The organism is Halobacillus sp. GSS1, assembly GCF_017307035.1.
Classification (GTDB): Bacteria; Bacillota; Bacilli; order Bacillales; family Halobacillaceae; genus Halobacillus; species Halobacillus litoralis.
On sequence record NZ_JAFLHE010000016.1, the window covers coordinates 1 to 57,289 of the forward strand.

The 57,289-nt window shown below is 44.5% G+C and carries 61 protein-coding genes; 41 read left to right on the forward strand and 20 right to left on the reverse strand.

What is annotated here, in order from left to right; genetic code table 11:
- Positions 1-467: 467 nt before the first annotated feature.
- Positions 468-1,106: a lytic transglycosylase domain-containing protein gene (locus tag J0K78_RS17835; RefSeq protein ID WP_206948349.1), complete on the forward strand. Its 639-nt coding sequence runs from the start codon at positions 468-470 to the stop codon at positions 1,104-1,106.
- An 85-nt stretch (positions 1,107-1,191) separates the two neighbouring features.
- Here J0K78_RS17835 and J0K78_RS17840 read toward each other — a convergent pair whose 3' ends face one another.
- Positions 1,192-1,743: an NADPH-dependent FMN reductase gene (locus J0K78_RS17840; RefSeq protein WP_206948306.1), complete on the reverse strand. Its 552-nt coding sequence runs from the start codon at positions 1,741-1,743 to the stop codon at positions 1,192-1,194.
- A gap of 316 nt (positions 1,744-2,059) precedes the next feature.
- Here J0K78_RS17840 and J0K78_RS17845 point away from each other — a divergent pair, with 316 nt between their 5' ends.
- From J0K78_RS17845 to J0K78_RS20200, 6 genes are all read left to right on the forward strand, one after another.
- A complete protein-coding gene (locus tag J0K78_RS17845) occupies positions 2,060-2,341 on the forward strand; it encodes a YkvA family protein (protein ID WP_160916551.1) in 282 nt (93 codons plus the stop codon).
- A gap of 73 nt (positions 2,342-2,414) precedes the next feature.
- Complete coding sequence (locus J0K78_RS17850; protein WP_160916549.1) at positions 2,415-2,831, forward strand: organic hydroperoxide resistance protein; 417 nt, start codon at positions 2,415-2,417, stop codon at positions 2,829-2,831.
- A 146-nt stretch (positions 2,832-2,977) separates the two neighbouring features.
- Entirely contained in the window at positions 2,978-3,262 is a 285-nt protein-coding gene (locus J0K78_RS17855) for an iron-sulfur cluster assembly accessory protein (protein ID WP_206948307.1), read from the forward strand.
- 103 nt (positions 3,263-3,365) lie between these two features.
- Entirely contained in the window at positions 3,366-3,977 is a 612-nt protein-coding gene (locus tag J0K78_RS17860) for a metal-dependent hydrolase (RefSeq protein ID WP_206948308.1), read from the forward strand.
- 805 nt (positions 3,978-4,782) lie between these two features.
- On the forward strand, positions 4,783-5,799 hold the full coding sequence (locus J0K78_RS17865) for an AimR family lysis-lysogeny pheromone receptor (RefSeq protein ID WP_206948309.1): 1,017 nt from the start codon (positions 4,783-4,785) through the stop codon (positions 5,797-5,799).
- A gap of 22 nt (positions 5,800-5,821) precedes the next feature.
- Entirely contained in the window at positions 5,822-5,953 is a 132-nt protein-coding gene (locus J0K78_RS20200; RefSeq protein WP_255534850.1) for a hypothetical protein, read from the forward strand.
- 62 nt (positions 5,954-6,015) lie between these two features.
- On the opposite strand, the gene J0K78_RS17870 is transcribed toward J0K78_RS20200, so the two are convergent.
- Both J0K78_RS17870 and J0K78_RS17875 read right to left on the reverse strand, forming a co-directional pair.
- Positions 6,016-7,524: a BCCT family transporter gene (locus J0K78_RS17870; protein ID WP_206948310.1), complete on the reverse strand. Its 1,509-nt coding sequence runs from the start codon at positions 7,522-7,524 to the stop codon at positions 6,016-6,018.
- Positions 7,525-7,614: 90 nt separating this feature from the next.
- Positions 7,615-8,166, reverse strand: a complete 552-nt coding sequence (locus tag J0K78_RS17875; protein ID WP_206948311.1) for a GNAT family N-acetyltransferase — start codon at positions 8,164-8,166, stop codon at positions 7,615-7,617.
- A 125-nt stretch (positions 8,167-8,291) separates the two neighbouring features.
- Here J0K78_RS17875 and J0K78_RS17880 point away from each other — a divergent pair, with 125 nt between their 5' ends.
- The 5 genes from J0K78_RS17880 to J0K78_RS17900 all read left to right on the forward strand — a co-directional run bounded on the left by J0K78_RS17880 (position 8,292) and on the right by J0K78_RS17900 (position 13,161).
- A complete protein-coding gene (locus J0K78_RS17880; RefSeq protein ID WP_206948312.1) occupies positions 8,292-8,858 on the forward strand; it encodes a nucleotidyltransferase domain-containing protein in 567 nt (188 codons plus the stop codon).
- A gap of 195 nt (positions 8,859-9,053) precedes the next feature.
- On the forward strand, positions 9,054-10,568 hold the full coding sequence (locus tag J0K78_RS17885; protein ID WP_206948313.1) for a glycine betaine uptake BCCT transporter: 1,515 nt from the start codon (positions 9,054-9,056) through the stop codon (positions 10,566-10,568).
- Positions 10,569-10,817: 249 nt separating this feature from the next.
- Positions 10,818-11,633 (forward strand): DUF368 domain-containing protein, encoded by an 816-nt coding sequence (locus J0K78_RS17890; RefSeq protein WP_206948314.1) that lies wholly within the window; start codon positions 10,818-10,820, stop codon positions 11,631-11,633.
- 72 nt (positions 11,634-11,705) lie between these two features.
- Entirely contained in the window at positions 11,706-12,023 is a 318-nt protein-coding gene (locus tag J0K78_RS17895) for a thioredoxin family protein (protein WP_206948315.1), read from the forward strand.
- 55 nt (positions 12,024-12,078) lie between these two features.
- Positions 12,079-13,161, forward strand: coding sequence for an FAD-dependent oxidoreductase (locus J0K78_RS17900; RefSeq protein ID WP_206948316.1), 1,083 nt, complete (start codon positions 12,079-12,081; stop codon positions 13,159-13,161).
- Positions 13,162-13,268: 107 nt separating this feature from the next.
- Here the strand turns inward: J0K78_RS17900 and J0K78_RS17905 are convergent, their stop codons facing one another.
- Genes J0K78_RS17905 through J0K78_RS17925 form a run of 5 tightly spaced genes read right to left on the reverse strand, consistent with a single transcriptional unit; the run spans position 13,269 to position 17,727 of the window.
- Positions 13,269-13,913, reverse strand: a complete 645-nt coding sequence (locus tag J0K78_RS17905; protein ID WP_206948317.1) for a TVP38/TMEM64 family protein — start codon at positions 13,911-13,913, stop codon at positions 13,269-13,271.
- Positions 13,910-14,875, reverse strand: a complete 966-nt coding sequence (locus tag J0K78_RS17910; protein ID WP_206948318.1) for an ABC transporter ATP-binding protein — start codon at positions 14,873-14,875, stop codon at positions 13,910-13,912. Before J0K78_RS17910 ends, J0K78_RS17905 begins: the two co-directional genes overlap by 4 nt.
- Positions 14,872-15,672 (reverse strand): ABC transporter permease, encoded by an 801-nt coding sequence (locus tag J0K78_RS17915; protein WP_206948319.1) that lies wholly within the window; start codon positions 15,670-15,672, stop codon positions 14,872-14,874. Before J0K78_RS17915 ends, J0K78_RS17910 begins: the two co-directional genes overlap by 4 nt.
- The gene (locus J0K78_RS17920) at positions 15,669-16,520 is read right to left on the reverse strand and encodes an ABC transporter permease subunit (RefSeq protein WP_206948320.1); all 852 of its coding nucleotides are present in this window, start codon (positions 16,518-16,520) and stop codon (positions 15,669-15,671) included. The genes J0K78_RS17915 and J0K78_RS17920 overlap by 4 nt, the downstream gene beginning before the upstream one ends.
- The gene (locus J0K78_RS17925) at positions 16,501-17,727 is read right to left on the reverse strand and encodes an ABC transporter substrate-binding protein (RefSeq protein ID WP_242517950.1); all 1,227 of its coding nucleotides are present in this window, start codon (positions 17,725-17,727) and stop codon (positions 16,501-16,503) included. Before J0K78_RS17925 ends, J0K78_RS17920 begins: the two co-directional genes overlap by 20 nt.
- 156 nt (positions 17,728-17,883) lie before the next feature.
- Between J0K78_RS17925 and J0K78_RS17930 the strand changes: the two genes are divergently transcribed.
- On the forward strand, positions 17,884-18,486 hold the full coding sequence (locus J0K78_RS17930) for a class I SAM-dependent methyltransferase (RefSeq protein ID WP_206948321.1): 603 nt from the start codon (positions 17,884-17,886) through the stop codon (positions 18,484-18,486).
- 20 nt (positions 18,487-18,506) lie between these two features.
- A complete protein-coding gene (locus J0K78_RS17935) occupies positions 18,507-18,758 on the forward strand; it encodes a DUF2164 domain-containing protein (RefSeq protein ID WP_206948322.1) in 252 nt (83 codons plus the stop codon).
- 15 nt (positions 18,759-18,773) lie between these two features.
- Here J0K78_RS17935 and J0K78_RS17940 read toward each other — a convergent pair whose 3' ends face one another.
- The 7 genes from J0K78_RS17940 to J0K78_RS17970 all read right to left on the reverse strand — a co-directional run bounded on the left by J0K78_RS17940 (position 18,774) and on the right by J0K78_RS17970 (position 27,615).
- Entirely contained in the window at positions 18,774-20,513 is a 1,740-nt protein-coding gene (locus J0K78_RS17940; RefSeq protein WP_206948323.1) for a methyl-accepting chemotaxis protein, read from the reverse strand.
- 12 nt (positions 20,514-20,525) lie between these two features.
- Positions 20,526-21,479 (reverse strand): BMP family lipoprotein, encoded by a 954-nt coding sequence (locus J0K78_RS17945; RefSeq protein ID WP_370551178.1) that lies wholly within the window; start codon positions 21,477-21,479, stop codon positions 20,526-20,528.
- A gap of 310 nt (positions 21,480-21,789) precedes the next feature.
- The gene (locus J0K78_RS17950) at positions 21,790-22,803 is read right to left on the reverse strand and encodes an LLM class flavin-dependent oxidoreductase (protein WP_206948325.1); all 1,014 of its coding nucleotides are present in this window, start codon (positions 22,801-22,803) and stop codon (positions 21,790-21,792) included.
- A gap of 297 nt (positions 22,804-23,100) precedes the next feature.
- The gene (locus J0K78_RS17955; protein ID WP_206948326.1) at positions 23,101-24,354 is read right to left on the reverse strand and encodes an efflux RND transporter periplasmic adaptor subunit; all 1,254 of its coding nucleotides are present in this window, start codon (positions 24,352-24,354) and stop codon (positions 23,101-23,103) included.
- A gap of 23 nt (positions 24,355-24,377) precedes the next feature.
- Positions 24,378-25,049, reverse strand: coding sequence for a hypothetical protein (locus J0K78_RS17960; RefSeq protein ID WP_160916851.1), 672 nt, complete (start codon positions 25,047-25,049; stop codon positions 24,378-24,380).
- 734 nt (positions 25,050-25,783) lie between these two features.
- Positions 25,784-27,166 carry an MATE family efflux transporter gene (locus J0K78_RS17965; RefSeq protein WP_206948327.1) on the reverse strand — a complete coding sequence of 461 codons (1,383 nt, stop codon included), beginning with the start codon at positions 27,164-27,166 and terminating at the stop codon, positions 25,784-25,786.
- Entirely contained in the window at positions 27,163-27,615 is a 453-nt protein-coding gene (locus J0K78_RS17970; RefSeq protein WP_160916855.1) for a MarR family winged helix-turn-helix transcriptional regulator, read from the reverse strand. Before J0K78_RS17970 ends, J0K78_RS17965 begins: the two co-directional genes overlap by 4 nt.
- Before the next feature lie 188 nt (positions 27,616-27,803).
- On the opposite strand from J0K78_RS17970, the gene J0K78_RS17975 reads away from it, so the two are divergent.
- From J0K78_RS17975 to abc-f, 5 genes are all read left to right on the forward strand, one after another.
- Positions 27,804-28,883, forward strand: coding sequence for a hypothetical protein (locus J0K78_RS17975; RefSeq protein ID WP_206948328.1), 1,080 nt, complete (start codon positions 27,804-27,806; stop codon positions 28,881-28,883).
- A 31-nt stretch (positions 28,884-28,914) separates the two neighbouring features.
- A complete protein-coding gene (locus J0K78_RS17980; RefSeq protein ID WP_206948329.1) occupies positions 28,915-29,838 on the forward strand; it encodes a YegS/Rv2252/BmrU family lipid kinase in 924 nt (307 codons plus the stop codon).
- Between the two features lie 94 nt (positions 29,839-29,932).
- On the forward strand, positions 29,933-30,397 hold the full coding sequence (locus J0K78_RS17985) for a MarR family winged helix-turn-helix transcriptional regulator (RefSeq protein WP_160916894.1): 465 nt from the start codon (positions 29,933-29,935) through the stop codon (positions 30,395-30,397).
- Between the two features lie 60 nt (positions 30,398-30,457).
- Complete coding sequence (locus J0K78_RS20220; protein ID WP_279626144.1) at positions 30,458-30,565, forward strand: RAxF-45 family protein; 108 nt, start codon at positions 30,458-30,460, stop codon at positions 30,563-30,565.
- Positions 30,566-30,673: 108 nt separating this feature from the next.
- A complete protein-coding gene (gene abc-f, locus J0K78_RS17990; RefSeq protein WP_206948330.1) occupies positions 30,674-32,536 on the forward strand; it encodes a ribosomal protection-like ABC-F family protein in 1,863 nt (620 codons plus the stop codon).
- Between the two features lie 95 nt (positions 32,537-32,631).
- Here the strand turns inward: abc-f and J0K78_RS17995 are convergent, their stop codons facing one another.
- Complete coding sequence (locus tag J0K78_RS17995) at positions 32,632-33,729, reverse strand: SDR family oxidoreductase (RefSeq protein ID WP_206948331.1); 1,098 nt, start codon at positions 33,727-33,729, stop codon at positions 32,632-32,634.
- Positions 33,730-33,868: 139 nt separating this feature from the next.
- On the opposite strand from J0K78_RS17995, the gene J0K78_RS18000 reads away from it, so the two are divergent.
- The 5 genes from J0K78_RS18000 to J0K78_RS18020 all read left to right on the forward strand — a co-directional run bounded on the left by J0K78_RS18000 (position 33,869) and on the right by J0K78_RS18020 (position 38,410).
- Entirely contained in the window at positions 33,869-34,489 is a 621-nt protein-coding gene (locus tag J0K78_RS18000) for an SDR family oxidoreductase (RefSeq protein ID WP_206948332.1), read from the forward strand.
- Between the two features lie 893 nt (positions 34,490-35,382).
- Positions 35,383-35,664, forward strand: coding sequence for a glutaredoxin family protein (locus J0K78_RS18005; RefSeq protein WP_206948333.1), 282 nt, complete (start codon positions 35,383-35,385; stop codon positions 35,662-35,664).
- Between the two features lie 139 nt (positions 35,665-35,803).
- Positions 35,804-36,190 carry a YppG family protein gene (locus tag J0K78_RS18010; protein WP_160916867.1) on the forward strand — a complete coding sequence of 129 codons (387 nt, stop codon included), beginning with the start codon at positions 35,804-35,806 and terminating at the stop codon, positions 36,188-36,190.
- 238 nt (positions 36,191-36,428) lie between these two features.
- Complete coding sequence (locus J0K78_RS18015) at positions 36,429-37,121, forward strand: alpha/beta hydrolase (RefSeq protein ID WP_206948334.1); 693 nt, start codon at positions 36,429-36,431, stop codon at positions 37,119-37,121.
- A 14-nt stretch (positions 37,122-37,135) separates the two neighbouring features.
- Positions 37,136-38,410 (forward strand): MFS transporter, encoded by a 1,275-nt coding sequence (locus J0K78_RS18020; protein ID WP_206948335.1) that lies wholly within the window; start codon positions 37,136-37,138, stop codon positions 38,408-38,410.
- 35 nt (positions 38,411-38,445) lie between these two features.
- Here the strand turns inward: J0K78_RS18020 and J0K78_RS18025 are convergent, their stop codons facing one another.
- Both J0K78_RS18025 and J0K78_RS18030 read right to left on the reverse strand, forming a co-directional pair.
- Positions 38,446-39,303: a DegV family protein gene (locus J0K78_RS18025; protein WP_206948336.1), complete on the reverse strand. Its 858-nt coding sequence runs from the start codon at positions 39,301-39,303 to the stop codon at positions 38,446-38,448.
- Between the two features lie 80 nt (positions 39,304-39,383).
- Positions 39,384-40,298 (reverse strand): DMT family transporter, encoded by a 915-nt coding sequence (locus J0K78_RS18030; protein ID WP_206948337.1) that lies wholly within the window; start codon positions 40,296-40,298, stop codon positions 39,384-39,386.
- A 219-nt stretch (positions 40,299-40,517) separates the two neighbouring features.
- Here J0K78_RS18030 and cshA point away from each other — a divergent pair, with 219 nt between their 5' ends.
- Positions 40,518-41,996, forward strand: coding sequence for a degradosome RNA helicase CshA (gene cshA, locus J0K78_RS18035; protein ID WP_206948338.1), 1,479 nt, complete (start codon positions 40,518-40,520; stop codon positions 41,994-41,996).
- A 249-nt stretch (positions 41,997-42,245) separates the two neighbouring features.
- On the opposite strand, the gene J0K78_RS18040 is transcribed toward cshA, so the two are convergent.
- Positions 42,246-43,010: a rhomboid family intramembrane serine protease gene (locus J0K78_RS18040; RefSeq protein ID WP_206948339.1), complete on the reverse strand. Its 765-nt coding sequence runs from the start codon at positions 43,008-43,010 to the stop codon at positions 42,246-42,248.
- A gap of 217 nt (positions 43,011-43,227) precedes the next feature.
- Between J0K78_RS18040 and acpS the strand changes: the two genes are divergently transcribed.
- The 15 genes from acpS (at position 43,228) to J0K78_RS18115 (ending at position 56,459) form a co-directional block, all read left to right on the forward strand.
- Complete coding sequence (acpS, locus tag J0K78_RS18045) at positions 43,228-43,587, forward strand: holo-ACP synthase (protein WP_206948340.1); 360 nt, start codon at positions 43,228-43,230, stop codon at positions 43,585-43,587.
- A 72-nt stretch (positions 43,588-43,659) separates the two neighbouring features.
- Positions 43,660-45,159 (forward strand): NAD(P)H-hydrate dehydratase, encoded by a 1,500-nt coding sequence (locus J0K78_RS18050; RefSeq protein ID WP_206948341.1) that lies wholly within the window; start codon positions 43,660-43,662, stop codon positions 45,157-45,159.
- A 53-nt stretch (positions 45,160-45,212) separates the two neighbouring features.
- On the forward strand, positions 45,213-46,235 hold the full coding sequence (locus tag J0K78_RS18055; protein ID WP_206948342.1) for a LolA family protein: 1,023 nt from the start codon (positions 45,213-45,215) through the stop codon (positions 46,233-46,235).
- Between the two features lie 216 nt (positions 46,236-46,451).
- On the forward strand, positions 46,452-47,612 hold the full coding sequence (gene alr / locus J0K78_RS18060; protein ID WP_206948343.1) for an alanine racemase: 1,161 nt from the start codon (positions 46,452-46,454) through the stop codon (positions 47,610-47,612).
- Positions 47,613-47,771: 159 nt separating this feature from the next.
- Positions 47,772-48,053, forward strand: coding sequence for a CopG family ribbon-helix-helix protein (locus tag J0K78_RS18065; protein WP_027956786.1), 282 nt, complete (start codon positions 47,772-47,774; stop codon positions 48,051-48,053).
- 5 nt (positions 48,054-48,058) lie between these two features.
- On the forward strand, positions 48,059-48,409 hold the full coding sequence (locus tag J0K78_RS18070) for a type II toxin-antitoxin system PemK/MazF family toxin (RefSeq protein WP_035511328.1): 351 nt from the start codon (positions 48,059-48,061) through the stop codon (positions 48,407-48,409).
- A gap of 296 nt (positions 48,410-48,705) precedes the next feature.
- Positions 48,706-49,575: an RsbT co-antagonist protein RsbRA gene (locus J0K78_RS18075; RefSeq protein WP_160916881.1), complete on the forward strand. Its 870-nt coding sequence runs from the start codon at positions 48,706-48,708 to the stop codon at positions 49,573-49,575.
- Between the two features lie 4 nt (positions 49,576-49,579).
- Positions 49,580-49,936: an STAS domain-containing protein gene (locus J0K78_RS18080; protein WP_089654561.1), complete on the forward strand. Its 357-nt coding sequence runs from the start codon at positions 49,580-49,582 to the stop codon at positions 49,934-49,936.
- Between the two features lie 2 nt (positions 49,937-49,938).
- The gene (locus tag J0K78_RS18085; RefSeq protein ID WP_160916883.1) at positions 49,939-50,340 is read left to right on the forward strand and encodes an anti-sigma regulatory factor; all 402 of its coding nucleotides are present in this window, start codon (positions 49,939-49,941) and stop codon (positions 50,338-50,340) included.
- Between the two features lie 15 nt (positions 50,341-50,355).
- Positions 50,356-51,366 (forward strand): PP2C family protein-serine/threonine phosphatase, encoded by a 1,011-nt coding sequence (locus J0K78_RS18090; RefSeq protein ID WP_160916885.1) that lies wholly within the window; start codon positions 50,356-50,358, stop codon positions 51,364-51,366.
- A 65-nt stretch (positions 51,367-51,431) separates the two neighbouring features.
- Positions 51,432-51,761 (forward strand): STAS domain-containing protein, encoded by a 330-nt coding sequence (locus tag J0K78_RS18095; RefSeq protein WP_089654564.1) that lies wholly within the window; start codon positions 51,432-51,434, stop codon positions 51,759-51,761.
- A 2-nt stretch (positions 51,762-51,763) separates the two neighbouring features.
- The gene (gene rsbW, locus J0K78_RS18100; protein ID WP_115825019.1) at positions 51,764-52,240 is read left to right on the forward strand and encodes an anti-sigma B factor RsbW; all 477 of its coding nucleotides are present in this window, start codon (positions 51,764-51,766) and stop codon (positions 52,238-52,240) included.
- The gene (sigB, locus tag J0K78_RS18105) at positions 52,212-52,991 is read left to right on the forward strand and encodes an RNA polymerase sigma factor SigB (RefSeq protein WP_206948344.1); all 780 of its coding nucleotides are present in this window, start codon (positions 52,212-52,214) and stop codon (positions 52,989-52,991) included. Before rsbW ends, sigB begins: the two co-directional genes overlap by 29 nt.
- Positions 52,992-53,011: 20 nt before the next feature.
- Positions 53,012-53,587 (forward strand): PP2C family serine/threonine-protein phosphatase, encoded by a 576-nt coding sequence (locus tag J0K78_RS18110; protein WP_370551179.1) that lies wholly within the window; start codon positions 53,012-53,014, stop codon positions 53,585-53,587.
- A 700-nt stretch (positions 53,588-54,287) separates the two neighbouring features.
- Positions 54,288-56,459, forward strand: coding sequence for a Tex family protein (locus J0K78_RS18115; protein WP_206948346.1), 2,172 nt, complete (start codon positions 54,288-54,290; stop codon positions 56,457-56,459).
- A gap of 45 nt (positions 56,460-56,504) precedes the next feature.
- Here the strand turns inward: J0K78_RS18115 and cmpA are convergent, their stop codons facing one another.
- Positions 56,505-56,615 carry a cortex morphogenetic protein CmpA gene (gene cmpA, locus J0K78_RS18120; protein ID WP_206948347.1) on the reverse strand — a complete coding sequence of 37 codons (111 nt, stop codon included), beginning with the start codon at positions 56,613-56,615 and terminating at the stop codon, positions 56,505-56,507.
- A gap of 75 nt (positions 56,616-56,690) precedes the next feature.
- On the opposite strand from cmpA, the gene J0K78_RS18125 reads away from it, so the two are divergent.
- Complete coding sequence (locus J0K78_RS18125) at positions 56,691-57,134, forward strand: SprT family protein (RefSeq protein WP_206948348.1); 444 nt, start codon at positions 56,691-56,693, stop codon at positions 57,132-57,134.
- Positions 57,135-57,289: the final 155 nt, after the last annotated feature.

Sequence of the window (57,289 nt, forward strand, 5' to 3'; positions counted from 1 at the left end):
TTTAGTGTTATAAAAGAGGATAAAAAAAAGCCCCCTTTTGAATGGGCAAAAGGGGGCGATGGTATATGTCTTTTCATTGAAGGAAGACAGACCATGAAATCTACAGGTTATTTTTCCTGGCGGGGAAAAATAATAGGGTGATTCGACGTAAGAGACAAAAGAGAGTACTCTAGAAAGAAATGAATTCTATTGAACAAATAAACCATGTGCTTCGTCGTGGACAACCAGCACGACCGCGCACTGCACGATTCAGTATCTCTTTTGCTATTCTTTATTGTATCACCTTTTCCCTGGTTGCTGCTTTGGGAAAAAAGCGTTCAAAAAGGATAACTGAATAGAGGTTTAGAGAAAAAATTTTCTCAAGTTTTGACTACTATTGGTGAATTGTAAAATATATTCAAAAGAACAATTGTTGAAAAAGCAGGAATCTTGTACACTTGAACTATCAACTATATGGAGTGGAGTACATGGATGTCAGTAAAATCCAATTAATGATTCAAATGCAGGCCATGTCTATGTTAGGGAATCGTAATTCGGACACTTTTTCAGGTGGGATGCAGGACCTGACGTTTCAAAGTCTGCTAAATGCAGCGATGGAGCAGTCATATTTTGCGAGTGAGCCTTCTATAGCAAGTCGTCTTTCACCACCCGTTCACACATTTATGGAACAGCAGGCACCCGTTTCTGTGAAGAAAAGCCAGGAAGGGATTGGCATTGCCAATGTAACCAGCGGAAATGAGGATTTAGATCAGCTCATAAAGAAAGCTTCCGCGCGCTATGGGGTCGATGAAAAATTAGTGCGGTCTGTGGTGAAGGCTGAATCGAACTTTGATGCTGGTGTCGTCAGTCACGCTGGAGCTCAAGGGTTAATGCAGCTGATGCCAGCAACAGCAAAGGGGCTTGGCGTTACAGATCCATTTGACCCGGAACAGAACTTGATGGGCGGGACAAAGTATTTGAAGCAGATGCTTGATCGTTATGAGGGCAATACTGAATTAGCACTTGCTGCTTATAATGCTGGTCCTGGCAATGTAGACAAGTATGAGGGGGTCCCCCCTTTCAGGGAAACGCAGAATTACATAACTAAAATAATGGGAAGAGCATAAATAAGCGCGGGCGTCTTAACAAAGGCCCCGCGCTTTTTGATACTAGATGGGTTTACAATGCCTTAGTTTTGAAAACGAGCAGTGACTATTTATCTGGTTCAAGTTCTCGACTCATCTGCATGTATTGATCAAAAACGACGGTCATCTCTTTTAAGCGGTTGCGGACGTCTTCGTCAATTAGCTCTCCTTGAGTGGAAAAGTGATTCGTGTGTGTGTAAACATAATTTGGTGTTACCATGCACCGGAAGTAGTTGAGGATTGGCTTCAATTGATTCTCTACGACGAGGTGATGCTGCAAGGTCCCCCCATTGGCGACAATCGATACGGGTTTATAACGCATGGCCAGAGGTGACACGGCATCGAATACGTTTTTTAAAGTGCCTGGGATCGATCCTTGAAAAACGGGCGTAGCGATGACGTAAGCATCGGCTTCCTCGATTTCATGGATCAATCTTCTCATATCATCATTGTACTCTTCAGCTGGGCGGCCATCTACGAATTGAAGCTCGTAATTCTCGAGGGCAACGACTTTGGTGGTGTGTTCCGTTGGCAGCTGTTGTATATATTTTTCGATTTCATCAAGGAGCGTCCGGGTTTTTTTCCCGACGATCGTTCCGTTCAATAGTAGGATCTTCATGACAACTTTCTCCCCTTCAATTTTCTTTGAGCTATGATATCCTATGCAGAACTTAAAAAAATGGGCTATGTAGCTAAGGGTAGTATGTGTTTGGAACGCCCGAATATCTTATGAAATTCTGAATTATAGTGCAGCACAGTATTCAACCGTCTTCCGATATGTCGAGTAGGTGTAAATTACTGAAACGGTTGCAATTATGTGGTATAGACTCTTTTCTTTTTATGGTAAAGTATACGTCTTATTTAAGCAATTGTGAGGATTCTGCTTGCTTCCTGTCAGAATAAGAAGGGTATAATAGGAGGGAGGAGGGAAGCTGATGATCCGTTTATGGCGAAGAATTAAGTTTCTTTTCAATGTCAGAAAATCTGTGCCGTTTCTTGTACAATTTTTCAAATCAAAAGATGTGAGTGCCGGGAAGAAATGGTTTTCCGTTGTACTCTTAGTGGCATACCTTTTATTCCCCTGGGACATCATCCCGGACTTCCTCGTATTCTTCGGTCTTGTCGATGACCTTGCTGTTTTTACTTACATCATGCAATGGATGGTGAAGATGGCTCCTGTGGATCTGCAAAAGGAGTACCGGGTTTATGATGAATAGAAATGTTTAATCAACGGCAAGATGAGGAATGTAACTGTAGTAGATTCAATAATTAGTCAAGGAGTGATGGATAATGAGTAAAGTAATGTTTACCGCACATGCAACAGCACAAGGTGGACGAAATGGCCACGTTAAGTCAGATGACGGTTTAATTGATTTGAACCTTTCCATGCCTGGTGAAGGTGATGAAAAAGGATCGAACCCAGAGCAATTGTTTGCTGCTGGATATTCCGCTTGCTACGATGGAGCATTGAACCTGGTTGCAAGTAAACAGAAGAAAGATATCGAATCTGAAATCACTGCTGACGTAAGCCTTATGAAAGATGAAGCAGACAATGGTTTTAAAGTAGGCGTTGTCCTTAATGTGAAAGTTAAAGGCGTTTCTCAGGAAGAAGCTGAATCACTTGCTGAAGAAGCACACAAAGTATGTCCTTACTCTAAAGCAACGAGTGGGAACATTGACGTTGAAATCAATGCGAGTGCTGTATAAAAAATAACCCCTTGATCCCTGGTGGTAACTCCACCAGGGATTTTTATTTGAAGGAGGGGAAGAATAGTTCATGTATAAGATGCGATTCATATCATTACCAGGAGTACTGGTAACTATGGTATTTTATAGTCGAAGGGGTGAAGACGATGAAGATCACCGACCAAGCGAGAGATTTGTTAAATCAAATCTTAGAAGATGAAGATGCAGGATGCCTGCGCTTATTTTTTGCTGGTTATGGGTGTGGGGAACCGGATATCGGTATGACGATTGGTGAACCAGAAGGGGATGATGAGCTTCATCACATCAATTCTATTCCTGTAGCCATAGACAGTAGAATTGCCCATATGACGGAAGGTTTGACGATTGAAGGGAAGCAGACCATGGAAGGGCCGAAGTTTCAGATGCTTGGGCTTCCTGAAAAAGACTGTTGAATCGATGCCCACGGTTTTGTGGGTTTATTTTTTATAGGAATCCACTTACAGGTTACTTCCTAATGAAACGTATATAGTAGAAAAGAGGGGATCGCTACACACCATGATGGCATCAGGACACCAGGTTGTGGGTTTCACATTCGGGGTGGGAGCCATGACATTACTCCCTACGTTCGAGTGGATGCCTGAACAGCCTCTCCAAACGGTTTTATTTTTTGTGTTCGTCCTTTTCGGCTCACTTTTGCCGGACATCGACACACCAACATCCACCCTCGGCCACAAGTTTTGGCGAGGACTTATGACGGTCTTTACCGTCGCCTTTCTCTGTTACTTATTTGTACCAGAGTACTTGGACACCTATCGAGAACAATTGAAAATTTTCGTCATGCTGCTTTTACCTATCCTCATCATGATTCGCGGACATAGAAAAATGACCCATTCCGTGTTGTTTGTCGGTTTACTTATCGTTTACGGTATCATCCTTGAGCAAGCTTTCTCCATCCCCCGTATGTATATCGGAGGGTTGATCATAGGGGTGGTTTCGCATTTATTTGGTGATTACATAACGAAAAAGGGCATCCCGTTGGCTTATCCTTTTTCAAAGAAGCACTTACAATTCATCTTTACCTTCCGAACAGGATCCAATAGTGAGCGTCTCATTGTCTACAGCCTGCTTTTATGGAACGTATGGTACCTCACCTCAAACATTTTCTGACACTACATTCAAGTAGTGTCTTTTTTCTATACCCAGTTATTAAACAATATGGCAGGATTGTGAAAGACTCAGTTTCGAGATGTTGCTGCCGGCGTTCATTGCCTTTGGGTAGCGTCAGGGGTGGCAGGGAAGTTACTCACTTTCCTGCGGGGATGACGGCAAGCCTCCTCGTGCTTCGCACTGTGGGGTCTTGCCAGCCCATCCATTCCCGCGGGAGTCTCGCAGCTTCCCAACCACCCCATTTGATGAAGGGATAACGGACCCCTGTAATGGCTTTCCACTATACGACTGTTAGTGTTACAAGCGCTCCGCATCAAGCTTTTATGTTCTATGGAGAGGCTCTTATGATCCACTTCCTTCAACCATACAAGCTGTCCCTTTAAGAAATGGTTTCGAGACACTTATAAGGTAAAGGGGCGGAGGGAAACGGTGAGACCCCGGAAGGCGTAGCCTGAGGAGGCTCACCGCCCGCCCCATGGAAAGTGTTCAAATGCGGAATCGTACTGGTAGACACGACTGGCATAAGCAGAACAGCAACGAAATGTGTTTTTCGTTCCATTGCTGTTCTGCTTATGACGCCAGTGTCTGGACGGTGGAGCATGACGAACCTTTTCCCGGAGTCCCCTAGAATCACACAGAAATCTGGAAACTGAGTCTTCAAGAAAAGGGAGTGTTGAAGGGGGGAGGGAGAGTTAATTTAAAGGAAATATAATCCAAAAATATTTCAATATCTTTAAATATTTTATAGACATATTTTCGAAAATTCAATAAAATAGAGGAAAGATAGATAAGGAGGGCGAACGTTGTGACAGAATATCAACTAATTGAACCAAGCCCCTTGCGAAAGCTTCAAATGGGTCGCGCTTCCTCTTTATATGATGTTTACCTGGACTACTTAAGGAAGTACCCTAGAAGAGATGCTGTCTTGAAGACGAAAGACTATATCCTCTCCCACTTCCCCTCTGCTATTGATGAACAAATCGTCTGCATGGAATTTTTTTATATGAATGATTTTTTTGAGGAGCTCTCTGTCATTACAGATTCTCCGTACATAAATAAAGAGGCGGGTCATTTATATCGGGTGATTTTGTCTCAGAATGAAAGAGATAATAACAAGAATTATTTAGATGAACTAAAAGATCTTCAATTCACGCATCCATCGTTACGTTGCCTGCACTTGTTCACCCTCGTTTATTCTTATCAGGATTTAAAAGTGTTTACAGCCTTGGATAAGTACTTGGATGAATGCGATCAGACGCTTCAGCAGGTAGACGAGCCTTTGATGTACTATTATTTGAATCAACGTTATCAAGAGCTCCTTTTTTATCACTACTGGAAGACCAATAACTCTATTCTTGCGAGTCGTTATGCCTATAAAATGATCAACACAGAAGTTTCATCACGAAGAAAGAGCCGTATGCATCATGATTTGGCATTATGCCAGCTCTTTAATGGCTATGAATCTTCTATGGAATCATTACTGAAGTCTATGGAAATCGCTGAAAAGGATGGGCATTTTCGGTTTTTGCAAATGGTGAAAAATCACTCGCTTCCTTTCATATCCTCCTTCCATCAGAGAACAGAAGGGATCACCTCTACAGACCCAGTAGAGCAGGCCCACCTTGCTCTTGCTAGGGGGGATTATAAAAAAACACAGGAGATTCTGGATTCCTTTTCGTCACTCACGCCTTTTCAAGAAAGTTATCTGGGACTGGCTACAGGAAACAGGGAGATGCTCAGGAATTCCTATCACCGTTTCATCCAGGAACAGGGAGATTATTTCTTTGCTCAACTGCCACTCGCTTACTTAGAAAGAATATAAAAATAAATGGAGGTTTTCTTTTATGAAAAGGTTAGCCGGTTTGTTTGTTGTTCTTTTGCTGACGCTCGCAGGGTCATGGGGGATAGGAGATAGTAAGACCGCCCAAGATCCGATTGATGGAGGTTATTGGAGTATAGATGATCCAGAAATCTAAAAGGATGAGGAAGCAGAAAAAAGGTGTCATTCCAATTTATTGGAATGACACCTTTTTCTCGCTCATTCGTTTTTTCTTTTGCGTCTTTCCGGTAGAGGCTCTTTTCGTATCATCTTTGTAAAAGCATACACAAAGAGGATAATAATCACTGTAAACGGAAGAGCAGAAACGAGGGACGCCGTCTGCAATGCATCCAGTCCACCGGCAACCAGCAGCACCCCAGCAATGGCGGCCATCAGGACACCCCAAATTATTTTAATAGCAAGGGCAGGGGTTAGACTGCCATTCGTCGTCATACTCGCCAGAATATATGTGGCAGAGTCCGCAGATGTAATTAAGAACGTTGCAATTAGTAGAATGGACAAGAAAGATAGAATACCTGTAAGAGGCAGGTATTCATAGGCTTTAAAGAGAGCCACCGTCACATCATTGTTAACGGCTTCAGCAATCTTCGTTCCATTGTTCAAGTCACTGTTCAAGGCCGTTCCCCCGAAAACGGCGATCCATAAACAAGCAATCAAAGGTGGAACGACAAGGACACCGAATATGAACTCTCTAATCGTACGGCCCCGTGAAACGCGCGCAACGAAAGCCCCCACAAATGGAGACCAAGCAATAACCCATGCCCAATAGAATATGGTCCAGTCCCGGAGCCAACTTCCACCTTCATAAGGAGTCAGCCTTAGACTATACTCCACAAAGTTGGAAATATAATCGCCAATCCCTAAGGTGAAACTATTTAATATAAAGACAGTCGGACCGGCAAAGAAAACAAATAGAAGTAAAATTAAGCAAAGGGCCAGGTTCAGGTTACTGAGCCATTTAATTCCTTTTTCTAATCCAGTACTGGATGAAGTTAAGTATAAGACGAGCAGTACGCCTGTTATGATAAGCTGGATCGATGTACTATTCGGAATGCCGAACACCGCGTTTAAACCACCGTTCATTTGCAGGATTCCCAGTCCAAGGGACGTGGCGATTCCCATAACAGTAGCGATAACGGCTAATGAGTCGATGGTGTACTTCACAGGCTTTGATTTCCCGAGCACAGGTTCAAGAGCTGTCGATACGAGACCGTTCTTATCTTTTCTGAACTGCAGGAAGCCAATGAGCAAACCGACAATGGCGAAAACGGACCATTGGTTAATTCCCCAGTGGAAAAAAGAATACCCCATAGCAACACGTGCGGCATCTTCGGTTTGGGCATCCAAATCTGAGAATGGCGTTTCGAAGAAGTGACTCATCGGTTCTGCGACTCCCCAGAATACGAGTCCTACACCGAATCCCGCAGAGAAGAGCATGCCGATCCACGTAAAGAAAGGGAATTCAGGCTTTGAATCTTGCGGTCCGATCTTAATTTTTCCGTATTTACTTAGTCCGAGAGCGGCTAGGAAAATAACAAAGCCGAAGACAGAGATGAGATAAAACCAGCCGAAATTAACCGTAGTAAAATCGAATAAGGTACCAGCGACAGTACCGAAGCCTTCAGGGTTGACGGCTCCTACGATGACGAGGACAGTGATGACGGTTGCAGAAATGAGGAAAACAGGGTTTTTGAGTTGATCTTTCATCGTGGACTCCTTTCATGAATCATAGATTATAGATGAACATGAATATGATGATCGATTTGTTTATTCCCTACATTTTCCTGCGAAAAACATTCAACCCTGGAATTCAGAGCGAAGCATCCCCATGAGGATGGTGTCATGATAGGCACCATCCACATATTCATTTTTCCTAAGTCGCCCTTCTGTCTGGAAACCTGTTTTTTCATAGAGTCTTAGCGCTTGTGTATTGCCGCTCCATGTATCCAGTTGAACCCGTTCAAGGTTCAGGGTGTGAAAGAGGTGTTTCAACAATGTTTGAATGATATCCATGCCATATCCATGGCCCCAATACTCTCTTTCCCCGATGCTTAAGCCGATTTCTGCAGCCCTTGTCACTGGATTAAGGCTGCTGTAACTGCATTTCCCTATAGGCACTTTGGTGCTGATTGTATAGACCATAAACACCCGTCCAGTTTCCCAAAGCGGTTGTGCAGTGAGGTTCTTTTCATAAAAAGCTTCGATGTCTTCCTGCGGATTGTTATTTTGGTAGGCGGAACCACTTCCGTGTGCAAGGTTCGCTATTTCTTCATCATTCGCCCACTTAAACAAGTGTTTCATGTCGCCTTTTGAAACAGGACGTAGTTCAACAAGATTTCCTTTCAGCATATCCATTCCCCCGTGTGATGATCTATCCTCTATCCTATAAGAAAACTTTTCCAAAAGAAAGAGCGGAAGAATGAACGGGTTAAGAGATTTTAAACTCGGGCAAAATAATAGAGAGGAGGTTTCGCATGTTTGAAAAATGTACAGAAGTCCGCCAGTGGTTAAGTGGATTTGGTAGGGAGTGGATGTTTGCAGGAGGATGGGCTATTGACCTTCATATCGGTGAAGAAACGAGACATCACGAAGATGTAGAAGTTGCCATTTTCCGTGAAGATCAACACGCATTATACAAAACTTTGAAAACGTGGGATTTGCATGTCGTCAAAGAGAAGGAATTCAAGCGCTGGGAAGGGGAAAACCTTACACTACCTGTCCATGAAATCCATGCTTCTTCTCAGGAGGGGCATCATTTTGAAATTCTTCTCAATGAAAAGAACAGGCGTCGCTGGCAGTTCAGAAGAGATCCTTCCATTACATTTGAAACCAGCCGTATGCAACTGCAATCAGAACAAGGGTACGCGTACTTGAACCCTGAAATCGTGCTTCTCTATAAATCCACTCATACAAAAGAGAAAGATGAACAGGACTTCGTTCACGTCTTCCCTTACTTGAATGAACATCAGAAAGAGTGGTTGAAGCAGGCCCTGATGCATCATCAGCCAGAACATCCGTGGCTGGAAGCTTTACTCTATTAATCACCTAAAAAACTTATAAATGGATAAAGCCCAGGAGACACCCGTCTTTTGGGCTATATTTCTGTCGGAAAAATTCGACGAATTGTTTATTTTTTCTTGGTTTGGGTATTCGATAAACATACATCATTCATTCCCCCCTCGAATGAACAGCCCTCTGTATCGAAAATACGCAAAGTTTTTGGAAAGGAGTTTACAATGAAAAAAGTCACATCCGTTTTTTGGGTTACATTAGCTATTGCATTATTCTCAGTCGTTTGGGGATCAGTTGCCCCGAAGAATCTTGAGAGCATTACAGGAAGTATTCAATCTTACATCTCTGTTCACTTTGGATGGTATTACTTGCTGATCGTTACTGGTTTTGTGATTTTCTGCCTTTATATGATTTTCAGTCCTTATGGAAAAATGAAACTCGGAAAGCCTACGGACAAGCCTGATTACAACTACGCCACATGGTTCGCGATGCTTTTCAGTGCCGGGATGGGAATCGGTCTCGTCTTCTGGGGAGCGGCAGAACCGATTTACTTCTATTCCAATAACGCTCCGACCGCAGAGACGGGTACAGCAGCCGCTCTGAATGAATCCATGCGCTTCGTGTACTTCCACTGGGGAGTTCATGCATGGGGAATCTACGCCATCGTTGCTCTAGTCCTCGCTTATTTCAAATTCCGTCGAGGGGCCCCAGCCTTAATCAGCTCCACACTCGAGCCATTATTTGGAGATAAAATGAATGGCCCGTGGGGGAAAGTTGTAGATATCATCGCTGTCTTTGCGACTATTGTCGGTGTAGCAACGACGCTTGGGTTTGGTGCGGCACAGATCAATGGCGGATTGACGTTCCTGACCCCGCTTGAAGACTCCTTCGGTGTTCAGTTAGCCATTATAGGTGTGGTTACGGTTTTATTCATGATCTCCGCCTATTCAGGTTTGAGCAAAGGAATCCGTTATTTAAGTAACACCAATATGATTCTAGCTATTGCTCTGTTAGCCATTATGCTGGTCGTAGGTCCTACGCTGTTCATTATGAATATGTTTACGGACACAATTGGTGCTTACTTACAAAACCTCCCTACCATGAGTTTTCGCCTGGCACCGAACAATGAGGAGAACCGTACATGGATCAACAACTGGACAGTATTTTACTGGGCATGGTGGATTGCATGGTCTCCATTTGTAGGAATCTTTATCGCTCGTGTGTCCAAAGGACGTACGATTCGTGAATTTCTGTCAGGTGTCCTACTTGTACCTTCTGCTATAGGTTTTCTATGGTTTTCTACTTTCGGATCATCTGCAATCAAAGTTCAGCAGGATCAGGGAGGACTTTCCGATCTAGCTACGGAACAAGTGATGTTCGGGACATTCGAAAATTATCCGCTGGGATTAATTCTTTCAATTATTGCAATGGTATTGATCGGGACATTCTTCATTACATCCGCAGACTCTGCGACCTTTGTATTAGGAATGCAGACGACAAATGGATCCCTGACACCGCCTACTATGGTTAAGTTCGTATGGGGGATTGTCCAGTCGTCCATGGCGGCTGTGCTGTTATATTCTGGTGGATTGCAGGCGCTTCAGAACGCGCTTATATCAGCAGCCTTTCCATTTTCTTTCATCATGATTTTAATGGTCGTTTCCTTATATAAAGCCCTTCGTGCAGATAAAATCGCACTTGATCGGGGGAAAGATAAACAAGAAAAAACATCAGCTTGATTACAGAAGGAACTTTCACTTTACGTCGTGGGAGTTCCTTCTTTCATCAATTCTCCTATTCTCAAAGGGTGGTTTTTATTGAAAGAGTGATAGAGTATTGAGGATGATTTCTAATCGAACCGCCATCACAGGGAAGTGAATTCCATTTTGTACGGATTGTATTTCTTTTCATGAAAATGTATCATAAAAGCTTAGAGAAATCTGGTAGAATAATAGGGAAAAGGGTTAGATATAAAAGGAGCCAAAGATATGTGGGAATGGAGAAATATTTACCGAGGCATGCTGATGGGAGCGAGTGACGTCGTTCCAGGTGTGAGCGGAGGGACAATTGCTGTCGTTCTCGGCATTTACGACCGCCTGATCGAAGCCATTAACGGTTTTTTTAGTAAGGAATGGAAAAGACACTTAAAATTCCTGCTGCCACTAGGAATTGGAGTGGTCATTGCTATCGGTTTGATGGCAAATTTAATTGAGTGGTTGTTTGAACACTACCCGGGCCCTACACAGTTTTTCTTTCTGGGTCTGATCATCGGCGTGCTGCCGTATTTAACACATAAAGCAGATGTGAAGCATAATTTTAAAGCGAAACATTTTTTGTTATTGTTGATCGGAGCTGTCCTCGTTGCCTCGATGGCATTTTTCCAGACAGCAGAATCCGAACCGATGCAAAATCTCTCATTTGCTGGATACATTTTATTGTTTTTCTCTGGATGGATTGCAAGCAGTGCGATGATTCTTCCTGGGATTAGTGGTTCATTCATTTTGTTGATTATCGGAGTTTATACAACCGTCACTTCAGGGATCTCTGACTTTCGCATTGATATCATTGCTGTCGTAGGGGCAGGAATTGTTTGTGGAATCGTGGTAATGAGTAAGATTGTTAAGTTTTTCCTTGAAAATTATACATCTGGAACCTTTGCGGTCATCATCGGCCTAGTCATCGGTTCTGTATTCGTTATTTTCCCCGGACTTCCCGCTACAGGAGTGATGATGCTTGTAAGCGTCGTTGCATTCCTTGGAGGGTTGCTTGCCGCATGGCTATTGGGCCGGGTGGAGTATAAGTAAGCCTGACAAAAGACAAATGCATACATTTTGGGTATGATAAGTAGTAGTTATAAATAAAGGAGATTGAGTTTGATGGAAGCCATTCATACAACGGATAAATTCAACGAGACAATTGCAAGCGATCGTCCGGTCATCGTGAAATTCGAAGCAGACTGGTGCCCGGATTGCCGACGAATGGAGATGTTTATCGGAGATATCCTGGAGGAATACAATGGGTACGACTGGTATAATGTCAATCGTGATGAACTACCGGAAATCGCAGAAAAGTATGAAGTGATGGGGATCCCAAGCATCCTGATTTTTAAAGATGGCAACAAAAAAGCCCACCTTCATAGTGCGAATGCTAAAACTCCAGAGGAAGTAGAGGAGTTTTTACAGGCAAGTCTTTAAAGTACACGTCCACATGGTTCTGCCATGTGGACGTTTTCTGTAAGGAGGTGCTCTTTTGTCAAAAAGGTTATTGCTCGTTGGTGCAGGTCATGCCCACTTGGAAATAGTAAGTCGACTGCGGAATGAAAATTGGAGACAGGTCGATGTTTGTATGATTACACCTTCCCCCTATCAGTATTATTCAGGAATGTTTTCAGGTTTTACAGAAGGACTTTATTCGGAAGAGGATATTCGTGTAGATATTCGACAGTTAGCAAATTCAGCCAACGTCCATTGGATTCCCAAAAAAGCAGCCTTTATCAAAACGAAGCAAAAAAAAGTCGTATGTGAAGATGGATCTGTATATCCCTTTGATGTTGTCAGTTTTGATATAGGATCTAAAAGTTTACCCTTAGCATTTGAGGACTCAGCTGCTCGGACAATTAAGCCGAATTACGAATTTACAGATGAGATGAGAAATTTGAGAGAGACGACAAAGCCCCTCATTGTCGGGGGAGGTGCGGCTGGCACAGAGCTTGCGATGTCTATTCAAGCCTATAAGGATAAACACAAGATTCCTGGGCAGGTCCGTTTAATTACATCTGACCGAATACTTGCGGATGGACCGAAATGGGTCTCTGTAAGATTGAAAAATTTACTGGAGAAAAAAGGCGTGCGTGTCTGGCAGAATGAACGAGTGGAAGAGGTTTTTGAGGAATTCGTCAAAACGGACAATGGCAATCGAGTCCGTCATACGGGTGTGCTATGGCTGGGGGGTGCCATTGGAGACCCGATTTTTGAAAAGTCGTCACTCGCCATAGATGAACGCTCTTTCGCACTTATACGATCCACTTTGCAATTCCGTGACTTTGATTACATGTTTGGTGCCGGGGATTGTGTCACAATGATTGATTACCCGAACCTGCCAAAAAGCGGGGTGTATGCGGTAAGACAAGGGCCGGTCCTTTGGCAGAACTTGAAAAATCACCTTTCCGGCTTATCCTTGGATTCGTTCGTCCCACAGAAGAATGCCCTTTATATTTTATCAACAGGCGGAAAAAAGGGTTTTCTTGTGTATGGACCTGTCAGTTCACATAACAAGAAGGCATGGCAGTTAAAAAATAAAATTGATCGTGAGTTCATGGCTAAATATAAGTAAAAAGAGTCTTTGATGCGTCCTCCTCGACGCGATCAAAGACTCTTTTTTTCCCCAGAAACATTTCAAAAGTGAGTCTTTTGTAATCCTGCTGGATTATGGAATGCCGTTTATAGTTTGAGCCAGGTTCTTACTTTGTTGCGGAAGAGGTAGGTGGTGACGAGGAGGAGGATGAAGACACTGAAGGCGATGAGAATCAGTGTGCGGTCTCCACTCGCGAGACTGGTGCCCACCAGGCTGTAGGCAAACGTTCCGGGAAGCATCCCAATCACCGTCGCCAGAACAAAAGAGAGGAATTTCACTCTCGTCATTCCTGCAAGATAACTTAATATGTCGAATCCCACGAGTGGAATAAGACGCAGGATGAATACATAAAGGAAACCTTGGCCCTGCATACGCTCATAGATGGTCCCCGCCCATTTTGACTGGTGGAATTTGAGTACAGAGTCTCCGAAAAATCTCCCCATGATATACCCGGTCACTCCAGCTCCTGTTGCTCCGATGACGATATACAGCATGCCGGGCCAGATTCCATAAGCGAAAGCCGCAGCGAGTGAAAGGACGGAGGTAGGAAATACGACGATTGGACCGATGATATACAGCGCCATGAAAATAAGTGGTCCCAATGCTCCGAAAGATAGAATATAGGAGCGGATGTTATCCGCACTTACGTCAAAACGGGAGCGAACAAACCAGGCAAGAGCTATAAATAGGCCAAGGAACAAAGCCGTCCGTACTACATTTTTTTTGTTCATAAAATTTCCCCGCTGAAGGTCTTGATGGAAGCGGTCGGAACCGTAATCTGGACTTCCCGCGTCGAGAACGTTTCGTCGATTGGAAGAGATATTTTTTTCTTTAGATCGATGACATATAAATGGGCAATCGGACGTCCGTGCTGATAAGTGATATGCTCAACTGTGGCTAGGAAGTTCACCCCATTTTCCGGTGTTTTTTTAGCCCCTACTCGAACATCATGCAAAGGAGCGAATTCGTGTTCATTTAAAATCAGATGGCCCCCTAAAAAGGAAGCCACCCTCAAGTTGGCTGGGGATTTGTGTAACGTTTCGGCTGTTCCGATTTGTTGAAAGTTTCCGTCTTCAAAGACAGCGATTTGATCGCCCATGATCATGGCTTCTTCCATATCGTGTGTAACGAATACCGCGGTCGTTTCTCTCGAGGAAAGGAATTCACGCACCCAGTACCTCAAATCCTGCCTTAGAGAGGGATCCAGACTACTGAAGGGTTCATCAAACAGAATCACTTCAGGTTCTGTAGCCATCGCACGGGCGAGGGCCGCCCGCTGCTGTTGTCCACCCGAAATTTCAGAAGGATAATGATTCTGGAAACGCGACATTCCAATTGCTTCCAGTAAAGATTCGATCTTTTTTTCTTCATATTTTTTTGAGACTTTTGCACCGTAAACGATGTTCGCTTTTACGGTCATATGCGGGAAAAGCAATGGCTGCTGAAAAACGAGACTGATACTTCTCCGGTTCGCTTTCTGTTTCGTAATGTCTTTCCCATTCATTATGATTTTGCCATCGCTCGGTTTTTCAAGTCCTGCGAGGATACGGAGCAAAGTCGTTTTGCCACTTCCAGAGGGTCCGACAATGCTCATGATTTCACCTTTCTCCAGATGGAAAGTCAGTTCACTCAGTATCTTATCCTGATTAAAGGTTTTCGTAATGTTTTTCATTTCTAATTTCTTCTGTGTCATCGATGATTCCTCCATGGCAATCGAGAGTAGGGGAGAAACATCATCAAAACTTCGATGATGATGTACATGGAAAGGGGGATAAGTGCGAACCAAATCGAGAATGCCGCCATGATTGACGTGTTCGCATTATCCAGAAAAGGAAAAAAGACCAATGGCAACGTCAGCACCCGGCCGCCTCCGATAATGGCGGTAAGGGCATATTGACTCAAGCTGATCACAATCGTTAAAAAGGTGAGGCTCCGAATCGCAGGTCTGAGTAAAGGAAGTTCTACAGTGAAGACCTGTGTCCAAAATCCTGCTCCAAGAATGTGAGGCTGCTCCATCATGGCTTTTCCTATTTGCTGATAACTGTTATGAAAAATCTTGATGCTGTATGGGACCGTCGGTACTAAATGGATGAGCATGACGCCCCAGATGGTGTCTGCAAGGCCGACACGAATCATGAATAAATGCAAGCCCATGGCAACAGCCAGGGATGGAATCAAAATCGGCGATAAAAGCAGAGCCTCCAACCAGGCTTTTCCACGGTAAGCGTAGGATACCAGTGCTTTTCCTGTAAACAAACCGATTGCGACATTCATGAACAGCACAGCAAACCCGATTCCAATGGAAATGAACGTCGCTTCCCACAACTGTGGATTTTCAAATAGGATGGAGTACCCTTGCCATCCCCAGTCTATGCCTTGTCCCGTATGGAAGCGCCAAGGGGCACTTAAGCTTTGCAATATCAAGGCGGTCAGCGGTATGACGAAAAGAAGCAAAGTTAAAATCAGAAACCACGCTTTTTTACGAATCATGGTCGATCCCCCCTCATCGCTCTCCATCTCGGGCGGCTTAATATGAAGTATCCCACTAATGTCAGGGTCAGGAGGCATAAACTGATCAAGACCATGGCGGCAAAGGCCAATGGGCGATCATCCCAAGAGCCTCCATAAAACCACTCATACCCGAGCACGGATATCATCTCGGGGAAGGTGGTGCCGATGAGTGCTGGAACCTCATAGGCTGCCAGAGTGAAGGAGAAGATGATCAAAAATGACTCCACAAGAACAGGGAGGAGGTTAGGCAGATCGACCGTAGTGAAGCGGTGCCACGCATTGCCTCCAAGGCTGTCTACAAGAGCATAATACTCCGGACGGATGGATGCATACACAGGGAAAAGCAAAAGAATCACAAGAGGGACCTCTTTCCATACATAAGTGATGATGATTCCTATGCCATGGGGATCGCGGGTCCATACGGGAAAGTTTGATGTGTCTTCCAACCAGCCGGCAGCTGTAAAGACTTGAGCCATCCATCCTGTTTCCGAGAGTAGGAGAATGATCATATACCCCCAAACGAAATGAGGAAAAAGCATGGGAATCCAAACCATCAGCCTGTGTGAGGTATGGGTTAACAATGGGTGAAACAATTTGGTGAAACCAAGACCAAGGATGATGGAAAGAATGGTCGCTATCCCTGCTGTTCGGATACTAAACCAGACAGAAGACAGAAAACGTTCGGAGTTTAAAATCTCATGATAATGAGTGAACCCTTCTCCACCTAAGCTTTGGATGACCGCATAAATGAATCCGTAAAAAGGGATGATCAGAAAGCCGGTCGCAGGTAGGAAGAGAAGGAAGGTTCTATTTTTGAACAACTTCATTGAACCACTTTTCCTTCATCCAATTCACATAGGCGGCTTCTGATTCTGGCAGGAAGCTTTCTTCAAGTTCCTCTGTTGATAACACGCTTTCACCTCGTTCGACAGCCTTGAATTTATCTTTGATGTCTTCAGGCAATTGATTGAAGCTGATCGGTGTATTCTCTCCCCAGTCATCCGGTTTATATTTTTCAAGCTGGGCTTCTGGAGAAAGCATGAAGTTGATGGCGACTAAGGCACCAGATTGATTCGGGCTGTTGAAAGGGATGGAGAGAAAATGTGTATTTCCGATGGACCCTGGTTCCATGACGAACGAACGAGTAGAAGCGGGGAATACGCCTTCTTCAATCAGTGATTCCGCACGCGATTCGTTATACCCCATCGTCATCCATACTTCCCCTTGACTGTACAAACGGTCTAACTCTGTCAGGCTGTTTGGGTAATGGTCCCCTGAGCGCCATAGGTGGTTCTCCATTTCATTCAGATATGACCATGTACGCTCGGCAGTTGCAGTGATGTTGTTCTCTTCCAATGGTTGTTCATAAATATCCGCAGGTTGTTCTGCTTGAGCATACAAGACGTGTCTTAAGAATGCATTGCCTGTAAATTCTTCAGCTGTCGGATAGGTGAACTTGCCAGGGTTTTCAGCTACCCACGTTTGTAATTCCCGGAATGTAGCCGGAGGGTTTTCAATCTTTTCTGAGTCATAATGAAACACGAACTGGACTTTGCCCCAGGGTGCTTCCATTCCTTCCACTTCCGTACCGAAATCCCTTTGGAAAGCTGGATCTTCAGTATTGTAGTAATCATTGAAGTTAGGCAGAATCTCTGTAAAAGATCCCATCAGCAATTCGTTTTCTTTCGCGTTTTTAAAATTCTCTCCATTGATCCATATCACGTCAACCGAGCCTTCTTGTTTATTCGCTTGTTTTTCTGTTTGGAGCTTTTGTAGTATTTCCGGCGTGTCGAGAGGAACGCGTTTCAGCGAAATCCCATATTCGTCTTCCACCTGGGGTGTGACGTAGTCATCTATGTAGGCATTGATTCCTTCATCGCCGCCCCACATATATAGGCGGACTTCTGTACCTTCTGCTTCTTCTTCAATTTCATCCCAGGAAACTTCTGTCCAATCTTTATTATTTGTAGATGTATCACTGCAGGCTGCCATAAACAGGATCGCCAGCAGGAAAAATGGTATGAACTTCTTCAACCGAATCTCCCCCTATGATTCTCATTATATGGGTGTTCCATAATTCCCTCTGTCATTTATCATACAAACAAACCGGTCAGAAAAAAACTAATACTACTTTCGCAATGCGTGAACCTAAAAAGATAGGGGTAAAGGGAGAGAAAAGGAGGACGGGGTATGATTTATAATCAATTCGCAAAACCAAAAGGGATCACAGGCAAGTTCGCCGGCAGGTTTATGGAAAGAGAAAACAGGGATTTGAACGACTGGACCTTATCATTTCTGGATATAGGAAAAGAAGATCGCGTTTTAGAGGTCGGGTTTGGTTCTGGAGCAGCTTTGAAAAGAATAGCGGCCCTCGAACCGGAGGTTTTGTATGGAATGGATCCTTCAGAGCCGATGGTTGAAATGGTTTTAAGGAAGTTAAATGATCAAACATACTCAAACCAGGTTGGTATTTTTCATGGGGAGGCTTGTCAACTGCTGCATTTCCACAAACCTTTGGACAAAATATACGCTGTCAACAATATTACTTTTTGGGAGCATCCCGTAGAAATTCTCCGCCACTTGTGTACGTTGCTCAGCGAACAGGGGAAAATCGCCCTGACAGTTGTTCCGCATGAAGAAGAGGCGACCGATGAAACGACGGAAGTGCTGGGTGGTCAAATGCAAAGCCTTCTTGTAAAAGCAGGGTTTAATCATGTAAGGATCCACTTTAAATCAGAAAAACCCAACGATGCGGTCTGTGTGACGGGAATGAAAGACGATATGATAGGATAAGTAAAAAGGGGGGAAAGAATATGAAATTAAAGAAAGAAGAAAGAGAATATATGGTGGATCAGGTGAAAGAATATTTTGAGTTAGAACGGGGTGAAGTGATTGGTGACCTTGCCGCTGAACAATGGGTACATAAGTTAGCAGAAGAGATGGGCCCCTTCTTTTATAACAAAGGAGTAGCAGACGCGAGACAGATGGTGGAACAAAAGGTGATGAACATCGATGAAGACCTTCGATCTCTCGAACGCCCTGCCGGTAGACCGACACGCAGATGAAAAAACACCGCTTCATTAAGCTGAAGCGGTGTAGGGTCTTTCAGTGTCATCTTCAAAATCTACTTCAAGCCCTTTTTCTATAGGTTTTTCTGCGCGTTGTTGATTCCATTCAAAATGCTGTAGTTGCTCGTTCAAGTCAGCCACCATATCTTCAAGGTGATCCGTTTCTTTGATCATCTGTTGGAAGGCCGCTTGCTGCTCGACGGTAGACGCAGAGATTTCCTCTGTGCCAGCCGCCGTCTCCTCAACGATACTGCTCACATTCTCTACGGAAACATAAACATTTGCACTCTTATCTTTTGATTCATCTAAGCCATTGACCAGTGATTTCAGCTGTTCGTCGATTCTCTTCACTTGAGAGCTTATTTTTTCAAAAGCTGTCTTAGATGTATCGACAGAAAGGTTTTGCTGCTCAGAAATTTGAATAGTCTCCTGCATTTCCTGTTCAATGACTTGGACGCCTTCTCTAATCTGCTTGACCATTTCAGTGATGTGTCCCGTAGCTGAAGTGGATTGATCGGCAAGTTTACGCACTTCTTCCGCTACGACAGCAAAACCTTTTCCATGTTCACCAGCGCGTGCTGCTTCAATCGCAGCATTCAGGGCGAGAAGGTTTGTCTGTTCTGCAATATCATTGACGAGTTTGACGGTAGATTCGATTTGATCCGTATATTGGATGAAATGATTTACGGACTTTTCTACGTTCGCAATGGATGCGGCACTTCGGTCCATAAGCGCCCGTTGATCTGTAATGCTCGTCTGCCCTTCCTCGACATAAGTGAGGGCTTGCTGACTGGCTTTCCTCGAAGATTGCCCCTGTTCACGATTCATTTCAAATCCCTGGTGGAGGTCATCCATAAGATTTGCCACATCCTGGACATCTTCAGAAATGGATTGGCTCCCTTGGGCAAGTTCATCGGTTGAATGGGCTACTTGGCTTGATATTTCAGAAAGGCCTCCCATTTCATTGTGAAGACGGGAACTGAAATCTTGTACATTTTGCCCGATGTGATGAACGGATTGAACGGTTCCTTCTAGATTACCGATCATTGTACGGAATGATCGCTTCAGTTGACCAATTTCGTCCTTCTCTTTATCACTAACTTCAATCGAAGTTGTTAAGTTTCCATTGGCCACTTCAGAGGCTTTTTCAGCGAGGTCACGTATCGGCCGCGCGATATGTTTCGTTAGTCTTGTAGTTGAAAGAATCGTAGAAAGTACAAGGACGGCAGCTGCGATGATTGTGAACAGGATCAAGTTTTGTATGGTCTGTTTTTGATTCAACATTTGAGCGTCATACCAAGATTGCGCTTCTTTTTGAAGCATGTAGATGTCATTGATGATTCCGCTGGTACGCGCAGCTTGACGTTGTACTTCATTGGTATCGTTGCTTGTCAGGGCCCCTGATGCAACCTCTGTCCAATTTTCAAATTTTGACTGTGCCTGGTTGTACCATCGTTCCTGAGCATCTGTTGCAATGAGGGGTTCCATATCCCCGAAGATACTCTCGGTTTGTTCAATCAGAACCTCGGCTTCGCTGCGTGAAGCTTCTGAAGGGTTGTATCCATAGGTGGTCAAAGCCTGTTCCACACTGACGAGCTGACCATGCAGTTCTTTACCTTCAAGTAGAATTTGAACATCTTGATTGGACGAGCGTTGTAAGTCCATCATTTGAAAAACAATGAAACTAATGAGAGCCAGGCATAAAAGTAATGGAATGAGAGTCATTGTATACAATCTTCTTCCGATAGTCATCACGTTTCCTCCTTACTTTCCTGTCGCTTCATTTAATAGATTTTGTTCCTTAGGTGTCAATTCGATCACTCGGATCGGAGCAAGTCCTACACCATTTTCCTGAATGCCGAGCGTTTGTGTTCCTCCATCCAGCTTTTGTCCATCACTCAAAAGTTTCATCACATCATAGAGAGCGACATTAACATTTTTAAGCATGGAAGAGACGACGGCTTCTTCAGCTACGAAAAACTGGTCGCTATCCACACCGAATGCGTAAATTTCCTGTTTCTGAGCTTCTTTCAGCACGCCGATGCCTGTAAAACCTGCCGCAGGAAAGACGAAGTCAGTACCTTCTGCCACCATCTCGTTTGTAATAGTCGCTCCTCGTTCATCATCATCAAAGGTCTCTGCATATTGAGAGAGAATCTTTGCATCTGGATTCGCTTCTTTCACTCCTGCTTTGAATCCCTCTTCAAAACGTTCGACAACTGGAATTTTCTCGCCGCCAATAAATCCGACAGTCCCTGTTTTTGTTTTCATTCCAGCAATGAGCCCGATCAAGTAACTCCCTTCATCTTCTTTAAAGGTGATGGACGTTACATTTTCAAGTTCAGAGACAGCATCTATCATGACAAATGCTTGATCAGGATTTTCCTGCGCTAACTTCTCAATGGCTTCCTGCGAATTATATCCAAGCCCGATGATGACATCATGGTCTTGGTCTAATAATTCCTGGGCATTCTTTTCATAATCCTGTTCAAACGGTTCACGATAATCAAAAGTGATCCCCAACTCATCACGGGCTTGTTCGAGTCCTTGAAAAGCTGAATCACTGAAAGAATCGTCACCGAGTCCGCTATCTGTGACAATCAGACCAGCGCTAATTGTATCTTCTGTATTCGCTTTCGTTTCATTGTTCGCACATCCTACCGTTCCTATGAGCAAGGAAAGGAGGACGAATGGTATGTAGAGACGTTTCAAAATCACCACTCCTTCATATGATGTCTGACATCTATAAATATCGGCAACACCCAGGACGATTTAAATAGGAAGGAAGACTTAAAGTGCTCGTTCAATAAAAACTCCCTTTAGTGGAAGACTCAGTTTCGAGACTTTTGTTGAGTGGATGGGGGCTACGGGGAAGCTCGCTTTCCGCGGGAGCGCGGTGAGCCTCCTCGGCTTCCCAACCACCCCCGACGCCCAATAAGGTAACGAAACCCGAAAACATCTCGAAACTGAGTCTTCCACAATTCTGCCATTTAGTTGAATAATAGGGAATAAAAAAACCACGATGACGTTAGGTCATCGTGGTTTGGGAGTGACTTAATTGAAAGGCATCAGCCAGGAGTTCGTAGGAGCGTAAACGATCTTCAAATGGAGTGACGATCGTGTTGACGATCACTTCATCTACGTTGTAACTTTCAGCCAGCTGCTCAATTTCTTCTTTTACTTTTTCGACAGAGCCGACGATCATTCGGTTTCGGTTATCCTGGATTCGTTCTTCTTCGAAAAGGGTGTACTTATGGCTGAGCGCCTCATCAGGAGTAGGGAAATGTGTGCGTTTCCCGCCTTGTTCAATTTGGAGAAGAGCAAGATCCAAACTTGCAGCAAGGTATTCGGCATACTCGTCCGTTTCTGCGCAGACGACAAATACAGAAACATTCCCGGTTGGACTGCTTTGCTGCATAGAGGTTGTGAAATAATCCTGATAGCGATCCATTGCCCGTATTCCTCCTCGTCCATTGATGAAATGGGCGAAGGAGTAGGAGACACCTAAGTCTGCAGCCAAACGTGCACTTGTACCGCTTGATCCAAGCATCCATACAGGCGGGGCTGTTTCTCCTTTCGGGGTCGCATAAATATCCATTCCGTGCGGATCATGCCCGTGTAAATAAGCCATTAACTCTTCCACCTGGGATGGGTAGTCTTCAATACTTGGAAGCTTCCCGCGGTTCAAGGCTAAGTTGACGTTGGGCATCCCACCAGGAGCACGGCCCACCCCGAGGTCGATACGGTCAGGGTGGAGGGTTTCAAGAATTCGAAAGGCTTCCGCCACTTTATAGGAACTGTAATGGGGGAGTAATACGCCCCCTGTACCAATGCGGATGTTTTCTGTATGAGCAGCCAGGTGAGCCGCAAGTATTTCAGGCGCAGAACCTGCAAGACTGCTTGTACTATGATGTTCAGATACCCAGAAACGGTGATATCCCAGCTTATCCGTCCACTTTGCGAGTTCTGTTGTTTGTTGTAAGGCTTCTTTTGGGTCTGTCCCTGTTAAGATAGGGGATTGATCCAATACACTTAATTTCATTTTCATACCCCTTTTACTTCTTTCGTTGTCATTCTATCTAACTACTATCGTCCCATGTGCCACGTACAGATGCAAATGTAAAACAATTCTTTTCCTTCTTTTCTCAAAAATTCAGAGCTCGGCAGGTTACTGGTAAAGGGACTTTGAGAACCTTTTACCGGAACCCTTAAACACACAAAAATCTCGAAATCAATTCTTCAAGAAACCTGCCATATTCTTTAATAAATCATGGAGGGGATTTGTTGAGTGAACAAAGAAAAACCGGCTGTCTTGGAGACAGCCGGTTTTTCTCTGGAGTTATCGTGATAGGATACCTAGTAAACCGTAAGTCAGGATGGACTGGCGTTCCATCTTGAACATCTGGCGTACTCTAAGGTCATCGGTATGTAATGGTGTGAAGAAGATCGCTTCATTTCTGAATTCATCTTTCGGCTCGACAGCCAGCCATTCACCATCTTCAAGACCGGATAGGATTTCAACGAGTCCTTGTTCTTCAACACCTGTTTCGATGTCGCGGCGCTCTAAGATTCCTTCCTCATTCATCACCCATGCATAAAGGTTCTCTTCAGTCTCCAGCGCTTTCTCAATAGCGGTGACTGCACCTAACGCTTCATCTGTAATGATTTTTAAATCTGCATGGTAGCCAGCCAGCAATTCCTCTGAAGGGTCTTCAAGTGAAACGGTAAAAGGGTAGCGGCTTGAGCGGTGGACTTCAACTTCTTCCGGGTAATCGTCCACAGAATCTAATGTACCTGTTGTTTCATATTCCATTTCAGGTACATGGATTTCGACGACCATCTCTTCTTCGATTTTCTTCCTTTCCTGTTCAGGAATCGTCCCTTTTAATACCAGATTCGTAGATTCCAATGTAAGAAGAGGGGCTTCAAGATCTTTTGAGATTTCGCTTACTGTACCTGAAAACGCGCTTGTAACGGTGATTCGATCACCTTCGTCCTGGAGCTGGTCCAGTTGATCTTCTATCATTTCGAGCATGGCTTCCTGCTTTGCCAGTTCTGATTCTTGCTCGGCGATCTTCTCTTCTTTCATATATTCGGTCTCTACGTAGGAAGGAGGAGTAGTGTCACTTGTATCAGAATTATTACTGAACGGACTTGAGTTGCTGCCGGTGTCTGGAGGATCAGGTACGCGATAGCTTTCAATTTCGTCAATTAAACCTTCTATAGCATTAATTTCTTCTTCTAACCGGCTCACTTCGGACTGAAGGCGTGCTTCTTCCTGATAGTAGTTTAAGACATCATACGTGTAGAGGTCATCGCCTTCGCTGACAGTGTCACCTTCTTCAACAAGGAACTCATGGAACGATCCAACATCTTCGTTAAAATAGACCGGTTCTGATTCCTCTGATGCGAACACAGCTTTTGTATCCATTTTTTCAAATAAATCATAGGTGATTGTCTTGGACCATTCTTTGATATAAGATTTGCGATCCACTTGTTCTCCTTCATCGAGGAAGATGAGGAAAGCATTGGTCGTAACGAAGGCCACAATCAAAATTCCCAGGATTCTGCCTTTAACATTGATTTTTTTCATAGATCTTTACACCTGCTGCTTTCTTATCTGAGTAAATAAAGGAGATACAAATCGAATTTAGATAGGGCGGCTGTACCTGCCCACAACAACATATGCCAGAAAACAACACCGACCCAGATCCAGCCAATTTTCGTCTTGGAAAGCCAGGAGATACACTTCACCTGGTACCAGATGATGAAAAGCTGAAAAATGGAGATGGCTCCGCATAAGTAAATGACCCAATCAATGCTGGTGAAATAAGAGGCGATCACTCCGAAAGAAAAGGGAGAGACGTACCAGTCAATACCTGCATAAACCATGAGAGGAATCCAGGTGATCCGTTCGATCAGCATGATCAGCAGGACATTCATCTGCAGAATGAAAAGTTTTTTATAAGAAACATTGTTGAACAACCAGAAAAAGAAAGATGAAATGAAGAGCGTGAACAAGAATAAAAGGATGGCAAATCCGGCGCGTCCAAGTAAGAACCATGCTTTCCTCATTTCATATTCGACTCTGTTCAGGTCAGACATGTTGGCAGAAATCGCATCCGTACCGAGACCAAGCCACGCTGTCCAGACATATGTAAGAATCGTCAAACCTAATAAAAAGAATAATAGATTCCAAACGTTTTTGAGCCGTTCCGCTTCGTTCAGTTTGAACAAATGGTCTTCTCGGCTTGTAAATAGTTTTATTAAATGAATCGAGTATGTCATGCGTTCCATCCTTTAATATAGAAAATAAAACTCTCTGTCTTATTCTAACGGAAATTGTCAGTTGTTGCTATAATTACCTTGCAAACTGTTTGGAAAAAGTTGGGGGGATAAACCCCGATGTATCTTTTCATATAAGCTGCCTTTTCTTGAAGACTCAGTTTTAAGACGTTTGTGGGCTCGTTGCCTGATTTGAGCGTTAGGGGTGGTTGGGAAGCTACTCGCTTTCCTGTGGGGGAGTGGCGAGCTTCCTCGGGCTACCGCCCTGCGGGATCTCTCCGAACTCTTTTCTCCCACGGGAGTCTCGCAGCTTCCCAACCACCCCATTCGTTATTGAGAGAAACGAACCCCCAATACCGAGGATGAGTGTCCCTTACTCCTCTCTCCTAAGTCGGCATAAGAGCGCTTTATATCAAACTTTAAATTCATTGAAGCGGAAAATTTTTATATGATTCATTTCGCTTAATCATTCAAGCTGACCTTTTAGGAGTGTTTCGAGAATCTTTCATGGTAAAGGGGCGGAGGGGAATGGTGAGACTCCTGCGGGAAAAAAGTGCAGGGTGAGACCCCACAGGACGCAGTCCGAGGAGGCTCACCGCGCTCCCGAGGAAAGCGAACTATTCCCCGCAGCCCCATCCACACCACAAAAGTATCGAAACTGAGTCTTCCATCACCCTCCCATTTTCTTTACTATTAATTAGAAAAAAGCACGGTGCTGGATGCACCGTGCTTTTTATTCAGCCTTGAGAAGGTGCCGCCTGGTAGGGCGGATCTTGGTCTTTCGCTTTGAAAAATAGGGCTCGATCTTTGTAAAGGAAGATCATGGATAGCACGAAAGCGAACAGGTCTGAAAGAGGGAAGGCGAGCCATACGCCTGTCACTCCGAAAAAGTTTGGCAAAATCAAGACGAGCGGAATCAAGAACAGAACTTGACGCGCCATAGATAAGATGAGCGCAGGCTTTGCCATTCCCAATGCTTGATAAAGGCCGCCACTGACAACCTGGGCACCGATCAGAATGGCGAGAGCGAACATAATCCGGATGGCATAAGCCCCTGTATCAATGGTCGCTTCATCTCCAGTGAAGATGTTCATCAAACCTTCAGGGAAGGCCATCATCAAAATGAAAATGCCTGCAGAGATGACCGTAACGACTTTCATACCGAGCAAGACCGTTTCTTTCAGGCGGTCGTAATTTTTGGCCCCGTAATTATAACCAATAATTGGCTGCATGCCTTGGAGTACACCAATCATAGGCATGATCGTAAACATGGCGAGCTTCTGGACAATCCCGAAGACCCCGACCTCGAATTCACCACCGAATTTAATCAGCATCAGGTTGATGGCGATCATCATGCCGCTTCCAGATACTTGTCGAATGAAAGCCGGCATCCCAATGGTTAACACTTCACGGATGACGGTCCATTGCGGCTTCAAGTAGGAAGCTTTCATTACAAGTGATGATTTTCCTTTTAGGAAGTAATTCAAGACGACAATGGTTACCGTCGCCTGTGAAATAACGGTGGCGACAGAAGCCCCCTGCACCCCCATATCCAAACCGAAGATGAAGATTGGATCGAGGATCATATTCAAAACAGCAGGGATGATCATCGTAATCATTGCAAACTTGGAGTTTCCTTCAGAACGGATGATGCTGTTCGTCGTAAAGGCGAAAGAGAAGAAGAAAGATCCAAGCATGATTGGGAACAAATAGTCCGTTGCATAAGGCATAATGTTCTCGGTTGCTCCGAATAGTTTCAGTAATGGCTCAAGAAAAGTGAAGGCACCGATGAATCCGAAACTTGAGACGACCACAATCGTAAAAAGGATGTTACCGAAAACCTGGTTGGCTTCTTCCGGTTTGTTTTCCCCTAAACGTCTGGAGATGACAGAAGCACCACCGATACCGACGGCTGCGGCAATGGCCATGATGATCATCATCACCGGGAAACCGATACTGACACCGGAGACGCCTAATATCCCGACGCCACGTGCGATGAAAAGCGTGTCAACGACATTGTACAGAGCCATAACAAACATGCCAATCATGGCAGGGACGGATAAATTCATTAATAATTTAGGGATGGGTTGGGTCCCTAACCGCTGACTTTGTTGTTTCATTTGTCTTCGCTCCTTGATGTTTTAGGTTTCAAGTTGTCTTGCATTTTCTTCAACCAGGACACCATGATTTGCTGTTCTTCTTTTGAAAGCCCCTGGTTCGCTTCTTCTTCAATATCAGCGACGATTTTCAGAATGGTTGCATGCAACTCTAATCCTTTATCCGTAAGCTTCACAAGCTTTGTCCGTTTATCTTTTTGGCAGGACCTTTTCATGATCCGGTCATGCTTTAAGAGTGTTTCAATCAAGCCGTTCATCGATGAGGCTTTGATGTGGAGCTGTTTTTGCAGGTCCGTTTGGGATTGCTCTCCCGCTTTGGCAAGAAAGTAAATGACTTTCGCCTGTGAATGGGTCAACCCGTATTCTCCTAAGCGCTGGTTATATATATTCTGTAAAAAATGTGCGACCATATTGATGTTGTAACCTAAGATTTGATCTATGTTTTGCTTCATATTTACTTAGCCCCCTAAACAAATTATAGTATAATACGACTTTGCTTAGAAGTAAACGAAATTGTATCCTTTAGGGGAGATATGGCCGTCTTATGAACTTTTCGCCTTTCCATGAACTCTTTTCCTTACCAAAGCTCAATCACTACTGCTGCTTTGTAGTAAAATAAAGGAAAAGAAGGGGTGATCGTATGGTTCGAACATTAAAAACCCATCCGAAGTCATTTTACGGTGGCGTACTTTTTTTGGCAGTCTTACTCTTGTCAAACTTTTTCATTCAAAAAATGGAAATAACCGGCCAAGTACCGCCGCTAATTGTATGGGCGACTGTCTTTGACATCATGATTGTTCTTCCTGTGGTGCTTTTCCTGTTTGTACTCCGCAGAAAGCCGACCTTGTCGCTGCTTGCTCCTCTATGGCTCTTAGGTGCGGGATTCATTCACTGGGTTGTTCCCGCTTATGCTAAAGAACATCTGCAATATATGAACGTATCCATTATCCTCGTCGAGGCTGGTTTTATCCTCTTGGAACTTTTCCTGCTTGTCGTTTTCATCAAAAAACTGAACATATGGAAACAACACTTCCAAGCTTCCATCCACACCTATCCACATGTACTTTCGAGAATTCATACAGCGACTCAGCAAACGTTTGGAGGTTTTCCAAAATTGGAACGGCTGATCGGGGTGATTGCCACAGACGCTGCTGTTATCCGCTATGCTTTCTTTCCGCATCTTGATCATAAGCCGGCCGGTGCCCAAACGTTCAGTTATCACAAAAATAGTGAATACTTCGGTGTTTTTCTCATGCTTGTCCATGCCATGCTTATTGAAATCATTGCGGTCCATGTCATGCTTATGCAGTACAGTCACACGATCGCATGGATTGCCACCGTCCTGGATCTTTATGCGCTCGTCTTTTTAATCGCTGACTATCAAGCCATCCGTAAAAATCCTCTCGTCATTCAGAGAAATCATCTCCATATTCAAAAGGGGCTACGTTTCCATATGACGGTTCCCTTAGAAAAAGTGAGTGCTGTTCGTTGGTATGAAGGGGAAACAATGCCCGTGGAACGTCATTCCTTCTCCCTGATGCTCGCTGGCCTTGAAAAGATGCCTCCTCAGTTAGAAATAAGGTTGAGCGAAGAGGTAGAGGGGTATCGTCTATTTGGTTTCAAATGTAAAGTCACGAAGATTTTCCTGAGCGTTGATGAGCCGGAAAGACTTATTCAAACCTTAAATGAAGTACGAGTGGTTTCAAAGAAAGATATTTAGTCAATTATGATAAGAGGAAGGAAGGGATTCTATGCCTCGTTATCAAAGTGGAATCTTTATATATAACGGAAAAAAGGACGAAGCAGAGATGGAAACAGCTCTTTCTCAAGTGTTGCCGGCCTTGAGTAAAGAGGTGAAAGAGTTAAAGGTCATCCAAACCCTGTCTTTGGATGATTTATATGGGAACTGCCGGCATTATGGTCCGGAGGTCGATGTTTTTTTCATCTTCGGGGGAGATGGCACCTTACATGAAGTCATCAATTGTCTGGCACCGTTGGAGAAACGTCCGGTGATCGGTGTGCTGCCAGGTGGCACGTGTAACGATTTCAGCAGGGTGCTGGATACGCCCCAGCGGCTCAATCAGGCAGCTGCATCCATCATTGAAGGAGAAGAGGTTATTGTGGATGCAGGCAGGACAGAGGATGATTATTTTATTAACTTCTGGGGCATTGGATTGGTGACACAAACCTCCTTTAACATTGACGAAACCCAGAAAAACCGGTTCGGTGTGCTCAGTTATTTCATGAGCGCACTGAAAACGATGAATCAGGCCACCCCTTTTCATTATAAAATGACGATAGATGACGAAGAAGTTGATGGTGAGGCGGTGATGATCCTGATTATGAATGGACAATTCATCGGGACGAGGCGTGTCCCTGTTCCAACGATCAACCTGCAGGATGGGAAGTTTGACGTGCTCATCGTGAAGAATTCCAACTTGACGTTATTCCGTGAATTAATGACGATGGGGCGCCCGCAAGCCGACCATAATGAATTTCAAGAGATTTCCCACTATCAAGGGGAGAAAGTGAATATCGATGTTGAATTCAATCAGGATGTTGATATGGACGGTGAAATCAAAGGGAAGACACCGGAAAAATTGGAGGTGCTTCCAGGTCATTTCACCTTCTTAAGTGGAGGACCCAACGCGCTGCAGAATATGGACACCCCTTAAGGAAACCGTGAATTTGAGGAAAAGGGATGGTTTGACAGTTAGAATTTGTTAAACTTATACTATCTTTATATTTTGTAAAGGATGGGCGAACGTGATGAACGAACAAGAACTGTACCGCAAGAAAAAACAAGATCCCTCGCTGAAGCTGTTTGTCGTATTGACAAAAGCTCAACGCACCATCGCAGATTTAGTGAAGGACGATATCCAGCGATATGAATTGAACCCTACAGAATTCGGAGTGCTTGAGCTTCTGTATCACCAGGGAGATCAGCCATTGCAGAAGATCGGGGAGAAAATTCTGCTCGCGAGCGGAAGTATCACTTATGTGGTGGACAAGCTGGAGAAAAAGGAATACTTGAAACGCGTGCCTTGTCCAAACGACCGGCGTATTACTTATGCGTCCATTACCGAAAAAGGTCGGGACCTGTTGAACGGCATTTTCCCTGACCATTGGAAAGAGATTGAATCCATCATGGACGGGCTGACGGATGAAGAGAAGAACGATGCTATCGAATTATTGAAGAAACTTGGGAAATCCGCAGAAACTAAAAAAGAGTAGCAAATTTTCTGACGATCCGATATAATGAGAGTAATTCTAAAGACAAAGGAGGGTATGAAGATGTTACAGATGCACGTGCTTGATTATCAAATCAACTATGTACGCCGTGCAATTATTCATGATTCAGCTGTCAACGGGACACGTATGTCCAAAATGGCAACTGAATAGTGAAGCAATGTAACGTCTCATACCTGATTATTCACAGATAAAAGTCAGAGGTAACGGGACCTCTGACTTTTTTTGTGTCTTCAAACAAGTCTTTAGGAGGAATTTGCAGTGATCATAACATTAAAAAATTTATATAAAATTGTTGGCGGGGAAGTATTGTTCGAAGCGTTGAATATGGAAATCAAACCTGGTCAGCGTGTCGGGCTTGTCGGCCGGAATGGCAGCGGTAAGTCGACCCTTTTCAGAATCATGACCAAAGAGGAATCGTTGGATGGTGGCGATCTTTTCATTCAAAAGGGAGCGACCATCGGGTATTTGAAACAGATTCCGTCCGCCTGGAAGGGGACGGGGAGAGAGTACTTGCAGCTGGCCTTTACTGAGCTTATTTCTTTAGCTGAACAGATGAAAGAATTAGAAGTAGATATGACAAATCCTGAAAAAATGGAAAAAGCCATTGCCGCTTATGGGGAAATACAGGAGCGTTTCACACAACGGGGTGGATACGAAATGGATGCCTCCATCAAACAAGTGGCGAACGGGTTGAATATCCATCAGTTGCTGGATCAGCCCTTTTCAAGGTTAAGCGGAGGAGAAAAGACGAAACTCGGTCTTGCTAAGTTGTTGCTGGAAGACCCCGATGTTCTTTTGCTGGATGAACCGACGAACCATTTGGATCTACAAGCGATCGAATGGCTGGAAGCGTATTTGCAAGCCTACGACGGGACCATTTGTGTGATTTCTCATGACCGGGCATTCCTTGATCACATCGTGACAGACATTATGGATTTGGAATCTGGAGAAATCGATACGTACAAAGGAAATTACACCGCTTTTGAGCAACAGAAAGAAGAAAAACTGCTTGCTGAATTTCACCAGTATGAAGAACAGCAGAAGAAAATAAAAAAGATGAAAGAGGCCATACGAAGGTTGAGACAATGGGCGAATGAAGCCACTCCGCCGAACCCTAAGCTTTTTAAGAAAGCGAAAAGTATGGAAAAAGCACTGGAACGAATGGAGAAAATCGATAAGCCGGTCATCGACCCGAAAAGAATGAACCTCTCCCTGGAAGCAGATGGGCGGACAGGGAAGGACGTATTTACAATTGAATCGCTGGAGAAACAGTACGGCAGTGAGAAGATTTTGGATGGTGTCGACCTTCACGTCCGTTATCAGGACCGGATTGCGATTGTGGGAGCCAACGGAAGTGGGAAATCCACCCTCTTGAAAATTTTGCTGGAAAAAGAAATAGCCAGCGCAGGGACAATCAAGCGAGCACCTTCCATTAAAATCGGCTATCTTCCTCAAAACCCTCTGCAGGAAGCTGATCGCGATCAGCGGATGATCGACCACTTCAGAGATCACATCCGGGTGACGGAAGGGGAAGCACGGCACAGGCTTGCGGGCTTCATGTTTTATGGATATGATGTCTTCCGTAAAATCCGCCACTTAAGCGGAGGAGAGCAAATGCGTTTGAAGCTTGCGATCTTTATGCATCAGGATATACAAGTCCTGATTCTGGATGAACCGACCAACCACCTGGATGTGGAATCCCAGGAAGTTCTTGAAGAAGCGTTGAATCAATTTACAGGAACAGTCATAGGAGTTTCCCACGACAGGCATTTCCTGGACCAGTGTTTCACTCAAACCGCTTTTTTGGTGGGGGGGAAACTTCACCGCTATATTGGGACGTACGAAGAAACGAAAAAGCATTGGCACGCTCTTTTAGAAGTGCAGGAGAAAGAGCAGACGGGAAAAAATGAAAAATACAGAAACCCAGAACCCCCAGTGAAAGAAGAATCGACCATTGATTGGGAAAAGGAAATTGCCCGTTTGGAACAAGAGATCTCTACGGTTGATCAACAGATGCTGCACGGTGACGATGTTCAAGAGCTAATGGAACTCCAACATCAAAAAGAGCAGTTGGAAAAAGACTTGGAATCTCTGTATGAACATTGGATGGAAGCGCAGTGATGATTTGTACAATCCAATCCTAAGAAAATAGGCAGGAACCCTGAGGTTCCTGCCTTTTTCGTGTTTGTCCCCATCGATCATGAACAAATATCCTTCTATAAAATGGACACATGTTTAGAAGGATCGCCTCTTTTTTCACGATAATAGTCCACCAGTGTCTCGGTATAGGAGAAAAAGTCGGGACAAAAAATATTTGAAGCAGCTAAATCTATTTCTGCCTGCCGATTGTCATAATCTGCACTACAGAGAAAGTAATCAAGAGCTTCCCTTTGAATGCCTAGAACTTTCCGCAAAGGACGAAGTTTCAATGATTGATTGGCAAGACCCAGCGGCAAGGGGAAATGTGGGTATTTATCTGTATACACATAACTGAGCTGTTCGTAGATTTCTTTGGCTGTGTAAGGGTTGGGGTCCGTGAGGTGATACGTATTTCCGCTGCTTTCGGAATGATGGGCAAGGTAGTTTGTTGCTTCAATGACGTAATCCTGAGGCACAAGGTTGACTCGCGCTTTTCCTTTACCGAAGTAAGGAAGAACGGGCAGATTTCTTAAAGCGTCTACTAGATTTAATATAAAATAGGGGCCGTCAAATTTGGCCGTCGCCCCCGATTTTGTATGACCGACCACAATCCCTGGGCGGATAATGGTTGTCGGGATCTTTTGGCACATTCGGTGAACGAGGTTTTCTGCTTCGTATTTGGTGTATTCATAATGATTTTTAAAACCTTTTCCGTGAACGAGTTCTGTTTCATAAACGGTGCCTTCCCGTTTTCCGGAAACATAGGCGGTGCTGAAATAAATATAACGTTCCAATTTCAGGCATTGGGAAACCCATCGATTCACTTCTCTTGTCCCCTGGACATTGATTTTCCATGCCGGCAGGAGAGGGACGGCTAAATCATAAAGAGCAGCAAGGTGGAAAACGTGGGTCACCTCTTTTAGTAATGGCATGGCTTTCGATGAGTTCAGCCCCAACCCTTCCTGAGTAATATCCCCTTGAATGAGTTCAATTTTTTCGGTATTCACTTCTTGGTCCTCTTTCCACGTCTCAATCTGCTTTTTTGCTTGTTTTTCCGTGGAGGGAAGATGAAGGAGGTAGACCTTCTCTATGGATTTCCTGCCTCTAAAAAGATCTTCAATTAAGGCTGTAGCTAAATATCCTGGGAAACCAGTAAACAAATACGTGTTGGACATAACCATTCGCCTCCGTCATTCGTTTGGTTACCATTTCGTGATTGATCATTGAACTTCCTTCTTTTACCTATCCATTTGTTTATTAGGAAGGAAGAGGGGAAAACAAGGAGGAGTCACATATTTATTGGGAGGTTTTCACATGAAAGTTCTTGTTATTGGAGCTAATGGTAAAGTAGGAAAACATATTGTCGATAAACTTGTAGGAACCGAGCATACTCCATATGCCATGGTTCGTAAGCAGGAGCAGATCCCTCAATTCGAAGAAAAAGGCGTAGAAACAATCCATGCAGATCTGATGAGAGATTTTGAACATGCTTTCAAAGGTATGGATGCCGTCATCTTCGCGGCAGGATCGGGCCCTGATACAGGCGCAGACATGACGATCGTCATTGATCAGGAAGGAGCGATTAAGGCAGCGGAGCATGCGGAAGCCAATGGCGTGAAGCGATACATGATGCTAAGTTCCATCGGAGCAGACCGTGCAGAAGAAGCGCCTGACGACTTCAAGTTTTATCTTTACGCGAAACGGCGTGCAGATGAATACTTGAAAGGTACCGATTTGGATTATACTATTGTCCGTCCTGGGGGTCTGACCAACGATGCAGGCACGGGTAAGGTGACGCTCAAGGGACGTACAGAACAGGGAGAGATTCCGCGTGAAGATGTTGCCGCAACACTTGTCCATCTTCTGTCTGTAGAAGGTTCCATCCACCAAAGCTACGACCTCATCAGCGGTGACACACCGATTGAAGAACTATAGTGAAAAAGGAGGAGCCGTGTGCTCCTTCTTTTTTAATCCGTTTATTAAAGTTTATGGCAGGATTCTTGAAGACTCAGTTTTGAGACTTTCCGGGGTTCGTTGCCCGGGTTGAGCGTCAGGGGTGGCTGGGAAGCTACTCGCTTTCCTGTAGGGAAGTGCCGAGCTTCCTCGGGCTACGCCCTGCGGGATCTCGCCGATCTCCTTTCTCCCACGGGAGTCTCGCAGCTTCCCAACCACCCCATTTGATGAAGGGGATAACGAACCCCTTTGCCAAGTTGGGTGGTCTTCCACCATTGTTGTATCCATAAAACGTTCTGTATCAAGCTTTCAGCATTCAATCACCTCGTCATGGGTGTTTTATCCTTATACTCCTTTCAAACTGAAAAGCTGATTCTTCGGGAAGTGGTTTCGAGATACTTATATGGTAGAGGGCGGAGGGGAATGGCGAGACTCCTACCTTAAGTGTGCAGGCGCCTTGATCAGCGGCGTATGGACTGGACTGAGCTGGCGGAGATAAAGGAAACACGAAGAACGGAGTGATTCGATGTTGACTTATCGTACAGAAGCGAGGGAAGTCTCACTAGCCGCTAGGCGCCGGAACCGGATATCTTCGAGGAAAAAAGTGCATGGTGAGACCCCACAGGACGTAGTCCGAGGAGGCTCACCGCGCTCCCGCGGAAAGCGAGTCATTCTCCGCAGCCCCCATCCACACAACAAAAGTCTCGAAACTGAGTCTCCAAGAAAAGGGAGCGTTTATGTAAAGGGGATGTGTTGAAAATAACAGAACCGTGACAAAAAATGAGTGAATTTTAATGAGGAAATAGGTTTAACTGTTGTGAAAACGGGTATTAAATTTTTAGGCAGAATTGCAAAAGACACAAGGAGGGGGAGCTTTGGGTAACCCGGAAGTGATCGTGTACACCAGTCGGAACTGTCACTATTGTGAGAAAGTACTAGGAACATTGGGAGATTGGGAAATTGATTATGAAGAGCGGAATGTATCTGAAAACCGTAGCCACTTCAAAGAACTGCAAAGAAACAACATTTACGGTACACCCGCTGTATTTATAGATGGAGAAAAGATTCTCGGTTATCAAGAACGTAAAATGAAACAGAAGCTGAGAATAAAAGAAAACCCTCAGTATATTAGGACTGACTCCATGAACTTTTCCTAAATGGTTTCGACAAGTGATGATCATCACTTGTTTTTTTTGTCCAAAATCATCAATAAATAAGGGGATCAATCGCTTTCGTTTCACTTTTTCGTGTGCTTTTTCATAGGCTGAAGTATCATACGTTAAAGGTGGAACATTCATGTACCCATATAACCCTTACTATTACTACAACAATGGCTGGTACCGTTATCCCTCCAGTCTTCCGTACGATCAGGTGAATTATCAGCAGATGTCTAATAACCAGGGCAACGTCTGGGGTTACGCCCCGTATAATCCATCCATGTATGGTTTTCAAAATCCATATGTGAATAGTTACGACTATACAGGTTATACTGAGACCGGGAATCAGAATTCTTCATTCAACGTCGGCAACATGTCCAAAGGCGTCATGAGTTATTTTCAAAAAGAAGACGGCCAGATTGATTTCGACAAAATGATGTCCACTACGGGTCAGGTCGTAAAAACCGTTAAGGATGTCAGTCCGATTGTTAAAGGAATCGGGACATTCGTTAAAGGAATCAAGTAAACCGCGCGCTATTTATTTAGCGCGCATTTTCTTTAGACGTAAGAAACAGAAGAGGAACACTCTTGTGTATGGTTGTGCTTCTAAGAGAAGAATTGGGTCTGTCTTCCCGTCTGCTAATTGGATAAACAGACCGCTGCCTTTTTCGGAACCAGGGACGATTAATGGGTAAAAGTTGGAAAATGATTGTGTTATAATTTTTCGCAAAACGAAATAAATGATCGGTTGGAGGCGTAGGAACATGAGTATCGGGTGTTTATGTATTCACGGGTACACAGGAAGCCCGTATGAAGTCCAACCCCTCGTTGACTTTCTGGAAGCACGGACGGATTGGGAGATTGCCAATCCTACGCTTCCGGGACACGGAGAGGCTTTGGACCTTGAAGGCCACTATTATCAAGAATGGATTGCTACAGCAGAGCTTAGTTTGCTGGACCTTATGAAACGACACGACACCATTTACATCATCGGCTTTTCCATGGGGGGGATGATTGCTGCTTACTTGACTGCGAAGTACCATCTGAGCCGTCTGGTGCTTTTATCGGCGGCTGGGAAGTATGTCAGCCTCCCACAGATGTATAAAGATCTGCTTGGCATGGCCGCGGATGCATGGAATGGTGTTCTTGCGGATAATGAGCTCTTCCTAAGGTATCAGAAAAAATTGAAGGATACCTACCTTTTTTCTACCTTCGAATTTATGAAGTGTGTGCAATTCACGCGTCCTTATTTACAGCAGGTCCGCTGCCCTGTGCTCATTATTCAGGGCGAACTGGATGGGATGGTGCCGAAAAGAGCGGCTTTGTATTTGAAAGAGGAAATTCCGTCAAAAGAAAAAGAGGTCATTTTCCTGAAGAAGTCGAAGCACTTAATCTGTCATGGGGATGACAGCGATGAATTATTTGATAAAGTGATGGATTTTGTAAGTCAACCATAGGGGGAAGAGAAACCATGAATAAGAATCGTGGACAACCCATCCAGACACCTTTTTATTATGGATGGGTTGTTGTGATGATTGCAGGTTTGAGTGTGTTCTTTTCAGGACCTGGTCAAACCTATTCCATCTCTATTTTTATTGATTATTACATAGAAGATTTTGAGTATTCGCGGTCTTTAGTCTCTGGTATTTATTCAGCTGCTACCTTGTTAGCGGGTATTACGTTGTTTATGATGGGGCGCCTCATCGACCGTTTCGGACAGCGTGCAATGATGGTTACGATTGGTTCGTGTCTAGCTTTAGCTTTGTTTTGGAATGCTTTTCTGCTCGGGCCGATGATGATGTTTTTTGGTTTCTTTATGATTCGCTTGTTTGGTCAGGGGTCGATGACATTGATCCCGAACACGCTTGTGCCTCAATGGTTCATTAGGAAAAGGGGAAGGGCGCTCAGCGTTATGGCCATCGGTGGATTTGCCAGCTCTGCCCTGCTGCCCCCCCTGAATACATGGCTGATTGAATCCTTAGGTTGGAGAATGACATGGGGGATATGGGGAGGCGCACTGTTGATTCTTTTTGTTCCATTGGCCTTCTTCTTCATCCGGAACAAACCCGAGCACATCGGAGAAGTGCCGGACGGGACGCCGAAACCGGTGAAAGGGGAAGAAGTGAAAAACCCGAACGTTGAGGTGAATGAAAAGAGTTGGTCCTTAAAAGAGGCTATGGCAACGCGGGCCTTTTGGTTTATTTTGTTTTGTGTCACCGTTCCTGCTCTCGTTAACACAGCGGTGACTTTCCATATGGTATCGATCATGGATTTAAGAGGGCTCGATACAGGCGTAGCAGCCATGGTGCTGACTTTAATGGCTGTTGTCGGATTTCCGGTGACATTTGTCAGTGGTTATCTGGTCGATCGCTTCAAAGTGCATTATATTTTGGCCATTACGTTCTTTGGCCACATCTTTACCCTGGTTATCCTTCTGTTCACGAACTCATGGTGGATGGCCGTTGCATTTGGTGTATTTTGGGGTTTTGTCAATGGTTTTGAACGTATTGTATTGAATATCGTCTGGCCGAATTATTTTGGGCGTGAACACCTTGGCAGTATTAAAGGGCTTGCGCAAACGGTCATGGTCGTTGGCTCAGCGCTCGGTCCACTGCCTTTCGGTTTGTTTTTTGACTGGCTGGGAGGTTATCAGGAAGTGATTTTGCTGACGATTCTATTTCCGGTGACAGCAGGTATTCTTGCCTTATTGTCACCCCAACCCAAATACGAAGATTATCACGAATAAGAAAACGTCAGAGGTAAAACACCTCTGACGTTTTTTTAGTCTTTAAAGAATGCGATGACGAGTCCGCCTTCTCCTGCATATGTGGAAATCAGTGGTCCTGTCTCCATGAAGAGAGAGTCTTTGAAGTTATATCGTTCTTTAATTGAATTCAATACTTTCTTTCCTCTTTCCTCATCGTTGCAGTGAGACATCGCAATGACGCGGTCTTCCAAGTTGGACGCATACTCTCCAATTTGTTCGACGAAGCGGCGCAGGGATTTTTTGTTGCCCCGTACTTTTTCGGTCACTTCAACGGCGCCTTCCTCATCGCTTGCTTTCATAAGGAGTTTGATATTCAATGTCTTGGCGATGGCCCCTTTGACTTTATCCAATCGTCCGCCTTTGATGACATTTTCTAACGTCTTCAAAATGAAGAGCGTCGTTGTCTTCTCAATTCGTTCCTCCATATGAGAGACGAGCTGATCAAAGTTGTACCCCTCTTCCATACGGGCGGTCGCTTCATTCACTAGCAGGGCTATGCCGCAGGAGGCTGTCATGGTATTGAGGACAGCAATTTTACGATCCGGTTCTTCTTCAAGGAGCATGTCCTTACCCATGACAGCACTCTCATATGTGCTGCTCAGTCCTTGCGTAAGGGCAAGTACAAGAATTTCATCGTCTGCGTCAATCTGCTTGTATTTTTCATAAAAATCATTCGGACTTGGAGAAGAAGAACGAGGAAGTTCCTCGGACTGCTTTAATTTTTCATAAAACGTAGGCAAATCGATCGTTTCCCCTGTTTTATAGTGCTCGTCTCCAAAGTGTAAGTTTAACGGGACATAGTGGATGCTGTGTTTTTCCATCATTCCTAGAGGCAGATCGCCGCCTCCATCTATGATCAGTTGTATCGTCATTCCTTCACCTGCTCTCTTAAATTCATCGTACTATTGGGGAGTTCCCCATTCTTATTACGTATTATATCAAATTTAGCGGTTTATCGATGGTCTGGTTCATGAGTGAATTTCGGTTTTGCTTTTTGCATCGTACTTAATATGAACATCATCAGCCCGAAAAGGACAATCGATCCGCCGAGCCACTGGGTCCAAGTGATTCCTTCATCCAAGATCCAATAGGCTAAAATAGAAGCCCCGATTGGTTCGAAGAGTACAGCCATCGAAATCGTCGATGTGCTGAGCCATTTTAATGTCCAGTTGAATAAGGTATGGCCGAAGAAGGTCGGGATGATTGCAAGACCTAAGAATATCAGCCACTGATCTCCGTCGTACCCGGTAAAAGAATAACCGAGTGCCAAGTTATATATGAGAAGGGTCACCGCGGCCATTCCATAAGCGATGAACGTATAGGTCATAATGGACTGACGTTTACGTAGATTCTGACCAAGCAGAAAATAACCGGTTACGGTAACAGCGCCAAGCAGGGCCAGCAGATCACCGAATAAAGCCGTGCCACTGATTTGAAAATCGCCCCATCCGATGATCACGCTTCCTGTCAATGTGATAACAAGACTCAGTATGGATCCGATGGTGAAGCGCTCTTTGAAGAAGAGGTAAGTCCCTATGAAAGCGAAGACGGGCTGGAGGGCAACCAGGACGACGGAACTTGCAACGGTCGTATAATCCAATGACTCAAACCACAAAATAAAGTGGAAGGCGAGGAATATCCCCGATAATATCGCAAGAATCCAATCTTTTTTATTCGTTTGTTTTATTTCATCGAAATGTTTCCATAATACATAAGGAGCCATGATTCCGACGGCAATAGCCAGACGGTAAAAAGCGATCATCGCAGCTGGCGCATTTCCTGCGAGCTTGACGAAAATCGCGGAAGTGGAAATGGAAAGAACGCCAATGAACAAAATGATATATGGTTGAATTGGAGGCTTTTCCAAGTGAGCCCTCCTCTGGTGTACGTCAGTTTTTCCTCATTTTATCATTATTACGTTTGAAAAGCATAGCCGAAATGTGTAGAATTAACTATGTTATATGTGTTATGATGAATGAATCTATCAGGCAGATACCAGAGAAGCCTCTCCCGTTTCCTGTGGCAGAAGGCTTTTTTTACATGTATATAGGTAGAAGATTTAACAATAAAGGAGTATGAAATTACTGTGACAACATTTCAATCACTAGGATTATCAAAACCTATTCTAAAATCATTAGACGTTATGGGTTTTGAGGAAACAACACCAATACAAGAACAAACGATCCCTCTAGGACTAGAAGGGAAAGATGTCATTGGTCAAGCTCAGACAGGTACGGGAAAAACGGCTGCATTCGGTATTCCGATGCTCGAAAAAATCAACAAACAAGTGAAAGCCGTTCAAGGACTTGTCATCGCCCCGACAAGGGAATTGGCTATTCAAGTAGCAGAGGAGCTTAACCGTTTAGGTAAAGGAAAAGGCATTCGTGTCCTGCCGATTTATGGTGGATCGAACATGGAGCGCCAAATCCGTGCCCTGAAAAATAATCACATCGTCGTAGCAACACCAGGACGTTTGCTCGACCACATCCGTCGTAAAACAATCAAGTTGGAAGATGTTCACACAGCCGTACTTGATGAAGCGGATGAAATGCTGAACATGGGCTTTATCGAGGATATCCGTGATATTCTGAAGGCACTTCCTGAAGAGCGCCAGACTTTGCTTTTCTCTGCAACAATGCCGAAAGAAATCCGCGATATTGCTACAACATTGATGAACAACCCGGAAGAAGTGAAAGTCAAAGCGAAAGAAATGACGGTCGAAAACATCGAGCAGTTCTTCGTTGAGATTCCGGAAAAACACAAATTCGACACCCTGACACGTTTGCTGGATATCCATGATCCTGCGTTGGCGATCGTCTTCGGTCGTACGAAGCGTCGTGTCGACGAAGTAGCGGACGGGCTTCAAGCTCGTGGCTTCAGTGCAGAAGGCATTCATGGTGATTTGACGCAAGGGAAGCGTATGTCCACATTGAACAAGTTCAAACGCGGACGCATCGAAATCCTTGTCGCAACAGACGTTGCCGCACGTGGATTGGACATTTCCGATGTATCTCACGTGTACAACTTTGATATTCCGCAGGATCCAGAAAGCTACGTTCACCGTATTGGACGTACTGGACGTGCCGGTCGTAAAGGGAAATCCATTTCCTTCGTCACACCTCGTGAAAAAGATCAGCTTCACCTGATTGAAAAACTTACGAAGAAGAAAGTGGAACGTCTGAAAGTACCTTCTTCTGAAGAAGCGGCTCGCGGTCAGCAAAAAGTGGCTGTCGAGAAGCTGGCAGAAACGATCACAAACAACGATCTGAAAAACTACAAGCAGGCAGCTAATGAACTGCTTGAACAGTATGAGTCAACAGATCTTATAGCGGCTGCACTGAAAATGATGACAAAAGAACGCAGTGAAGTACCTGTTCGTTTGTCCTCAGTTCAACCAATCAGTGTGAAGAACGCTCAGCGTGATAAGAGCAAGAAAAAAGGTGGCTACCGCAAAGGTGGAGGCGGCAAGCGCAACTTCAACAGCAAGAATAAATCCCGCAACCGCAACTTCAGCGGCAAAGGCGGAAGCAAGCGCGGCAATTATCAGAACAAGGGCCGCAGCTAATAAAGGTCATTAAAGTAGATCAGTCCTCTGTGTGAGGGCTGATCTTTTTTTGTTTCGGTAGCATTGGTATGGGAGGTTGGCATTTTAACAGTGGGTTTCAAGTTTTTAACGATTGGTTTTAAGTATTTATCAGTCACTTTCAAACCTTTATCGGGGGGTTCAACAATTTTATCGGTGACCTGGGTATTTTGGCATTAGGCGGTCTGGTGGAAGATATAAAAAAGGACCCCACCCCGGAGGGTGAAGCCGTTACATGCGGTTTACCAAGGCGAATAAAGCCAGGAAAATGATGATTCCCCAAAGAATGTACTTGCCTGTGTTCCGGCTGAATTTCTTATTCTTCCATCGATTCGGATTGAAAGATATGTCATCGCTGTCCGATCGCGAATGACGGGTGCGGACCTGCCATAAAGAAAAGCGGCGGGCGTTTTTCAGGATAACGGGGGCAATGGCAAATCCTCCGATCAGTCCGAATAAGTGGCCGAAGATATTGATGTTCGGCCGTGCAAAAGTCATGAATAAGCCGATGGCAAAGATGGCGAGAATGATTTGCGAATTGGCTGTATCAATCAAGTGCTTCCGGTTCATGATCATGAATAGATAAACGCCGAAGATACCGAAGATAGCGCCTGATGCTCCAAGGTGCCAATAATAGGCATCAGGATTAACGATAAACGTCCCCAGGTTGCCGACAATACCGGCAAATAGATACATGATGACAAACTTTCCTTTTCCTAACATCTGTTCAAGGGCCGGTCCGAAGAGGACGAGAGAAAAGGAGTTGAACAGTGCGTGGGTGAAATCTCCGTGTAAGAAAATCGGAGTGACAAGGCGCCAGTATTCGCCGTTCAAAATCAGGGCATTCATCCCAATGCCCCATTCCTTCAACTCCACGGCGAAACCAAGTTGAAGAAAGTCCATCAACAGCCATAAAAAGAAATGAAGCCCGACAAGGAATGAAACAATCGGATAAAATCGTAGAAATTCTTTAAAACTTTCCGTTCGTACAAACATGACTAATCTCCTTTTTTCGTTCAAGATTACATTCGTTACCTGAACTCCATTCATCTCCACAGAAGCTGCGAAACGATGCCCTTCTTTGAAGGGAGCGTACTCCTATTCATTGGACTCCTAATATAATGTAATCCATGCCGCTTCCTCGTATTCTTTTTTACCGTGAAAAGATTCGGGTATACTGTTCATAGATTGTTAATGAAAAGGAAGATGAATGGTGATCAAAGGTATCGGTGTGGATATTATTGAATTGGATCGTATTAAACAAAGTATAAAGCGAAGAGAACGCTTTGTTCAACGAATACTGACTGAAGAGGAACATCTTCGTTACAAGACGTTAAATGAAAAAAGGAAAGTGGAATACCTGGCGGGCCGGTTTGCAGCGAAAGAAGCTTTTGCGAAAGCGACAGGAACGGGAATCGGAAAGCTTGGTTTCCATGATATTGAAATCTTATCAAATGAATCCACAGGGGCTCCTATGATGAGGGCGAAAGGCTACGATCGTTATCAAGTGTGGGTCTCGATCAGTCATAGTTCGGAGCATGCCATTGCGCAGGTGGTTTTAGAAGAGTGCTAGGGAGGTATAGGAGGGCAGACATAATTACATAGGTTGTCTCATAACATTGTAATGCGGGTAGGAGGGAACGAATTGGATATTGTTACCGCACAAGAAATGTACGAACGGGATCGAGTGGCCGTGGAAGCCGCTGGACTAGATGGGAAGATGCTCATGGAGAATGCCGGAAGAGCGGTTACGTATGACCTGCTCCGCCACATTCAAAAAGAGCATGCGATTGTCGTCCTGATGGGTGCTGGCAATAATGGCGGCGATGGTTTCGTCATTGCCAGGACGTTGTTGAACCTTGGATACGATGTGGAGGCTTGGCAAGTCGTTCCGGACGCAAAGATCACTGGAGATGCAGAAGCACACAAGAGGATATTCCAAGCTTCTGGTCACCCGTACAGACTATTGAAGAGTTCGGAAGACTTGAATACTTCTCTATGTCGTGCAGATGTATGCATCGACGCGATGTTGGGGATCGGAGTGAAAGGGCGGCTGAGAGAGCCCTACGCGGATATTGTCCGTCTCTGTAACGAGGAGTCAATCTTAAGGCTTGCGGTCGACCTGCCTTCTGGTGTGCCGGCTGATGAAGGGGTGGAGGTTTTTGAGGCATTTCAGGCTCATTACACTTCAATCATTGAAGCTCCGAAGCAGAGTGCCTTTTTACAGCACACGCAGCCATACTACGGCGAATGGTCAGTCGTAGAAATTGGCCTCCCCCTTAAACAACTTCCGGATCTCCGGAGGAAGCTTTGGAGTGGAGCTGATGTCAAAAGAACCTTGCCTGAACGAGAGGCTCATTCGCATAAAGGATCGCACGGAAAAGGATTGATCATCGGAGGATCTCGCTTGATGCCCGGTTCTGTCGCAATGACGGCGAAAGCAGCTTTGCGGAGCGGGTCGGGGTTGATTGCGGTATCCACGGATGCTGAAGCAGTTCCTGCGATTTCTCCTTATGTGCAGGAAGCGACTTTTGTAGAAGGGGAAGATGGAGGACGAGTCCCGGACTTGGAAGGGTATGATGGGATTGCTGTCGGTATGGGATTGGGCCGCGGCTCTATGCAGTCAACAGTGGTGGAGCGGTTGGTCCGTGAACAAGACACTCCACTACTGGTGGATGCCGACGGGTTGTACCTTTTAAAAGATTTCCTTGGAGAGTTGAAAAACAGGGAAGTTCCGACCGTCCTGACGCCTCACCCAGGTGAGTTCGCCCATTTGACGGATCTTTCCATCCAGGAGATTTTGCGCGCTCCTTTTTCCTATTCAAAAGAATTTGCTGAAAAGCACGGCGTGTACCTCGTTCTTAAAGGACCTTCGACAATCATCACAGGTCCTGATGGTGAACAGCGGGTAGATATCTCGGGCAATGCGGGCCTCGCTAAAGGCGGAAGCGGTGATGTTCTCTCTGGTATTCTGCTCAGCATGATGATGCAGGCAGAACAGGTGTTGGATGCCTTAAGCAATGGTTGTTTCCTTCATGGAGCGACGGCTGATTTACTCGTGCAGGATGGACATTCGAAGGTTGACCTACTCGCCTCTGACGTCATTGAAGGTTTATCCCGGACGTTCCGTACATTTTCTTCTTGATCCATATCATACGTTCCCTTTGTCCTTAAGTAGAGACAAAGGAGTTGAGTCTTATGCAAAGACGTTTTCTGATCCTGTTGTTCAGCCTGTTCATCTTAGGTGCTTTGACAGCTTGTGGCTCACAATCAAAAGAAGATGTCGTCAAGAAGCTTGAAAAACAGTCGGAAGAAATGGCTGGATATAAGACCGAAGCGAATATGAAGATGCGTACAGGGAAGGAAGAACAGAAATACAACATTCAAGTGTGGCATAAAAAGGATGACTTTTACCGCGTGAAGCTTCAAAATGATCAGGATGAAAAAGGAAGCCAGATCATCTTGAAAAATGACAGCGGCGTGTATGTCTTGACGCCAGCCTTGAACAAGAGCTTCAAGTTCCAAAGTGAATGGCCTCAGAACACAAGTCAGCCTTACCTTTATGCTTCGCTGCTGAATGATATCAAAGCGGATCCGGATGCAGAATTCAATGCTTCCGAAAACTACTTTGTGTTCAAGACGAAGACAAACTATCAGAATAACAAGACCCTGCCGTTCCAGGAGATTTATTTTGATAAGAAAACGTACCACCCTGTAATGGTGAAAGTGTTCGATCAGGATATGAATGCTCTTGTAGAGGTTCAATTCGCGAACTTTGCGAAAGACGATTCGATGAAGAAGGAAGACTTTGATGTCGATAAGAATATGGCCATGGCTCCGACGGAAGCCCCTGTTGCCAACATGGAAGGGGAAGAGCTTGAGGAGGTTCTCTACCCACAAGAAACGTTCGGTGCTGAACTTGCAGACGAGCGTGAAGTGAAGACAGAAGATGGGAAACGATTCATTATGACTTATGCAGGAGATAAGGACTTCACATTGGTCCAGGAAAAAGCGGAGGTACAATCGGCAAGTGCCCAATACTCTGTCCAGGTGAACGGTGAGCCTGTCCAGCTTTGGGACGGGGTGTTTGCAGCCTTCGAACACAACCGTCTGGAATGGAATCACAATGGAACGACCTATCAACTTGCGAGCAATGAATTGACACAGGATGAAATGGTCGCTGTCGCAAGTTCAATCAACACAGCTGCGATGGTGAAATAAAATTGGAAGGAGCAGGCTTAACGGTCTGCTTTATTTTTTGGTCTTCCACTGAGGAGGAAGATCCCCCTCTCAAGCTTCACTCTCCGGACTCCTGAGAGTCTTTAATTTCCGTAGCTTAATCATCAAACCTATCCGGTATTCCTGCTTCTTTTATGTTATTTGACACCAGCTTCTTCTCATTCAATAATAAAAAGATAGAGAGAGGAGCGGGTCAAAGTGGCATGGGATACGTATTATAGAGATTCAATTGCAGAGATTGAATTGTCGGCGATTGAGTATAATATACAGCAATTGAAACAACGATTGGAAAATGGAACAGACATTTGTGCGGTAGTCAAAGCGGACGCCTATGGACATGGTGATGTTCAAGTGGCAAAGGCCGCTTTGAAAGCAGGGGCAAAGAGTCTGGCCGTTGCACTATTAGATGAAGCATTGAAACTGAGAAAAGCAGGAATTGAGGCCCCGATCCTCGTCATGGGCTGGACACGCCCTCAGGATACTGCCGTCGCTGCTGAAAACAACATCGCTTTGACGGTCTTCCAAAAAGATTGGCTTAAGGAAGCAGAAGGTCTAAAGGAAACTACTCCTTTACAAGTTCATTTGAAAATCGATACAGGAATGGGGCGGATCGGTGTACGGACGGTTGCAGAATTAGAGGAGATCCTTACTGTTCTTGAAGAAACCGCCACGTTTCATTTGGAAGCTTTATTCACGCATTTTGCTACAGCGGATGAGGGAGACTCACAGTATTTTAATGAACAACAAGAGCGCTGGGACGAAATGTTTTCGTATTTTAAGAGGAATTGGGCAGAAGATGTCGAAATTCATACAAGTAACAGTGCGACAAGTATGAGGGTTCCGGAGCGGATGGATCATTTTGTCCGGTTTGGTATCAGTATGTACGGACTTTATCCTTCCCCCTATGTCAAAAAAGAACGGCCGATCGACTTGAAACCTGCTTTTTCTCTGACGAGCCGGTTAATCCATGTCAAAAAAATAGAGGCCGGAGAATCGGTCAGTTATGGGGCTACCTACACCGCGGAAAAAGAAGAGTGGATCGGCACCATTCCGCTTGGTTATGCGGATGGATGGATCCGTAAACTTCAAGGTGCTGAGGTCCTGGTCGACGGGAAACGGCAGCCGATTGTCGGAAGAATTTGCATGGATCAATTCATGATTCGGCTGGATCAGGAATATCCTATAGGGACAAAGGTTACCTTAATTGGTAAACAAGGGAATCAAGAAATTTCAGCTGATGAAATAGCAGAGCATCTCGAAACGATCAATTATGAGATTCCCTGCATGATCAGCCAAAGGGTGCCGAGAGTTTTTCAGGAAGGTGGGAGAACGGTAGAAGTAAGAAACTCCTTGTTGTGAGGAATCTTCCCGTTTTTGGACAATTCTCCCGATGTAAGGATAAAAGCTTTCATAATTCACGAAAAAATTCCAACACTCCTTTGCAATGGACACTCCCGTTTGATAAGATTAGAGTGGACTAATTGACTGGTTTCTTTTGAGAGAAGATGGTGGAGGTGTATGGTTTTGTCCGATAGCATGCAGGAGATTGTCATCCGGATTCCGGATAACCTACTCAATGAAGTGGATGGCTTCATTCAACTCGATAACAGTGATCGGAGCGATTTCATGTGTCAAGCAACGAAAATGTATTTGCGTGAGAAGAAACAGCGACATATTAGAGAATCCATGCGTAGAGGCTACATGGAAATGGCGAAAATCAATTTAAATATCGCTTCAGAAGCGTTTCAAGCTGAAGAGGAGGCCGAACACACCCTGGAGCAACTAGTGAGCGGGGTGTGAAGCCAGTGATAGTCAAACGAGGTGACGTTTATTTCGCTGATTTGTCCCCAGTTGTGGGATCAGAACAAGGCGGGGTTCGTCCTGTACTCGTCCTTCAAAATGATATTGGTAATCGTTTTAGCCCTACCGTGATTGTAGCCGCGATTACAGCGCAAATACAAAAAGCCAAACTTCCAACACATGTCGAAATTAATGCAGAAAAATATGGGTTCGAGCGAAATTCTGTAATCCTACTGGAACAAATCAGAACGATTGACAAGCAGCGTTTGACCGATAAGATTACTCAACTTGATGAACCGATGATGCAGCAGGTCAACAAAGCCTTGCAGATCAGCCTCGGTTTGATCGACTTTTAATCGGAATGTACGTCGTGGATGAAAAAAGTTACCTTTTTAAGGTAACTTTATTTTTTTGTGCTTTTGTAGTTTATAATGGGGATAGACAGGGTATTGTTGATGGCGTGTTTTTTGTTCTTGGATTTTTAAATAGAAACTTGTCATTTTACAGAGGGTATGGGAAAGATACTCTTGTGTAAATGCCGTTGTGACGAGAACGAAGGCAAATGGTGTAAAAGGAAGTCTTTTTCTGATAAAATTATACTTAAATAGTATAAGGACGAACAATAGAGGGTTATGAGGCGGAGGTTTAGATAATGGACGAAAGACTGAAAAATGTAGTAGTAGAACATAGTGATGACATTGTCAAAATGTGGTTGGAGGAAGTCAACACACATAAGAAGAATGATTATACATCGACGATTTCTGATGAAATGTTCGAAAGTACGAACCGTGAATTTGTCAACGTGATTTTTTCCAGTATTGAGAAGCAGGGACTATCTTCTGACCTGGATGATTTCTCTGAACGCCTGATCAATCTCGGGTGGCCGTTGAGTTATTTAACGGACGGGATGCAAGTGTTCCGGCGTGTGGTGACAGATTTCATCCTTAAACAATCGGAAAAAATCGACTCCGATTACTTTTCCGAGGTCCTTCGTAAAGTAGATGGGTGGGTCGATCCGATCATCAACCGTCTTGTTAATGAATATTCAGGGAGCTGGGAGCACATCGTTTCCTTGCAAAGGGTGGCTTTACAAGAGCTTTCCGCGCCTTTGATCCCTGTGATGGAGAACATTACGATCATGCCTCTGATCGGAACCATCGACACGGAGCGGGCCAAGTTAATCATGGAGAACCTTCTCGACGGTGTGATCAAACATAATGCCGAAGTTGTATTGATCGATATTACAGGTGTTCCGGTTGTCGATACGATGGTCGCCCATCACATTATCCAGGCAGCTGAGGCTGTAAGGCTGATCGGTTCCCGGTGCATTTTAGTGGGGATTCGTCCTGAAATAGCACAGACGATTGTGAACCTCGGCATCGATTTAGGCAAGTTCCCTACGAAGAGTTCATTGCGCAAAGGTTTCCAAACAGCATTAGAATTAACAAATCGTCGTATTGAAGAAACCCAGAACAACGATGAAGACATCGAAAAACTAATTGATTCGCTAGATAGGGAGTGAAAACATGAGGATACCTATTTTAAAGCTTCACAACTATTTACTCATTTCCATACAAATCGATTTGGATGACCAGACGGCTATCCAGTTCCAAGAAGATCTTTTGAGCAAGATTCATGAAAGCGGAGCGACAGGTGTCGTCATTGATTTGACATCCGTTGATATCATCGATTCTTTCATTGCTAAAGTTTTGGGAGACGTTGTGACGATGTCGGATTTGATGGGGGCCAAAGTTGTTTTGACGGGGATCCAACCGGCAGTTGCAATGACTCTTATTGACCTAGGTATACACATGCAAGATGTCCCGACCGCGTTAGATCTAGAACAAGGATTGATCAAACTTCGCCAGGAATTGGAGGAGTGAATATGGACTTTCAATCCTGTGTCAATATTAAAAAGGAATGGGACATCGTCGGAGCCAGGCAACTTGGACGAGATATATCCAGAAAGATCGGCTTCGGGACTGTCGATCAAGCAAGGATTGCCACGGCCATTTCTGAACTGGCACGGAACATTTATTTATATGCAGGAACAGGCAAGGTCTGTTTCGAAGCACTCGAAGATATGAATAAAAAGGGAATCCGGATCGTAGCTACGGATGAAGGACCTGGAATAAAAGATATCAGTCAAGTTATGGAAGACGGGTTCACTACCTCAGGAGGGCTCGGAGCAGGGCTGCCAGGAGTGAAACGGTTAATGGATGACTTTGATATCGTTTCAGCAGAAGGTGAAGGTACAGAAATCACTGTCGTCAAATGGCTCCGGTAAAGGAGGTAAGATGAGATGAACACATTGAAACTCGATTTAGAAAATTATAAAGAACTATTACAAGAGTATATTAAGACTGAGGATGAGCAAGCTCTATACCAAGCGGAACAGTTCAGTAAGCATTCCATGCAGCAGAACATTTCGCCGGAAGAGATCATCAATGTCCATATCCAATCGCTACAAGAAATATACCCGGATATGCCTGACTATATTCAGTCATCTATGAACTTTCTTCTGGAAACCATGATTTCTTATGGATTGGCTTACCAGGAGTATCAGACGCTGCGGGAAAAGCAGCTTGAACTCAAATCGGAAATTTCCGTCGCTGCCAATATGCAAAAAACCTTATTGTCGACAGTGAAACCAGATTTGTCTGACATTGATGTAGGGGCTTTAAGTGTTCCTGCCAAGCAAATGAACGGGGACTATCATCACTTCGTCCACGATGGAAAAGGAAGTCTTGGAATTGCTGTCGCCGATGTCATAGGTAAAGGTGTGCCTGCTGCACTCTGTATGTCGATGATCAAATATTCCATGGACAGTTTTTCAGGGATGCGGACAGACCCTAGTGTCATACTGGGCAGTTTGAACCGTGTGGTTGAGCGGAACGTAGATGCAAGCATGTTCATTACGATGTTCTACGGTTTGTATAATTCGAACGAGCATACGTTCACTTTCTCATCAGCCGGTCATGAACCGGGTTATTATTACCATAAAGATCGTGATGAGTTTGAGGAGATCGATGTGCCAGGGCTTGTACTCGGCGTATCCCCTGAGGTTACGTATAAGCAGTACGAAAAGAGAGTGGAAAAAGGAGATATGATCATCCTTCTGACCGATGGGGTAACAGAATGTCGCCAAGGGGACCGTTTCATCGATCAGGAAGAAATCCTGCATGTCATCAAGCAATATTCTCATCTCCCGGCACAGGGAATTGTGGACCAAGTGTATAAACACTTTGAGCGTCTGCAGGACTTCCAGTTGAGAGATGACTTCACCTTGATTATTTTAAGAAGAAACGTTTAATGACTGTATAAGCAGGGTAAGCAATTATGTAGTACGTTTTTTAGGAAACATTGGGAGGGATTATGATGAATTTATCTATAGATGTTACGAACAATGAAGGTGTCTCAAATGTCGTCCTTACCGGAGAAGTGGATGCATTCACAGCACCTAAATTAAAAGATACACTGCTGCCACTGACGAAGGAAAAAGGCCAGGTTGTAGAAGTGGATTTTCAAGATGTAAATTACATGGACTCCACTGGTCTTGGTGTTTTCATCAGTGCCTTGAAATCAACGAAGGAGCATGAGTCAGAGATGCGCCTTGTCCATATGCAGGACCGTGTTTACCGCCTCTTCAAGATTACGGGATTGACAGAAATTATTAACATCGAGTCTACAGTACAAGGTGGAATGTAAACATGGAACCATTTGATTTTGTTGAAGTGAAGGTACCTGCCAAAGCGGAATACATCGGTGTCGTCCGTCTGAGTATATCAGGGATCGCCAACCGAATGGGATTCACTTACGAAGATATCGAGGATTTGAAAGTAGCCATTTCAGAAGCGATTACAAATGCTGTGAAACATGCATACAAAGAAACAGGCGAAGGTGAAATCACCATCGGTTTCGGTGTTTATCAGGACAGGCTTGAAGTAATGGTCGCTGACCATGGAGGAAGCTTTAACCTAGGTGAAATTAAGGAAGATATCGGGCCTTATAAACAAGATGATGATATCGAAGAACTGCGCGAAGGAGGCTTTGGCCTGTTTCTCATTGACGCTCTGATGGACAAAGTTGAAATCAATAGCAAATATGGAGTCATTGTCCTTATGACAAAATATCTCCATGAAACCGGGGTGGGTCAAGATGGCGACCAAATCACAACACCACAATGAGGAAGTTTACGAATGGATCGCCTATTTACAAGAGAATCCGAGAGATGAAGAAGTCCAGGAGAAGGTCGTCCTCGTTTATAAGGATCTTGTAGAATCCATTGCTCGTAAATACTCAAAAAACAGCACCATCCATGAAGACTTGGTTCAAGTCGGCATGCTTGGACTGTTAGCGGCAATCAGAAGATATGATGCCGAATTCGGCAAGTCCTTTGAATCGTTTGCTATTCCTACAATCATTGGAGAAATCAAACGGTTTATTCGTGACAAGACATGGAGTGTTCATGTCCCACGTAGGATCAAGGAACTTGGACCGAAAATCAAAAAGGTTTCGGAAGAGCTGACAAACACTCTACAACGCTCTCCTTCCGTTAAAGAAATCGCAGATGAGTTGGAAGTATCTGAAGAGGATATCCTTGAAACGATGGAAATGGGCAAAAGTTATAAAGCTCTGTCTGTTGACCGTAAGATTGAAGCTGACTCTGACGGAAGCACCGTCACCATCCTTGATTTAATTGGAAATCAGGAAGATGGTTATTCCAACATCGACCAGAGAATGCTCCTGGAGAAGATTCTCCCGATCCTTAGCGAACGTGAACAGGAAATCTTACAATGTACGTACTTTGAGAACATGAGTCAGAAAGATACAGGTGAACGGCTGGGAATCTCCCAGATGCACGTATCCCGTTTGCAAAGGCGGGCATTGAGAAAACTGAGAGAAGCCCTTCAGTCTGAATCCGTCGAGGTATTCTAGTGGAAAAGGAGAATAATCGGGTGGATCTGTCTATTTTCCAAAAAGCCAAAAAAGGGAATTATTACTGCGGAGACAGCTATTTCTACAAGGAAACGGACGATGCATTCCTTTGTGCCCTCGCCGATGGTCTCGGTAGTGGAGAAATGGCCCGTGAATCGTCCAAAGCGGTTATGGAAGTGATAGAGGAACATCCAGATTTGACGCTGGAAGCTCTCATCAAAAAATGTAATGAGGTGTTGGTAGGGAAACGAGGAGTCGTCCTGGGGATTTTAAGGATTGACTTTGACAATCGTACTTACTCTTATTCATCCATTGGTAACATCGGGGTTATTACTGTGGACCCGGATGGTAAGCGTAACCGTAACATTCCATTGGCTGGTTACTTATCAGGTTATCCACGAAAGTTGAGAATCTCCCGCGGAACAGTGCAGAAAGGTATGATATTCCTGATGTTTTCAGACGGAGTCAATGACCGTCGTCTGTCTTCGAACCTCACTCATTCCAAGGACGTTGAGCAAATCACTCAACAATATAAAGAATTATATGGTCAATCGCGTGATGATGATATCACCCTGATTGCCATGGCATATAATTAAAACCCTTCATTCGAACCGTAAGGTAGAATGGAGGGTTTTATTGTGTTTGTATGGACCATTTATCATAATTTTATTTATTAAAGAATATGGTAGGTTTCTTGAAGACTCAGTTTCGAGATGTCTTCGGGGTTCGTTACGTTATTTGTCGTCAGGGGTGGTTGGGAAGCTACTCGCTTTCCTGTGGGGGGAGTGTGAGCTTCCTCAGACTACGTCCTGCGGGATCTCAACCTATCTCCTTTCTCCCACGGGAGTCTCGCATCTTCCCACCCACCCCATACGATTAAGGTGAGAAACGAACCCCTTTACCCAGTATGGGTGTCTTTCACAAATCCTGAACATATAGTGATAAAACGCTCTATAACAGGCTTTATCATTCAGTATGCGGTTGGAGTATCCATGTTGCTTTACTTTCCTGGAAATGGTTTCGAGATACTTATACGGCAAAGGGGCGGAGGGGAAGGCGAGACTCCTGCGGGGAAAAAAGTGCTTGGTGAGACCCCATAGGACGCAGTCCGAGGAGGCTCACCGCGCTCCCGCGGAAAGCGAGCTATTCCCCGCAGCCCCATCCACACATCGAAAGTCTCGAAACCGGGTCTTCAACTAAAGGGAGTTAATACATAATTGGTACGCGGGAGTCTTTAAGTATTCTCTTTTATAATTTGATACAATGGATGAGACGTCATTGAAGGAGGTCACGTAGATGAGTGAAAACAACAAAAATACAGAGCTTATGAAGCTCGTAGCTAAACAGACGAAATTGAAGGATCAGACAATCAAACAAGTCATTGAATTGCTTGAAGAAGGAAATACAGTCCCGTTTATTGCCCGTTACAGGAAAGAACTTACCGGCGGCTTGGATGAAGTGCAGATCAAGGACATTGAAGATCAGTGGAACTATGTTACGAATCTTGTTCAGCGGAAGGAAGAAGTTATCCGCCTTATTGATGAACAGGACAAACTGACCGAAGACTTACGCCGCGAGATTGAATCTGCCGAAAAACTACAAAAGGTGGAAGACTTGTACCGGCCTTATAAACAAAAACGTCGGACAAGAGCGACCGTTGCCAAAGAGAAAGGCTTAGAACCTCTCGCGACTCAAGTATGGGAACAGCAGGACATCGACTTTGAGAAAGAAGCAAAAGCCTTCTTTTCTGATGAACACGAACTGAATTCGGTTGAAGATGTCCAGGCCGGGGTGAATGATATCATCGCCGAGTGGATTTCCGATGACCCTACATATCGAGAAAAGATTAGAAAGCAAACGCACGATAAAGGTGTCATTGCTTCATCTGAAAAGAAAGCAGATAAAGATGAAAAAGGCATTTTCGAAATGTACTATGACTATCAAGAACCTGTTCGGTCCATCGTGTCACACCGTGTCCTTGCTCTTAACCGTGGGGAAAAAGAGGAGATTATTAAGGTTTCCGTTCAGCCTCCTGAAGAAGCGATTGTTCAATATCTGGAGAGAAGCGTCATTAAGCGCCATATGGTTGGGAAGATCCGTTCCATCCTGGAAGAAGCGATCCAGGACAGTTATAAGCGATTAATCCAGCCATCAGTTGAAAGAGAGATCCGGGGGGCATTATCTGAACAGGCGGAGGAACAGGCGATTGAAGTTTTCTCAAGTAATCTTCGAAACCTCTTGCTGCAGCCTCCTTTGAAAGGGAAAGTGGTTCTAGGCGTCGACCCTGCCTACCGGACCGGTTGTAAGCTTGCCGTCGTGGATGAGACAGGGAAAGTGCTGGATATCGGGGTCATCTATCCAACCGCACCAAGAAATGATACAGCAGGAGCGGAGAAAAAGATTCTTGCCTTCATGGATGCATATGACATTGAACTGATGGCTATTGGGAATGGTACGGCTTCCAGAGAAACGGAACAGTTCATTGCGGATATGATTCAAAAACATCAGTTGAACGCTTCTTATATGATTGTGAATGAAGCAGGGGCAAGTGTGTACTCGGCTTCGAAGCTTGCACGTGAAGAATTCCCTGACTTTCAAGTGGAAGAGCGAAGTGCGGTATCCATCGCTCGTCGTGTTCAGGATCCATTAGCAGAACTTGTGAAAATTGATCCTAAATCAATCGGGGTTGGTCAATACCAGCACGATGTTACTCAGAAAAAACTGAATGGATCCTTGACGTTCGTTGTCGAAACGGCGGTAAACCAAGTAGGGGTGAATGTGAATACAGCCTCTTCATCTCTTTTGCAGTATGTGTCAGGGCTCAGCAAGACCGTTGCGAACAATGTCGTGAAAAAGAGGGAGGAGTTAGGAAAGTTTACCAAACGGTCCGAACTCAAAGATATTCCACGCTTAGGTGCAAAGACATTTGAGCAAAGTATCGGCTTTTTACGAATCCTGGATGGGAAAGAACCTCTGGATCGCACACCGATTCACCCGGAAAGTTACAAAGCGACAAGGGAACTGTTGAGGAAGTCCGGATTTACCACAGAAGATATCGGAACGGACAAGTTAGCAGAAGAATTGAAGAGTGTGGACACATCATCTGTAGCGGAACAACTGGACATTGGTGAATTGACGCTGCAGGATATTGTGAAATCTCTCGTTCAGCCTGGCCGGGATCCAAGGGATGACCTTCCTAAGCCATTGTTGAAAACGAATGTTCTCTCAATGGAAGATTTAGAACAGGGGATGGAACTTGAGGGTACCGTAAGAAACGTAGTAGACTTCGGTGCTTTCGTGGATATTGGTGTGAAACAAGATGGGCTTGTCCATATTTCGAAGCTTGCTGACAAATTTGTCAAACACCCAATGGACGTGGTGGCGGTAGGGGACGTCGTTACGGTTTGGGTCGAGCAAGTGGATGTACAAAAACAGAGGATCGCTTTAACGATGATCAATAAAGGGTAATCCTAAACGAAACTGCCTGGAGAGAAGTAACTTTCCGGGTAGTTTTTATTTGTATAAGTTCTGATAGTAATACCAGCATTGATTCAGCATTTTAATCTGATATTTATCTTTGTTCAAGAATGCTTTCGTCATTTGGTTCTTCAACCAGGAAGGCATAAGAAGTCATCTCCTTCATATTCAACTTTTTTCATTCTTATGATACAGTATGCAAAGGACAAGGGAGGTGTTCCTATGACAGATCAGGAATTGCAGCAATGGACGGATGAATTATCGAAAACATACTTTGACAAGCCTTTTGATCATGATGTATACTTCAACCCTCGTCTTCGGACAACAGGAGGGAGATACATTCCTTCTAAAAAAGTGATTGAAATCAATCCGAAATATATAGTAGAATTAGATGGTGTCGAATTAGAAGGCATCATTAAACATGAACTTTGTCATTACCACCTTCATATTGAAGGAAAGGGTTTTGGGCATCGTGATCCTGAGTTCAAGGCACTATTAAAGAAGACAGGATCCCCACGACACTGTTCAGCCTTACCTTCTGAAAAGAATGGGAACTTCCATCACTATGTTTGTACAAAATGCGGGCAGACATACAAGCGGAAAAGGCGGGTGGATACAAAACGTTTCGGTTGTGGGAAATGTAAAGGGAATTTAAAAAAGAAGTAAATTTTCCATTGACGAACGATGGACCACATGTTAAATTAGTTAAGTCCTAACAAAACAACCCAAAAAGTGCATGAAAACAACTTAGAATTTCATGAAAAAAAGGTTTGACACCAGGGGCTAAATGTTATAAGATATAAAACGTCGCTGATAAAACA

Coding starts and splice junctions, on each gene's coding strand:
- J0K78_RS20200 (WP_255534850.1), top strand. CDS start 5,822: ATGAAAAGGTTAGCCGGTTTGTTTGTTGTTCTTTTGCTGACGCTCGCA.
- J0K78_RS17995 (WP_206948331.1), bottom strand. CDS start 33,729: ATGTCCAACACGTATTTGTTTACTGGTTTCCCAGGATATTTAGCTACA.
- J0K78_RS20220 (WP_279626144.1), top strand. CDS start 30,458: ATGTTACAGATGCACGTGCTTGATTATCAAATCAACTATGTACGCCGT.
- J0K78_RS18065 (WP_027956786.1), top strand. CDS start 47,772: ATGGTTTTGTCCGATAGCATGCAGGAGATTGTCATCCGGATTCCGGAT.
- J0K78_RS17935 (WP_206948322.1), top strand. CDS start 18,507: ATGAAATTAAAGAAAGAAGAAAGAGAATATATGGTGGATCAGGTGAAA.
- J0K78_RS18090 (WP_160916885.1), top strand. CDS start 50,356: ATGAACACATTGAAACTCGATTTAGAAAATTATAAAGAACTATTACAA.
- J0K78_RS17980 (WP_206948329.1), top strand. CDS start 28,915: ATGCCTCGTTATCAAAGTGGAATCTTTATATATAACGGAAAAAAGGAC.
- cmpA (WP_206948347.1), bottom strand. CDS start 56,615: ATGCCTTCCTGGTTGAAGAACCAAATGACGAAAGCATTCTTGAACAAA.
- J0K78_RS17895 (WP_206948315.1), top strand. CDS start 11,706: ATGGAAGCCATTCATACAACGGATAAATTCAACGAGACAATTGCAAGC.
- J0K78_RS18000 (WP_206948332.1), top strand. CDS start 33,869: ATGAAAGTTCTTGTTATTGGAGCTAATGGTAAAGTAGGAAAACATATT.
- J0K78_RS17940 (WP_206948323.1), bottom strand. CDS start 20,513: ATGACTATCGGAAGAAGATTGTATACAATGACTCTCATTCCATTACTT.
- J0K78_RS18025 (WP_206948336.1), bottom strand. CDS start 39,303: ATGACGATACAACTGATCATAGATGGAGGCGGCGATCTGCCTCTAGGA.
- J0K78_RS17975 (WP_206948328.1), top strand. CDS start 27,804: ATGGTTCGAACATTAAAAACCCATCCGAAGTCATTTTACGGTGGCGTA.
- J0K78_RS17985 (WP_160916894.1), top strand. CDS start 29,933: ATGAACGAACAAGAACTGTACCGCAAGAAAAAACAAGATCCCTCGCTG.
- J0K78_RS17910 (WP_206948318.1), bottom strand. CDS start 14,875: ATGACACAGAAGAAATTAGAAATGAAAAACATTACGAAAACCTTTAAT.
- J0K78_RS17965 (WP_206948327.1), bottom strand. CDS start 27,166: ATGAAACAACAAAGTCAGCGGTTAGGGACCCAACCCATCCCTAAATTA.
- J0K78_RS18040 (WP_206948339.1), bottom strand. CDS start 43,010: ATGTTTGTACGAACGGAAAGTTTTAAAGAATTTCTACGATTTTATCCG.
- J0K78_RS18115 (WP_206948346.1), top strand. CDS start 54,288: ATGAGTGAAAACAACAAAAATACAGAGCTTATGAAGCTCGTAGCTAAA.
- J0K78_RS17915 (WP_206948319.1), bottom strand. CDS start 15,672: ATGATTCGTAAAAAAGCGTGGTTTCTGATTTTAACTTTGCTTCTTTTC.
- J0K78_RS17855 (WP_206948307.1), top strand. CDS start 2,978: ATGAAGATCACCGACCAAGCGAGAGATTTGTTAAATCAAATCTTAGAA.
- J0K78_RS17960 (WP_160916851.1), bottom strand. CDS start 25,049: ATGACATACTCGATTCATTTAATAAAACTATTTACAAGCCGAGAAGAC.
- J0K78_RS17950 (WP_206948325.1), bottom strand. CDS start 22,803: ATGAAATTAAGTGTATTGGATCAATCCCCTATCTTAACAGGGACAGAC.
- J0K78_RS17875 (WP_206948311.1), bottom strand. CDS start 8,166: ATGCTGAAAGGAAATCTTGTTGAACTACGTCCTGTTTCAAAAGGCGAC.
- J0K78_RS17955 (WP_206948326.1), bottom strand. CDS start 24,354: ATGAAAAAAATCAATGTTAAAGGCAGAATCCTGGGAATTTTGATTGTG.
- J0K78_RS18080 (WP_089654561.1), top strand. CDS start 49,580: ATGAGGATACCTATTTTAAAGCTTCACAACTATTTACTCATTTCCATA.
- J0K78_RS17850 (WP_160916549.1), top strand. CDS start 2,415: ATGAGTAAAGTAATGTTTACCGCACATGCAACAGCACAAGGTGGACGA.
- J0K78_RS18055 (WP_206948342.1), top strand. CDS start 45,213: ATGCAAAGACGTTTTCTGATCCTGTTGTTCAGCCTGTTCATCTTAGGT.
- J0K78_RS17870 (WP_206948310.1), bottom strand. CDS start 7,524: ATGAAAGATCAACTCAAAAACCCTGTTTTCCTCATTTCTGCAACCGTC.
- J0K78_RS17885 (WP_206948313.1), top strand. CDS start 9,054: ATGAAAAAAGTCACATCCGTTTTTTGGGTTACATTAGCTATTGCATTA.
- J0K78_RS17845 (WP_160916551.1), top strand. CDS start 2,060: ATGATCCGTTTATGGCGAAGAATTAAGTTTCTTTTCAATGTCAGAAAA.
- J0K78_RS17890 (WP_206948314.1), top strand. CDS start 10,818: ATGTGGGAATGGAGAAATATTTACCGAGGCATGCTGATGGGAGCGAGT.
- J0K78_RS18015 (WP_206948334.1), top strand. CDS start 36,429: ATGAGTATCGGGTGTTTATGTATTCACGGGTACACAGGAAGCCCGTAT.
- J0K78_RS17880 (WP_206948312.1), top strand. CDS start 8,292: ATGTTTGAAAAATGTACAGAAGTCCGCCAGTGGTTAAGTGGATTTGGT.
- J0K78_RS17860 (WP_206948308.1), top strand. CDS start 3,366: ATGATGGCATCAGGACACCAGGTTGTGGGTTTCACATTCGGGGTGGGA.
- J0K78_RS17970 (WP_160916855.1), bottom strand. CDS start 27,615: ATGAAGCAAAACATAGATCAAATCTTAGGTTACAACATCAATATGGTC.
- J0K78_RS18125 (WP_206948348.1), top strand. CDS start 56,691: ATGACAGATCAGGAATTGCAGCAATGGACGGATGAATTATCGAAAACA.
- J0K78_RS17930 (WP_206948321.1), top strand. CDS start 17,884: ATGATTTATAATCAATTCGCAAAACCAAAAGGGATCACAGGCAAGTTC.
- J0K78_RS17840 (WP_206948306.1), bottom strand. CDS start 1,743: ATGAAGATCCTACTATTGAACGGAACGATCGTCGGGAAAAAAACCCGG.
- J0K78_RS17835 (WP_206948349.1), top strand. CDS start 468: ATGGATGTCAGTAAAATCCAATTAATGATTCAAATGCAGGCCATGTCT.
- J0K78_RS18095 (WP_089654564.1), top strand. CDS start 51,432: ATGAATTTATCTATAGATGTTACGAACAATGAAGGTGTCTCAAATGTC.
- J0K78_RS18020 (WP_206948335.1), top strand. CDS start 37,136: ATGAATAAGAATCGTGGACAACCCATCCAGACACCTTTTTATTATGGA.
- J0K78_RS18085 (WP_160916883.1), top strand. CDS start 49,939: ATGGACTTTCAATCCTGTGTCAATATTAAAAAGGAATGGGACATCGTC.
- J0K78_RS17905 (WP_206948317.1), bottom strand. CDS start 13,913: ATGAACAAAAAAAATGTAGTACGGACGGCTTTGTTCCTTGGCCTATTT.
- J0K78_RS18010 (WP_160916867.1), top strand. CDS start 35,804: ATGTACCCATATAACCCTTACTATTACTACAACAATGGCTGGTACCGT.
- rsbW (WP_115825019.1), top strand. CDS start 51,764: ATGGAACCATTTGATTTTGTTGAAGTGAAGGTACCTGCCAAAGCGGAA.
- J0K78_RS18075 (WP_160916881.1), top strand. CDS start 48,706: ATGGACGAAAGACTGAAAAATGTAGTAGTAGAACATAGTGATGACATT.
- J0K78_RS17920 (WP_206948320.1), bottom strand. CDS start 16,520: ATGAAGTTGTTCAAAAATAGAACCTTCCTTCTCTTCCTACCTGCGACC.
- sigB (WP_206948344.1), top strand. CDS start 52,212: ATGGCGACCAAATCACAACACCACAATGAGGAAGTTTACGAATGGATC.